The sequence below is a fragment of the Facklamia miroungae genome (genome assembly GCF_012396555.1).
In the GTDB taxonomy this organism is placed as follows: domain Bacteria; phylum Bacillota; class Bacilli; order Lactobacillales; family Aerococcaceae; genus Facklamia; species Facklamia miroungae.
In genome coordinates this window covers 1-57,671 of the sequence record NZ_JAAXPS010000005.1, presented here as the reverse complement: position 1 = coordinate 57,671, position 57,671 = coordinate 1, and the positions used below count along the sequence as shown (strand labels likewise).

44 protein-coding genes and 4 pseudogenes (1 of these 48 running past the window's edge) are annotated in these 57,671 nt (G+C 35.9%); 9 read left to right on the top strand and 39 right to left on the bottom strand.

Annotation, left to right across the window (positions count from 1 at the left end):
* From HF969_RS06450 to HF969_RS06440, 3 genes are all read left to right on the top strand, one after another.
* Positions 1-875, top strand: the 3' portion of a protein-coding gene (locus HF969_RS06450; protein WP_090289961.1) for a carbohydrate ABC transporter permease. The gene continues 52 nt to the left of window position 1, outside the view; the window shows 875 of its 927 coding nt (coding positions 53-927); its start codon lies off the left edge, out of view; its stop codon occupies positions 873-875.
* A complete protein-coding gene (locus tag HF969_RS06445; RefSeq protein ID WP_090289960.1) occupies positions 875-1,747 on the top strand; it encodes a carbohydrate ABC transporter permease in 873 nt (290 codons plus the stop codon). Before HF969_RS06450 ends, HF969_RS06445 begins: the two co-directional genes overlap by 1 nt.
* Positions 1,748-2,036: 289 nt before the next feature.
* Entirely contained in the window at positions 2,037-2,921 is an 885-nt protein-coding gene (locus tag HF969_RS06440) for a LysR family transcriptional regulator (protein WP_090289959.1), read from the top strand.
* Here the strand turns inward: HF969_RS06440 and buk are convergent.
* The 16 genes from buk to HF969_RS06360 form a co-directional block, all read right to left on the bottom strand.
* Complete coding sequence (gene buk / locus HF969_RS06435; protein ID WP_090289958.1) at positions 2,918-3,988, bottom strand: butyrate kinase; 1,071 nt, start codon at positions 3,986-3,988, stop codon at positions 2,918-2,920. The genes HF969_RS06440 and buk overlap by 4 nt on opposite strands.
* Positions 3,989-4,000: 12 nt before the next feature.
* The gene (locus HF969_RS06430) at positions 4,001-4,900 is read right to left on the bottom strand and encodes a phosphate acyltransferase (protein ID WP_090289957.1); all 900 of its coding nucleotides are present in this window, start codon (positions 4,898-4,900) and stop codon (positions 4,001-4,003) included.
* 27 nt (positions 4,901-4,927) lie between these two features.
* Positions 4,928-5,965, bottom strand: coding sequence for a PTS sugar transporter subunit IIC (locus HF969_RS06425; protein ID WP_090289956.1), 1,038 nt, complete (start codon positions 5,963-5,965; stop codon positions 4,928-4,930).
* Positions 5,966-5,987: 22 nt separating this feature from the next.
* A complete protein-coding gene (gene lpdA, locus HF969_RS06420) occupies positions 5,988-7,397 on the bottom strand; it encodes a dihydrolipoyl dehydrogenase (RefSeq protein ID WP_090289955.1) in 1,410 nt (469 codons plus the stop codon).
* Between the two features lie 7 nt (positions 7,398-7,404).
* Positions 7,405-8,724, bottom strand: a complete 1,320-nt coding sequence (locus HF969_RS06415) for a dihydrolipoamide acetyltransferase family protein (protein ID WP_090289954.1) — start codon at positions 8,722-8,724, stop codon at positions 7,405-7,407.
* Between the two features lie 15 nt (positions 8,725-8,739).
* Positions 8,740-9,717, bottom strand: a complete 978-nt coding sequence (locus tag HF969_RS06410; RefSeq protein ID WP_090289953.1) for an alpha-ketoacid dehydrogenase subunit beta — start codon at positions 9,715-9,717, stop codon at positions 8,740-8,742.
* A 1-nt stretch (position 9,718) separates the two neighbouring features.
* The gene (pdhA, locus tag HF969_RS06405) at positions 9,719-10,825 is read right to left on the bottom strand and encodes a pyruvate dehydrogenase (acetyl-transferring) E1 component subunit alpha (protein ID WP_425431571.1); all 1,107 of its coding nucleotides are present in this window, start codon (positions 10,823-10,825) and stop codon (positions 9,719-9,721) included.
* Between the two features lie 158 nt (positions 10,826-10,983).
* Positions 10,984-11,448: a YopX family protein gene (locus tag HF969_RS06400; RefSeq protein ID WP_090289952.1), complete on the bottom strand. Its 465-nt coding sequence runs from the start codon at positions 11,446-11,448 to the stop codon at positions 10,984-10,986.
* 517 nt (positions 11,449-11,965) lie between these two features.
* Positions 11,966-13,438, bottom strand: coding sequence for a 4-alpha-glucanotransferase (gene malQ, locus HF969_RS06395; RefSeq protein WP_090289951.1), 1,473 nt, complete (start codon positions 13,436-13,438; stop codon positions 11,966-11,968).
* Positions 13,439-13,636: 198 nt separating this feature from the next.
* The gene (locus HF969_RS06390) at positions 13,637-14,176 is read right to left on the bottom strand and encodes a DNA-deoxyinosine glycosylase (protein ID WP_180363670.1); all 540 of its coding nucleotides are present in this window, start codon (positions 14,174-14,176) and stop codon (positions 13,637-13,639) included.
* Between the two features lie 19 nt (positions 14,177-14,195).
* On the bottom strand, positions 14,196-15,170 hold the full coding sequence (locus HF969_RS06385; RefSeq protein ID WP_090289950.1) for a tocopherol cyclase family protein: 975 nt from the start codon (positions 15,168-15,170) through the stop codon (positions 14,196-14,198).
* 203 nt (positions 15,171-15,373) lie between these two features.
* Positions 15,374-17,059, bottom strand: a complete 1,686-nt coding sequence (locus HF969_RS06380; RefSeq protein WP_090289949.1) for a cache domain-containing sensor histidine kinase — start codon at positions 17,057-17,059, stop codon at positions 15,374-15,376.
* On the bottom strand, positions 17,056-17,802 hold the full coding sequence (locus HF969_RS06375; protein ID WP_090289948.1) for a response regulator transcription factor: 747 nt from the start codon (positions 17,800-17,802) through the stop codon (positions 17,056-17,058). The genes HF969_RS06380 and HF969_RS06375 overlap by 4 nt, the downstream gene beginning before the upstream one ends.
* Before the next feature lie 6 nt (positions 17,803-17,808).
* Positions 17,809-18,924 carry a peptide-methionine (R)-S-oxide reductase MsrB gene (msrB, locus tag HF969_RS06370; protein ID WP_090289947.1) on the bottom strand — a complete coding sequence of 372 codons (1,116 nt, stop codon included), beginning with the start codon at positions 18,922-18,924 and terminating at the stop codon, positions 17,809-17,811.
* A gap of 1 nt (position 18,925) precedes the next feature.
* Entirely contained in the window at positions 18,926-19,501 is a 576-nt protein-coding gene (locus HF969_RS06365; protein ID WP_090289946.1) for a TlpA family protein disulfide reductase, read from the bottom strand.
* 11 nt (positions 19,502-19,512) lie between these two features.
* Positions 19,513-20,229: a cytochrome c biogenesis CcdA family protein gene (locus HF969_RS06360; protein WP_090289945.1), complete on the bottom strand. Its 717-nt coding sequence runs from the start codon at positions 20,227-20,229 to the stop codon at positions 19,513-19,515.
* Between the two features lie 400 nt (positions 20,230-20,629).
* Here HF969_RS06360 and HF969_RS06355 point away from each other — a divergent pair, with 400 nt between their 5' ends.
* Entirely contained in the window at positions 20,630-21,943 is a 1,314-nt protein-coding gene (locus HF969_RS06355) for an HlyC/CorC family transporter (protein ID WP_090289944.1), read from the top strand.
* A gap of 237 nt (positions 21,944-22,180) precedes the next feature.
* On the opposite strand, the pseudogene HF969_RS06350 reads toward HF969_RS06355, so the two are convergent.
* The 6 genes and pseudogenes from HF969_RS06350 to HF969_RS09930 form a co-directional block, all read right to left on the bottom strand.
* Positions 22,181-22,450, bottom strand: a pseudogene (locus tag HF969_RS06350) (sigma-70 family RNA polymerase sigma factor); the annotation flags it as partial.
* A gap of 273 nt (positions 22,451-22,723) precedes the next feature.
* A complete protein-coding gene (locus tag HF969_RS06345) occupies positions 22,724-25,234 on the bottom strand; it encodes an ABC transporter permease (protein WP_090289943.1) in 2,511 nt (836 codons plus the stop codon).
* Entirely contained in the window at positions 25,227-25,913 is a 687-nt protein-coding gene (locus HF969_RS06340) for an ABC transporter ATP-binding protein (protein ID WP_090289942.1), read from the bottom strand. The genes HF969_RS06345 and HF969_RS06340 overlap by 8 nt, the downstream gene beginning before the upstream one ends.
* Positions 25,914-25,992: 79 nt before the next feature.
* Positions 25,993-26,844, bottom strand: coding sequence for a sensor histidine kinase (locus tag HF969_RS06335; protein ID WP_168427173.1), 852 nt, complete (start codon positions 26,842-26,844; stop codon positions 25,993-25,995).
* 3 nt (positions 26,845-26,847) lie between these two features.
* A complete protein-coding gene (locus tag HF969_RS06330; protein ID WP_090289940.1) occupies positions 26,848-27,501 on the bottom strand; it encodes a response regulator transcription factor in 654 nt (217 codons plus the stop codon).
* Between the two features lie 24 nt (positions 27,502-27,525).
* Complete coding sequence (locus HF969_RS09930; RefSeq protein WP_090289939.1) at positions 27,526-27,759, bottom strand: helix-turn-helix domain-containing protein; 234 nt, start codon at positions 27,757-27,759, stop codon at positions 27,526-27,528.
* 296 nt (positions 27,760-28,055) lie between these two features.
* Between HF969_RS09930 and HF969_RS06320 the strand changes: the two are divergent.
* Positions 28,056-28,316 (top strand): annotated as a pseudogene (locus tag HF969_RS06320) (plasmid mobilization protein); the annotation flags it as partial.
* A gap of 62 nt (positions 28,317-28,378) precedes the next feature.
* Here the strand turns inward: HF969_RS06320 and HF969_RS06315 are convergent.
* The 4 genes and pseudogenes from HF969_RS06315 to HF969_RS06295 all read right to left on the bottom strand — a co-directional run bounded on the left by HF969_RS06315 (position 28,379) and on the right by HF969_RS06295 (position 31,938).
* A pseudogene (locus HF969_RS06315) lies at positions 28,379-29,148 on the bottom strand (replication initiator protein A).
* Positions 29,149-29,226: 78 nt separating this feature from the next.
* A pseudogene (locus HF969_RS09925) lies at positions 29,227-29,520 on the bottom strand (CD1845 family protein).
* 158 nt (positions 29,521-29,678) lie between these two features.
* Positions 29,679-31,049, bottom strand: a complete 1,371-nt coding sequence (rlmD, locus tag HF969_RS06300; RefSeq protein WP_090290009.1) for a 23S rRNA (uracil(1939)-C(5))-methyltransferase RlmD — start codon at positions 31,047-31,049, stop codon at positions 29,679-29,681.
* 91 nt (positions 31,050-31,140) lie between these two features.
* Positions 31,141-31,938 carry a hypothetical protein gene (locus HF969_RS06295; RefSeq protein WP_090289936.1) on the bottom strand — a complete coding sequence of 266 codons (798 nt, stop codon included), beginning with the start codon at positions 31,936-31,938 and terminating at the stop codon, positions 31,141-31,143.
* A gap of 203 nt (positions 31,939-32,141) precedes the next feature.
* Between HF969_RS06295 and HF969_RS06290 the strand changes: the two genes are divergently transcribed.
* A complete protein-coding gene (locus HF969_RS06290; protein ID WP_090289935.1) occupies positions 32,142-33,152 on the top strand; it encodes a glycosyltransferase in 1,011 nt (336 codons plus the stop codon).
* Between the two features lie 42 nt (positions 33,153-33,194).
* Here HF969_RS06290 and HF969_RS06285 read toward each other — a convergent pair whose 3' ends face one another.
* From HF969_RS06285 to HF969_RS06270, 4 genes are all read right to left on the bottom strand, one after another.
* The gene (locus HF969_RS06285; protein WP_090289934.1) at positions 33,195-33,530 is read right to left on the bottom strand and encodes a hypothetical protein; all 336 of its coding nucleotides are present in this window, start codon (positions 33,528-33,530) and stop codon (positions 33,195-33,197) included.
* 13 nt (positions 33,531-33,543) lie between these two features.
* Positions 33,544-34,392 carry a Cof-type HAD-IIB family hydrolase gene (locus HF969_RS06280; protein ID WP_090289933.1) on the bottom strand — a complete coding sequence of 283 codons (849 nt, stop codon included), beginning with the start codon at positions 34,390-34,392 and terminating at the stop codon, positions 33,544-33,546.
* A gap of 126 nt (positions 34,393-34,518) precedes the next feature.
* Entirely contained in the window at positions 34,519-36,033 is a 1,515-nt protein-coding gene (locus HF969_RS06275) for a helicase HerA-like domain-containing protein (RefSeq protein WP_090289932.1), read from the bottom strand.
* Positions 36,034-36,183: 150 nt separating this feature from the next.
* On the bottom strand, positions 36,184-38,769 hold the full coding sequence (locus HF969_RS06270) for an LPXTG cell wall anchor domain-containing protein (RefSeq protein ID WP_090289931.1): 2,586 nt from the start codon (positions 38,767-38,769) through the stop codon (positions 36,184-36,186).
* Positions 38,770-39,184: 415 nt separating this feature from the next.
* Here HF969_RS06270 and HF969_RS06265 point away from each other — a divergent pair, with 415 nt between their 5' ends.
* The gene (locus tag HF969_RS06265; protein WP_090289930.1) at positions 39,185-41,890 is read left to right on the top strand and encodes a cation-translocating P-type ATPase; all 2,706 of its coding nucleotides are present in this window, start codon (positions 39,185-39,187) and stop codon (positions 41,888-41,890) included.
* 113 nt (positions 41,891-42,003) lie between these two features.
* Here HF969_RS06265 and HF969_RS06260 read toward each other — a convergent pair whose 3' ends face one another.
* The 3 genes from HF969_RS06260 to HF969_RS06250 form a co-directional block, all read right to left on the bottom strand.
* Complete coding sequence (locus tag HF969_RS06260) at positions 42,004-43,263, bottom strand: glutamate-5-semialdehyde dehydrogenase (protein WP_210727898.1); 1,260 nt, start codon at positions 43,261-43,263, stop codon at positions 42,004-42,006.
* A 1-nt stretch (position 43,264) separates the two neighbouring features.
* Positions 43,265-44,074, bottom strand: a complete 810-nt coding sequence (proB, locus tag HF969_RS06255) for a glutamate 5-kinase (RefSeq protein WP_090289929.1) — start codon at positions 44,072-44,074, stop codon at positions 43,265-43,267.
* Positions 44,075-44,190: 116 nt separating this feature from the next.
* Complete coding sequence (locus tag HF969_RS06250) at positions 44,191-45,546, bottom strand: DUF308 domain-containing protein (protein WP_090289928.1); 1,356 nt, start codon at positions 45,544-45,546, stop codon at positions 44,191-44,193.
* A gap of 169 nt (positions 45,547-45,715) precedes the next feature.
* Between HF969_RS06250 and gdhA the strand changes: the two genes are divergently transcribed.
* Complete coding sequence (gene gdhA / locus HF969_RS06245; protein ID WP_090289927.1) at positions 45,716-47,062, top strand: NADP-specific glutamate dehydrogenase; 1,347 nt, start codon at positions 45,716-45,718, stop codon at positions 47,060-47,062.
* A gap of 78 nt (positions 47,063-47,140) precedes the next feature.
* Here gdhA and HF969_RS06240 read toward each other — a convergent pair whose 3' ends face one another.
* The 4 genes from HF969_RS06240 to HF969_RS06225 form a co-directional block, all read right to left on the bottom strand.
* On the bottom strand, positions 47,141-48,490 hold the full coding sequence (locus HF969_RS06240) for an MATE family efflux transporter (protein WP_245694841.1): 1,350 nt from the start codon (positions 48,488-48,490) through the stop codon (positions 47,141-47,143).
* Positions 48,491-48,612: 122 nt separating this feature from the next.
* Complete coding sequence (locus HF969_RS06235; RefSeq protein WP_090289926.1) at positions 48,613-49,782, bottom strand: NAD(P)-dependent malic enzyme; 1,170 nt, start codon at positions 49,780-49,782, stop codon at positions 48,613-48,615.
* An 18-nt stretch (positions 49,783-49,800) separates the two neighbouring features.
* Positions 49,801-51,165, bottom strand: coding sequence for a class II fumarate hydratase (gene fumC, locus HF969_RS06230; RefSeq protein ID WP_090289925.1), 1,365 nt, complete (start codon positions 51,163-51,165; stop codon positions 49,801-49,803).
* A gap of 82 nt (positions 51,166-51,247) precedes the next feature.
* Entirely contained in the window at positions 51,248-52,192 is a 945-nt protein-coding gene (locus HF969_RS06225) for a LysR family transcriptional regulator (RefSeq protein WP_090289924.1), read from the bottom strand.
* A 115-nt stretch (positions 52,193-52,307) separates the two neighbouring features.
* On the opposite strand from HF969_RS06225, the gene HF969_RS06220 reads away from it, so the two are divergent.
* A complete protein-coding gene (locus HF969_RS06220; protein ID WP_090289923.1) occupies positions 52,308-53,723 on the top strand; it encodes an aspartate ammonia-lyase in 1,416 nt (471 codons plus the stop codon).
* 111 nt (positions 53,724-53,834) lie between these two features.
* Here HF969_RS06220 and HF969_RS06215 read toward each other — a convergent pair whose 3' ends face one another.
* Both HF969_RS06215 and HF969_RS06210 read right to left on the bottom strand, forming a co-directional pair.
* A complete protein-coding gene (locus tag HF969_RS06215) occupies positions 53,835-56,066 on the bottom strand; it encodes a LysM peptidoglycan-binding domain-containing protein (protein ID WP_168427171.1) in 2,232 nt (743 codons plus the stop codon).
* Between the two features lie 172 nt (positions 56,067-56,238).
* The coding region (locus HF969_RS06210) for a LysM peptidoglycan-binding domain-containing protein (protein ID WP_168427170.1) at positions 56,239-57,671 on the bottom strand (1,433 nt) is incomplete at its 5' end.

Here is a 57,671-nt window from a genome sequence, read left to right as displayed (position 1 = left end):
TTATTTTTTTAGTTGCTCCAGCTTTTCTCGCACTGACTTTAGTCATTCTGATTCCATTTGTCATGGGTATCTATTACTCTTTCACCAATTGGGGCGGGATTATTAGCCCTACTGCCACTTTTAATGGACTCACTAACTATCTAGAAAGTTTTGCTGACTCTCGTTTTCGTTATTCTCTGATGGTCACTTTTATTTTTGCTTTTTTTAATATCATTATCATCAACCTAGTGGCTTTTGCCCTAGCTATGATCGTTTCCAGTCAGGTCAAAGGAAGAGATATTTACCGAGCCGGTTTCTTCGTTCCCAACTTGATTGGTGGGATTGTCTTAGGTTATATTTGGCAATTTATCTACAATAATGTTTTCCCTCAAATCGGTCGTTTAGTTGCTTTTGACTGGTTAGTTGAAAATCTCTTTTTAGGCTCGCCTCGTTTAGCTGTTTCTGCTTTAGTATTAACATCTACTTGGCAATATGCGGGATATATAATGATGATTTATTATGCAGGCTTACAAAATGTTCCACGCTCTCTCTACGAGTCAGCGTCTTTAGATGGGGCAAACTGGTGGAGCAAATTACGTCATATTACTTTACCTATGATTATGCCCTCATTCACCGTTTCCTTATTCTTAACCATTAATAACTCTTTTAAAATATTTGATGTCAACTACTCGCTTACTGGTGGGGGACCATCGATGATGTGGAATAATGAAGCGATTAAGTCGACCGAATTCATTACCATGAACATTTATAATACCGCTTCTGTCGAAAACCATTTAGCACACGGTCAAGCACGAGCTGTTATACTTTTTGTTATTCTAGTGGTTATTAGTCTTAGCCAAACCTATCTTACTAAACGTCAGGAGGTCGAGATGTAATGTCAATGATCAAATGGAAAAAGGTTTTCTTAGAGCTTTTCGCCCTCTTAGTGTTTGTACTATTTGTGAGTCCTTTATTACTGATTGTTATTAATTCAGCCAAATCATCACGCGAAATATTAATGAATCCACTTTCACTGCCAGAAAATTGGGGACAAATTTGGGAGAATTTCATGACGATTTGGAATAATCCTTCTATTGATTACCCTAACTCTTTCCTATCTTCAGTCATTATTACCGTTATTTCTTTAGCCATGATTAGCTTGATTAGCTCATTAGCCGCTTGGGGGTTAGTACGTCATAAATCCAAGACGTCCTCTTTAATTTTTTATCTTTTCGTTGCGTCAATGGTTATTCCTTTTCAAGTAGTCATGTATCCATTGATTACATGGTTTAGAATTTTATCAATGAATGTAACCGAGCCACTAATGAACTTTTCTTTATTACGGTCTTATCCAGGCATAATTTTGGCTTATATCGGTTTTGGTATGGGAATGTCCGTTTTTATGTTCCACGGTTTCTTAAAGGGCGTCCCGCTTGAGATTGAAGAAGCCGCCGAAATAGATGGTGCTAATAAATTACAGACTTTCTTTTATGTGGTCATGCCCATTATGAAACCAATCTATGTTACGATCATTATTTTAAATGGTATTTGGATTTGGAACGACTTCTTACTTCCTATGCAATTATTAGGAGTTGGAAATGAGATTCAGACTTTACCGATCGCTATTTCAAACTTTGCCGGCTCCTACACTAAACAATGGGATATGATTTTATCATCATCCCTAATGATTATGATTCCGATCATTATTGTGTTCCTTTTTGCTCAAAAACAAATTCTTAAAGGCATGGTAGATGGTGCGATTAAGTAAATAGAAGCAAAAAAGGTCGCTTGCGGCTTTTCAATCTATCTTATTCAGTTATCTTTTTAAAAATAACACTAAAGGTGCGTCTCAATTCTCAATCTTATTATTTCTTTAATTAACTAATTAAATTTTACTTTTGATAATCCAAGCCTATTTATTCAACTATTTTTGATCACTTTAAAAAGAGTAGATCTGAATAAAAATTTTTGATTAAGTTTAAGATGATTATTACTATGCTATTAATTTTCATTTTTTTGAAACAACTGTAAAAGTTATCCATGAAAGGAGTGTTATCTTGGATATCCGTCAGATTAAGTATTTTATTGCTGTCGCAGAAACAAAAAATATTTCTCATGCTGCTAAAAGTTTATTTGTAACACAACCAACTCTTTCTCAGGCTATAAAAAAAATTGAGATCGAACTTGATACTCAACTGTTCACCTATTCAGAAAAAGAAATGACCCTTACTGAAACAGGTAAAATTCTCTATGAACGAGGACGAACTATTATTGAATCTTTCGATGATTTGATGCTTGAGATTCAAGGATATAATAACAATCCTTCTGAAATTATGAAAGTCGGTTTAACTTCCCTTTTTGCAATTCAATTTATGTCTCAAATATCACAGTTTGTTGCAACCCATTCAAATCTTGAACTTGTCTTAGTACAAGATGGATCACGTCAGTTACAACATTTACTTGCTGAAGGCGCGATAGACATTGGCTTACTCTCTTTCCCAAAAATTGAGGAAAATATTCATATTGAACCTTTAAATACAACAACTCAAGGCTATAAAGTCAGTGTTGTATTACCAAAAACAAATCCACTTTCCACGCATTCATCCCTTGAATTCAAAGATTTAAAAGAACAAAATTTTTGCACTTTATCTGATCATTTTATGTTAGGCGAAATGCTACCTAAACGATGCCGTATTGTAGGTTTTGACCCAAATATTGTACTGATAAATAATGACTGGGAAGTTCTCCTTCACAGTTTAAAAAGCTTAAACTCAATTTGCATACTGCCAAGTGAGTTTAAGCCTTTAAGTAAATTAAATGATCTTGCTTGGGTTCCATTAGATGATCGAAATAATTATTATCCGATTGGCATTGCTCTAAGAAATAATATTACATGTACCCTTGCTATGAATGAATTCATTGCTTTGATCAAATCTAATTAAATCATTTCTGACAAACGATGAGCAGTTTCCTCATGATTTAAGACTCTATTCCCACCTTTAGCTAATGCAAGCATCTCAAATTCTCCTGGATAGGTTAGAAAAGGCCCAATAAAAGCTGTTCTACGCTTAACTTCTTTGGTTAAAAATTCTGAATGGGCCATGCCACCCGTCATGGAAACCGCATCAACTTGGCCTTCTAAAGTAGCTGCTAAACAAGCGATCGTTTTAGAAATACTCAAAGCCATCGCTTCTAGCACTAGTTTTGCCTCTTGATCACCTTCTAAAACACGTTCTTCAATTGCTCTTAAATCTTTTGTATGAAAATACGAATATAATCCTGCTTCGTTTCTTACAAATTGATAAAACTTTTGGACACCCATTTCTTTAATTAAAGGAATTAAACTTTTAATGGCAATACCGCCCGAGCGCTCAGCTGAAAACATAACTTCATCATCGGAAATGAAATCAATAATTTCTCCGTCTTGATGCGCACTTGCTGAACAGCCACCTCCCATATGTATCACTATAACATTAGCTTCTTGATAATTTTTCCCTATATCCGATGCTGCTCGTCTCGCTACTGCTCGCATATTAAGATGATGACCGATGCTTTTACGGGTTACTCCTTTTATACCAGTTAGACGGGCTACATCAGACATAGAGTCCACAGTAATGGGATCATAAACGTATGCATTTGTATTTGGTTTACCAAAATGATGAGCAACTTCTTGAGCAAGATTAGCTCCCAAATTTGAAGCATGTTCAATAACTGGATGTTTTTCTAAACGATCAAGTAATTCATTATCTACTAAAATAGCTCCTGCTTTGACTGGACCTATCCCACCTCCACGGCCTACCACTATATCTAATTCTTTTGTAACACCGTGCTCTGTAATCAGTGAGAGTACATCCTCCGAACGCATCTTTAATTGATCAAATATATGTGGAAACTGACTAATTTGTTCTTCACTATATAAAATCTCATCTTTCCAAACTTCATTAATATCAATATAATATGCTACTTTTGTTGAAGTTGCTCCAGGATTTATTACGATGATTTTGTTCATTTGGATAACCCCCTATTCCATCACCAATTTAGCTAACAAGATGGATGCATACTTTTCTGTAGCAGAAGCACTTCTCGATGTTAAAATAATTGGTACACTCGCTCCCATTATAATACCGGCCATTTCTCCTTCACCAAATAATAAAAGAGATTTAGAAAAAACATTACCAGAAACTATATCTGGGACTATGAGTAAATTGGCATCCCCTTTTATTTGTCCTGTCCATTTTTTTTCATTTGCAATCTCAGGTGACAGACTTATATCAATAGACAGTGGACCTTCAATGATTGCTTGAGAAAAATCATTTTCTTTGGTTATCTCATCAAAATAAACAGAAGATAGCAACTTAGGAATTAAAGTCTCAGCTGCAGATAAAAGTGCCACCTTAGGCTTAATTACCCCTAATTTATGAAAAACATCAATACCATTTGAGATAATCTGCTTAAATTCATCTTTATTTGGTTGTAAAACCATTCCTCCATCTGTAATTCCTAATAGTCGATTAAGTTTAGGAACGTAAATTACTGCTACATGAGTAAGAAGACCACTCTTAACAATTCCTGTTTCTTTATCTACAACATGTTTGAGTAATTGGCCTGTCGATAATTTTCCTTTCATGATAGCTCCAACTTTGCCTTCTCGAACTAAACGCACAGCTTGGATTGCAGCTTTTGATTCATTTGTTTCATTTATTATTTCATAGTGGTTAGATGAGAGTTCATATTTTTTCACTAACTGCTCTAATTTATCTTTATCATCAATAAGAATTACTTTTATATTATCCTCTTCAGCAGCTTTTTTTGCACTCTTCATCACTTCATCATCAGCTGCTTTAACTATTGCCATAACTAATTTTTCATTAGTGATCCCTTGTTTTACTTTAGAAGCCTTAATGCTAGAAATTAATGACATATTTTACCTCCCTTACTTATTTAATTTTTACAATTCTAAACGATAGTCTTCTTCTGTTACTAATGGCACTACTCTAGTGAAAAGATATTTAAAAGCGAAACCTAATGAAACAGGTATCACCACAAAAGTGATAATGGCTATAAGAATGTGTCTAAAAGAAAAACCACCTTCAACTAAATTAATATAGTTAATCGGTCCTACTAGCCCACTGAAACCAAAACCAGCACTCATCGGTGTCCCTTGAATATTAAATAGCGCAGCTGTCATACCGCAAATCGCAGCATTGCATATTATTGGAATCATCGTTTTTGGATTTTTAACCACCACTGGCATAGACATTTTCGGGGATCCAATAAAATGAGCTAAAGAAGTTCCCGAGCCATTTACATTCCATCCCATAATTGCAAGTCCAAATCCACATGCACAAATCCCAAGATTTCCTGCTCCCGAACCTATACCAGAAAGACCAACTGCTAATGCAATTCCAACTGTTGTGATAGGAGAAACTATCAAGATTGAAAAAATGATTGCAATTAATATACACATAATTATAGGCTGAAGAGTGAGTAAACTAGCTACACCTTGACCTATTAAAACGGTTATTTCTTTTACGTAAGGAAGCATCCATCTACCAAGAGTCCCCACTAAAGCTAAAGTCAAAGGTGGAATCACTATAATTGTGTAGGATTTTAATTTATTACCTATTAATAAAATAACAAATGCGGCTAGAGCTGCTGTCAATCCAACATTAATAACATCACCAGTACCTTGCATTACCATTGAACCATCTACAAATTGAACGGCTCCACTCGCATACATACTAGCTAACCCTATTGAAGCAGATTGTATCGGATTAAATTTAAAGTTTAACCCCACCATAATACCGCAAACTAAACCCAACATAGAATTCGACATTGATAATGCACCTAATAATGGTGATCCAGGTGCTATTGCTTTAGTAAGTTCTGTTAATAAAGCACCTGGAATTAAAACAACCACTGTTCCTAGCGCCAAGCCGTTTAATACATTCATGGCAAACTGCTTCGCAGTTACTTTATTTTCCATCGTATAATCCTCCTTTTATTTACTACTGGTGAATTCCTTGATCTAACAGCATTTCAGCAGCATCCATAAAGGTTTCAGACAAACTAGGATGATTATGAATAGTTAAAACTAAATCCTCAGCTGTCATTAAATTTTCAATAGCTAGTGACATTTCATTAACTAGTTCACTCACCTCAGGCCCAACCATTTGGGCACCTATTAATAGACCTGTTTTTTTATCAGAAATTAAACGCACAAATCCTTCTTTTTCATCCATAGATAAAGCTCGACCGTTACTTTGAAACATAAATTTTGCCTTCTTAACTTCTATCCCTTTTTCTTTAGCTTCGTTTTCGGTCAAACCCACTGTAGCAATTTCAGGATAGGTATAACAAACTGTAGGAATAACCGAATAGTCGACTGCTACTCCTTTATATCCAGCAATTGCTTCTGCTGCAACTTTTGCTTCAAAACTAGCTTTATGAGCTAAAGCCGGGCCAGCTACAATATCGCCGATAGCATAAATATTACTTTTATTTGTTCGTCCTTGTTCATCCACAGGTATTAAACCTTGTTGATCAACTTTTACTCCGGCTAGTTCAAGACTGATTTGATCCGTATTAGGTTTCCTTCCAATTAGAACAGCAACTTTTTCAGCAGACAAAGTTTTCGTTTCACCATCTTTAGAATAAGTGAGCGTAACTAGTTTACTATCCATGCATGATTCAACTTTAGCTTCCGTTATGATTTGAATTCCCTTTTCTTTCATGGATTTAATGACTGGTTTTACCAAATCAGAATCAAATTCATTTAAAATACGACTTTTGGCTTCTATTACAGTCACCTTTGATCCCAAATTAGCATATGCCCCTGCTAATTCCATACCAATATATCCTCCGCCAACGATAATTAGCGACTTTGGTAATGTTGTTAAATTTAGCAAACCAGTAGAATCAATAATATTATCATTAAATTCAATACCAGGAAGTTGGAGAGGTCTACTACCCGTAGCAATAATCGCATGCTTAAAGCTAAAGGTTTCTCCTAGCTCATCTTCCTTTAAAACATGAATAGTTTTATCAGAAGTAAACATAGCTTCTCCTTGAATTATTTCAACCTTATTTTTCTTTAATAAAGCCTTAATTCCTGAGGTTAATTTCCTCACTACTTCATTATCTTTCCAATTCTGTAAGGCTTTGAAATCAATACTTGATTCACCATATTTAAGACCATATGGATTTTCAGCTTTAGTTTTAGCCACTTCTTTCCCCACCGATATCATTGCCTTGGATGGGATGCAACCTACATTTAAGCAAACGCCGCCAATCTGATCTTTTTCAATAATAATTACTTTCTGACCCGTTTGTGCAGCTCGAATAGCTGCAACATAACCACCAGGACCTGAACCAATGACAATTGTATCGGCTTCTTTAGCGAAATCTCCTACTACCATTTGCCTATCATCCTTCCGATAATAATAAATCTGGATTATTTAAATACTCTTTGATTAAGTTAATTGCTTTCTGTGCCGTAACGCCATCCACTACTCTATGGTCAAAAGCAAATGATATCTTTAAAACAGGTTTTAATACTGGGTTTTTCTCCTCATCGGGTAAAAATTGCTCCTCAATTCGTCCTACACCCAAAATTGCCACCTCTGGTTGGTTAATAATTGGTGTAGACCATACACCACCTGTCGCCATTCCCCCTACGTTAGTTAAGGTAATGGAGCCTTTGCCCATCTCCGATGAATCCAATCCACCTTTTTGTGCTTTTTCCGCCTTGGCCTGAATTTCTTTTGCAATTTCAAACAAACTCATCCTTTCAGCATTTCTTAGCATTGGAACAACAAGTCCATTAGGTGTATCTGTAGCTACTCCAATATTGTAATAATTGTGGTAATACATTTCACCCTTTTGAAGACTAATCGAAGCATTTAGTTCTGGAAAACGTTTAAGCATTGCTACCAGTGCCTTCACAAAATAGGCAGAATAAGTTAATTTAATTCCTTTGTTTTCAGCAATTACTTTCATTCGATTGCGATGCATTACTAGTTCTGATACTTCAACTTGATCAAAAACAGTTACATGAGGTGATATTTGTTTACTTTCTACCATAGATTTTGCAATCACTTTACGCATGGCGCTCAGTTTTTCTACTCGATCTTCTTCAAGTACGCGAGAAAGTTCTGGGGCTTTCCGTTGCATTTCTGATTCAGATTGAATGATAAATTGACTATCTTTTGTAATTGGGGGTTCCTCTATAGTTTCTGATGGATGATCAGTTGATAAAAAGTTGTCGATATCTTCAATTGTAATTTTACCGTGGTTGCCTGTTCCCTTTACTTTAGAAAGATCGACATTTTTTATTCGTGCATACTTTCGAACCCTAGGAATTGCTATTTTTCTGATATCATTTGAAATTGATGAAGAAGATCCTGGCATCTTATCATCTTCACTTTTTTGTTCTGAATCTACTATATCTTTTTCTTCAGAATGATTAATTTTTTTTGCTTCATGAGTATGTTCTTGTGAATCTTGATCTTTTTCTGTTTCAATATCAGCTATAGGCTTTCCTACTAAAGCTATTTCTCCTTCTTGAGCATATAATTTCACTACCGTTCCTGATACTGGTGAAGGTAATTCAACTGCTGCTTTATCACTTTGAATTTCTAAAATGATTTGATCTTCTATGACTTTATCCCCAACCTTTACATGCCATGCCAGTACTTCTGCCTCATGAGTTCCTTCACCCGCATCGGGTAATATAAATTGATACATCTATATCCTCTCCCTTTAGAATTTTAAAGTTTCTACAGCCTGTTCATAGATATCATTTTCATCTGGTATCCACACAGACTCAGCTGCTCCAAAAGTATAAACGGTATCTGGTGAAGTAACACGGGCAACTGGGGCATCTAAATCCATAAAACAGCGTTCGCTAATATCTGAAGCTATTTGTCCTGCAATACCAGCAATCCGTTGTGATTCTTGTAACACAACAGCACGATGCGTTTTCGCAATAGAAGCCTGAATCGTTTCCATATCATAAGGAGCAACTGTTCTTAAATCAATCACTTCTGCTTGAATGCCCTCTTCAGCTAATTTGTCAGCTGCTTTGACTGCTAACCCAACCATCATGCCATAGCCAATTAAAGTAATATCTTGTCCTTCTCTTACAACATTCGCTTTATCTAAAGGAACTGTATAATACTCTTCAGGGACATCCCCTTTAACTGACCGGTATAATTTTAAATGTTCTAAAAATATAACTGGATCGTTGGATTCAACTGAAGAAATAATTAAACCTTTTGCATCATAAGCAGAGGAAGGAATCACAACACGAAGTCCTGGAACTTGGGCCATCATGCCTTCCAACGAATCTGAATGCAGTTCAGGAGTATGTACCCCACCGCCGAATGGAGCACGAATTGTAACCGGCATTTGCCGTGTTCCCCCATAACGAAAACGAAAACGAGACATTTGAGCTACTAGTGGATCCATTGCTTCCAATATAAACCCAGAAAATTGAATTTCTGGAATAGGTCGAAAACCTTCTGTTGCTAATCCTGTAGCCATCCCCAAAATACCTGATTCTGCTAAAGGTGTATCAAATACGCGTTCTTTGCCAAATTCTTCTTGTAAACCATCAGTGATCCGGAAAACGCCTCCATTTTTCCCTACATCTTCTCCGAAAATTAATGTTTTCTTATCTCTTGATAAAACCTCTTTAAGTCCAGCAGTAACTGCTTGTGCTAAAGTCAATACAGCCATCTTATTTCATCTCCTTTGCTTCATATTTCTTAATTTGTTCAGAAATACTTGGTGGGGTCACTTCATACATGTTTTTCAAGAAATCCGAAACTTTTTGTGCAGGCTCTTGAGCCATACGTGCCATTGCGTCCTTAACTTCATTTTTTAAATCTTCAATCACTTGTGATTCCTTTTCTTCTGACCATAAGCCTTTTTCAGTTAGATAATTTCGTAAACGAATCAAAGGATCTTTTTTCATCCATTCAGAAACTTCTTTATCTTCTCGATAGCGCTTCGGATCGTCTGACATAGTATGCGGACCAAAGCGATATGTTAAAGCTTCAATTAAAACGGGACCATGACCTGCTAAAGCATATTCTCGGGCTTTTTTAACGGATGCATACATAGCAACAGGATCCATTCCATCTACTTGTAATGAAGCTATACCCACTGCCACTCCTTTTTGCGCCAAAGTTTGTGCAGCCGTTTGTTGAGCAACAGGAACTGAAATACCATATTGATTATTTTGAACTACTGTAATTAAAGGAGCCTGATAAGCTCCTGCGAAATTAATTCCTTCATAAAAATCGCCTTGAGAGGTCGCAGCATCTCCACAAAGAGCCAATACTACTGATTTAGACCCATTGAATTTCTTACCTATTGCTACACCGGCTGCTGGTGGTATAGTTCCACCAACCATAACTTGAGGAGCATAAGCTTGTAATTCTTGATTAAATTGATTGCCTGCTACGTGGCCTTTATACCATAAGAAACCTTGGTACATTGGTAACCCATGACGAATCAATACTCCTAAGTCACGATAGGTAGGCACTAAAAAATCATCTCTCGTCAAAGCTGCTAATGATCCAAACTGACTTGCTTCTTGTCCTCCAGCAGTGGCGTAATTACCTAAGGCACCCTGACGATTTAAAATAATTGTTCTTTCATCAAGTGCACGACCCCACACAATATCTTCCATTAAAGAAACCAACTCTTCATCGGTAATGGATTCTAGTGTTTCTTCATCTACAACTTTACCTTCAATATCCAATACCTGAACCATTTCAAAAGGTCGATCATATTGCTCGATAACCTTATCGAAATTAACGCTACTCAACTTCATCACCATATTTTCATTACCTCCTATATAATTGTACTTATTAAGCGCTTACATATATTATATGTATGCGCTATCGAAAGGTAAAATAAATAAAATCTATGCTAGTATTGATTTTATAAAACTACATTTTAGGGTAGTTGAGTAAAAGCAACTTATATCATTTGAAATTACATTTTTGTCTTATAAATTTGTAATAAATATTCAAGCTTATCCTCGTGTATATTCCCTATTACTTGCCGAAAACTATATTTATCATCTAAAGGAAAATAAAAATAATCAGCTTTTAAATAAGTCCATTGTTTTTCCACTTTAACTTGGATTTGCCACTCTCCTTCAATCGAAACCACAATTCCAATATTCTCAGGCGTATTTAACCCACCACAATTTAATCGTTCGTAAATGTATCTGCTCTTAATAATATCCCCTTCGTAAATAACTTTATTTGTTTCTCCAGACGGTAATTTCTCATTTATACCAGTAGAAAACATTACATGATCGTCTTTCGATAGGTTCCACTTTTTAGGATATAAATCTTTTTCTAAAATACCTTCCAACTGATCCTCACCAAGTAATTTTATTTCTTTAAAGTACTCCATTATTTGTGTCGCTTTAAACCAAATTCTTCCCTTCATCATTTTGCCTCCTATTAATTGACTGTCTTTCTTGGTTTTTTAATTATTATGTTTTAATTGCATTTGATCCACTTTCTAGTAGGTTGGTGAGTGATAACTAAGATAACAGTTGTTTTTAAAATAGTTCTTTAGCAATAAATTAAATCTTAAATTAACTGCTTGCAAGTAAATGAACTTAAACTTATAAAATGATTGAATGAGATCTGGGTAAGATTAATAGTAGTTCTCTCAAAAAAGATTCAACTTTAATTTTAATATTCTGGTGAAGATTGTTTAAATAACTTATTAGTTATTCAGATTCCCTTAGCTATCAAATAAATATGATTCAGATATGCATAAGATGATCGTATTGATAAAATGTAATCAAAAAAAAAACCTTTCCATACAAATTAAGAAAGATCTTTTACGTAGTTCAGGATAATATTTCAATAGTTTGCCTATACAAATTAATTTATTTATCTTTTTCTAGTTTTTATTCAATTCTTTTAAAACTTTTCTCGGTTACTTTTTAAAAACTTTATTTATTTTCACGATAATATGTTTGAGTTAGGTTTATTAATTTGCTTTTAAGTTCCTCTGTTAATTGTTCTTTCGTCATACGCCATTTCCAGTTTCCTCCTAATGTTGAAGGTTTATTCATCCGAGATCGGTTATCTAAATTCAATAGATCTTGCATTCGGTAAATTGCTAAACAAGATCTCGACATGGCGATACCACGATTTAAACTGTCTGCGATACTTTCACCCTCAAAATGGCCTAAATAGGCTTCTAATTTATTTAAACTCTCTGAACTGGCCGAATCTAAAGCCCACCCCTTAGCTATTTCATTGTCATGAGTACCAACATAAGCTATCGAGTTTAGTGGATAGTGGTGGGGTAAATCTGGTGAGTCGCCTACTTCGTCAAAACCAAACTGCAAAATTTTCATACCAGGAAAACCGGTCGCTTCTCGCATAGCAATCACTTCAGGTGTCATAAAACCTAAATCTTCAGCGATGATATTCAAGTCTCCTAACACTTCTTTGACGGCAGCAAACAGATCATAACCGGGTCCTTTAGACCATTCTCCTTCAGCCGATGTTTCAGCTGAAAGTGGAACTTGCCAAAAAGACTCAAAGCCTCTAAAATGATCGATCCGTACCCAGTCATAAAGTTTAAAACTTTCTTTAAAGCGTTGTATCCACCAGGCGTAGTTTTGTTGACGATGATACTCCCAGTCATAGATTGGATTGCCCCAAAACTGACCCTCAGCGGAAAAGTTGTCGGGTGGCGTTCCTGCTACTAGAGTCGGATTGCCCTCTCTATCGACTTTGAATAATTCTGGCTGGGTCCACATTTCAACACTATCCCTAGCGACATAGATCGGCATATCTCCAATGATTTCAATTCCTTTTTGATTGGCATAGGCTTTTAACGCTTGCCATTGTTGATAAAAGAAGAATTGCGTTATTCGATAATAGTCCAGTCGCTCAGCAAGATCCAAACGATACCTAGCCATTGCATTGGCCTCCCGTTTTCTTGCTGGTTCATCCCACTCATACCAAGCTTTAAGATCAAACGTTTCTTTAATCGCCATATATTCAGCAAAAGGATTCAGCCAAGCCTGATTTTCTTGTACAAATTGTTGGTAGCTAATGCTTAGATCCGCATTTTTAAAACGTTGAACAGCTTTTTCTAAGATAGCTTGGCGACTTCTAAAGATTACAGCATAATCCACTGACTCTGAATCTTGGCCGAAGTCGATGCCTTTTAAACCTTCTTTTTGCAGTATGTCTAAATCAATAAAATAAGGATTTCCAGCATAAGCTGAAAAAGATTGATAAGGTGAATCACCATAAGAAGTTGTCGTTAGAGGTAATATTTGCCAGTACTTTTGTTTAGTATCCGATAGAAAATCAACAAAATCATAAGCCGCTTGCCCAAAGGATCCAATTCCATAATCATTGGGTAGCGAAGAAATGTGCATTAAAACTCCACTTGAGCGTTCCATTTTTTCCTCCTTTAGTTAAGTCATTTCGTTAGGCTACTTAATTCTTTTAAACTATAAACATGAACACTGCAGCTTTTTAGGTTATCCATCCATGTTCAGTAATGAGTAGGTGTCGAAATCAAAAACAACAAAAAAAGACTAAATTCGACCGTCTTGTTTATTCTAAGGGTTATAGAATATATTCATTATATCCGTTCTTTAAAGACTTTTACGATTCGTTTCTACTTCAAGATAGTCAAGTATCTTTTTCCATTCTCTCAACAAATCATCCAACCGAAAACGCGCATTTGCAGGACTTGTTGAAGGTAATTTGACTCCCTTAATCCTCGCTTCTTTAGCGTGATACTTCTGATAGTATTTATATGAAGTGGTCCCATTACAAAAAACTTGTTGGATCGGTGCCTGTTCGAAAATAGCTTTTAGGTCAGAAGGAACCACGTTTTTTATACTGGCATCACTCGATCCCACAATATCACACTGGTAGATGGAGTCATAGACCGCTATTTTGTGTTTAATTAAGAACCTTCTTCGCTCTTCTATATTGGTAGACAATTCTTCATTAAATATGCGTTCCATCACAGGCCAAAATCGATTTTGTGGATGCCCATAGAAAAAACCATATTCTCTTGTTTTTACTGAAGGAAAAGAACCTAAAATTAAAATCTGTGATTCCTTTGTGTAAAGGGGCGAGAGTGGATGGTCAATTGTTTGATATGCATTATTAATATTTTGGGTCATTTAATTACTCCTTACTTACTCACTTTTTATCTTCCAACGGTTTTCCTACAACTTCTAAGCCCGCATTTTTACCATCGTCTTCAAAAAGGATCTTACCCGTTTTGTCTTTAAGTGTCACATGAATCAGCGATGAAATACTTTCGGCAATTTTTCTTTCCATTAAGCCATTTTTAGGCGCTTTTAAAATCCCGCTTTGATCATAGTGTCCGCTTATATTTAACTGATAGTTTCGATCTGTTATCTCAACATCTATCTGACCTTCTTGATAGTTCATACGTTTTATTTTAGCCCCTGTATAAGTTGCGAAAAGATATAATTTTTCTTGATGCTTTAAGAAGGATAAAAAGCCAGTAAAGTGATTGCCTAGCCATGGAATTTTAGCCATTGAAAACATTAAAGAAGTCTTGTCCTCACTAAAATGGTTGGATTGTAGCCACACCCACCAATCAGGAAAAGACCTTCCCCAATCTTTTTCAATGTAGCCATATCCATCTGTAAAATCAATGGTTTGTTGATTAATCTTTAAGGTGCCAGAAAGTCTTTGATGAAGTGTTACAACCCCATGATAGCATTCCATAAAAGGTACAAAAGAGAAAGGGCCCATAATTCCCGGTCTCAATAATTTTTTAGGAAAGGATTCGATTTCATTAAAGGTCAAATGCCCCTCTATCGGATAAGCTTGTTTACTCAGATCAATTGTTAATTGATTTTGTTTAAAGTTACTATTACCTATAGTGATATCGAAGGAATTTCCTGAAAAATCAAAAGCATTTATGGGAAAACGATAGTATTCGGTTCGATAAGTTAAACGATCAATCATTTGAATAAAGGCATGCCCCTTACCCTCTTTGTCATAAGCGATCCCAGGTATTAACGCAATAGAATGCTTTTCATCCTTAGTAACTAACTTATAATACCAACCTTCAAAGTAATTTTTAGTCTGGTACTTCCCTTGAAAAAGTTCAGGATTTAATAATTTTTTGATGAAATACATAGTAGCTCCTAAGTAATCATATTTTTTAATTTTGGCACTTCAATAAAATTCTATCTTTTCATTATTTCCATTTTAAATGATTGATTTATTGATAACAAATTTTACGATTAGGGCTATCCAGTCAAAAAGAACCAGGAGAGTTTGTCACTGTCGCTGGTTCAATTCTTTTTAAAGTCTTGTGGTAATTGAGCATAGAAATTTTTTTAGATTTTTATCTTTAATGTGACCCTAGTTAATTGATCATCACTAGTATAAGTTAGGCCATAAGCGTCTCCGTAGAGAATTTTCAATCTTTGGTCCACATTAGCCATACCTATACCGCCTAGTTTAGGCTTTGATTTGTTTGAATGCTTTTTATCCTTAAATCCTACTCCATTATCCTCCACCTGAATCATTAAAGCTTCCGCTCCAATCGAAGCCGTAATTTGAATATGCGATTGACCTTTTTTGGTTTTAATACCATGATAAATAGCATTTTCAACAATCGGTTGAATAATCAACTTAGGTACTAAAATTTCGCCTGTATTTGCTCCAAGCGAAATATCGTAATCAAATTTATCATCATACCTAATCTTTTGAATGTTCAGATAATTTTTAACTTGCTCTATTTCTCTCTTCAATTCAATAACGTCCTCATCCACGCTCAAGGTCGTCCGCAATAAACTGCCTAAAGATTGAATAACTTCGACAGCTTGATCTTTTTCGCCTAGTTCAACCAACCATAAAATCGTATCTAAAGTGTTATAGATAAAATGTGGGTTAATTTGACTTTGAAGGGCTTTTAATTCATAAGTGCGCTTAGCTTTTTCCTTTTCTTCAATTGTTTCTGTCAATTTTTTTACACGATCTAATAATAAATTATACTCCAAGGTCAGTTCTATGATTTCCAAAGAAGCTTGTTGGTTTACCGGGATATTCGAAAAATTTTGATTTACTTTTTTCATCTCATCAATCAAGTCGACTATAGGATTGGTGACTTTTTTTGATACGAAAATTGAAAGAAAAATACTTAAGAGTAAAATTAAAAAGGCCCAGATAAGCATTTCAGTAATTAGCTTTCTATTTAAAGTGTAAATTTCTTCGGGGCTTCTAACTTGCGTCAATTGCCAATTTGTATTCGGAACATAGATCGTTGAAATAATGTAATCTTCTTTGTTAAAATCACTCGAATCTTCAATAATAGCAAGGTACTCTGCCTTTTCTTTGAGTGAATCGCCATTCATCTGTTCAGAATCAAAAATTAACTGCTTATTTTCATCCACAATAAAGGCAAAACCATTTTCGCCTAAATTTACCGTAGAAATATAATCTTCAATAAATTTATAGGAGACATCGATTATAGTGAGTCCTTGAAATTCTCTATTCCCGTCTTCGATTTTATGGCTCAAGGAAATGACTCGTTCACTTTTATTCATGGTAAAGCCTGAATGATTTTCACGGGTAATTTGAGCCATGTTATTCGATTTTAAGGCTGTTTGGTACCACTCTTCATTCAACACCGGCTTTTTACTTTCCATTACACTTCCGGTGTGAGTGATCAACTGACCCGATTTAGTTATTACCATGATATTTTTAATAATGGTATCGCTCGATTTTATTAAATCAAGTGTGCTTTTTAAAGCACGCTCATCAATTACTCGCTCTTTATTACTATTTAATTCGGGGGTCATAGCTAATAAGCTGTTTAAACTTTTCATCTTTTCTAGGTAGGAAGCAATATATAAACTCGCAGTCTTTAACTGTTGACTGTTTTCCATTTCGATATTTTGCTTAATAATTTTTACTGAGGATCTATAGTTAGCATAAGATAAAATTAAAACGATCATCATTGAAATACTGAAAAAATATACACTGATTTTTCGGTCAAAACGGTTTCGCATTGTTTTCATTTCTTACCCTGCCTAAACTGTTTGGGGGTGATTTGATAGTATTTTTTAAACTTAGTGATAAAATAATTAACATCTTCAATCCCGATTTCATGCGCGATCTCATAGTTCTTTTTATCGCTGGATAGTAAAAGTAGCTTTGCTTTCTCCATACGTTGTTTATTGATGTAATCCTGGAAGCTCATTCCATAATAATCTTTGACCAAAACAGACAAATAATTACTATTATAGCCGATTGCTTCCGCCATCTGATTAAGCGACAGATCGGTTTGAAACATATTTTTATCCAAATAGTCTTCGATCAGATCTGAGCGTCTGGCCATGTCTACTTCTTCAGGCATCAATGCCTTAATCTCATCTTTTTGTCGTTTTTCTTTTATCTTAGTAATCGCTGTTTGTAAGATGAATTCAATGTCTTTTTTTGAGACTGGTTTTAAAATGTAATCATCCACTTTAGCTCGAATAGCCTTTTGCATATATTCAAAATAATCATAGCCCGTTAAAATAATTATATATGTATCCTGATGTGTGTCTTTAATTTCCTCAGCTAAGCTCAAGCCATCTAATTTAGGCATATTAATGTCTAGAAGCAAAATATCTGGTTGATCATCTTTAATGATTTGTAATGCTTCTTCACCATCCTCTGCCTCATAAACGGTCGTAATGCCTAGATCCTCTAAAGGGATTAATTTTTTTATGCCCCGACGAATAATTGATTCATCATCAGCTATCAATAATTTAAACATAATTACCTACTTCACATAATTAATTAAATACTCATATCCAGCCGTCGTCATATCTTCAAGGGGTATAAACTCAATCGCAGCACTATTAATGCAATAACGTAAGCCCCCTAATTCTTCTGGTCCATCTTCAAACACATGACCTAAATGGGAATTACCGGAACGACTTCTTACCTCAATTCTATTCATATTATAGCTCAAATCCTCAAGATATGTCACAACTTCCTTGGCAATCGGCTTAGAAAATGATGGCCACCCGCAACCCGAATCGAATTTATCCTTGGAACTAAAAAGGGGTTCGCCGGTTGCTACATCTACGTAAAGTCCTGGTTCTTTGTTATCCCAATACTCATTCGAAAAAGACGATTCGGTATCATTTTTTTGAGTGACTTGGTATTGAATAGTCGTTAATTTGGCTTTTAATTCCTGATCAGTAGGTTTTGGATATAATTTAACATCGATGAGTGGTTCGTTGGCCTGCGTTAAATCAATATGACAGTAACCATTCGGATTCTTTTGTAAATAATCTTGATGGTATTCTTCGGCTGGGTAAAAAGCCTCAAGACCTTTTACCTCGATGCGAATGGGTTGTTTATATTTGGCTTGCTCTTTGGTTAAGCGTCCTTCAATAATCGCTTGATCCTGATCTTCTATATAATAAATACCTGTTCGGTATTGAATACCGCGGTCATTGCCTTGTCTATTTTCACTGGTGGGATCGACCACTTTTAAGTAATAATCTAATAAGCCTTCAAGGCTAATTCTTTCAGGGTCATAGGTTACTTCAACTGTCTCAGCATGTCCTGATCCTTTAATAACTTCTTCATAAGTGACTTCTTTTTTCTTTCCATTAGCATATCCACTCACTGCATCAGCTACACCATAGATTTTTTCCATATAAGCTTCGATTCCCCAAAAACAGCCTCCAGCTAAATAGATTTTCTTTAATTCGGCTGATGAGTAATCAATTTCTTTGTTAGGATTAGAAAGAGTTTGACGCTTTTCCTTATCTAAAAGCGCATCAATCTTATCAATGCGATCATCTGCTAGCTTACTACTTGATCCTGCATGTGAACAAGCAACTAAGACTAAGCAAAATCCTAATAGAATAAGTATTTTTTTCATTTTAATTCCCCTTTTCTAAGGCTTCAAAGATTGGAGTCAATGTATCTTTCCTAATCTCACCCGGAATTATTTTGACTGGTGTCCCGTGACTGTCTATGATTGCGTTGGTTGGCATAGAACGAACACCATAGTTGGCAAAAACTTCACCCGTTTCATCAAGAAGAACCGTCATATTGTCATATTCTAAGGAATTAAACCAAGCCATAAACTCTTCCTTGTTCTTTTCGCCATTATGATTGGGTGAAACAATAGTCACCACTTCGAAATCGTTTTCCTGACCGGCTAAAGTATTTAAATCTTCGAGACCTGCTAGACAGACAGGACACCAAGAAGCCCAAAACTTAACATAAACATTTTTGCCTTTTTGGTCTGCTAAGGTATATGCCTCTCCATTGAGATCATTCAGTGTGAAATCATAGCTACGTTTTTTATCCGCTTCCTTTGCTTGTTTCTCCAGAGAAGTTTGCATTTTTTCTTGTTCTTTATTCGAACTACTCTCTTCTACCTTATTGTCAATAGTCGGTGCACAAGCTGTGGCGAATGAAACAATGGTAAGTAATAACAAAATCTTTTTCATCTTTTTTCCTCCTAATTAAATAAGTTGTTAAAATATGCGACTAAGTTGGGCAGTTGATTAGTCATGAGCACTAGACCCATAAGCATCACTAAGAATCCACCGGCGCGTTTAATAGTGAGTAAGTGTTTTTTGAAAAAGCTGACTCGGTCTAACATATAGGTGGATAAAAGCGCCATAATCAAAAAGGGGATCATCAAGCCTAAAGAATAGATTAACATGAGGAAAGCGCCGTAAAATTGTGTTCCGCTACTAGCTGAAGTCACTAAGACTGCACCCAAGATGGGACCTACGCAAGGCGTCCAACCGAGACTAAAGGAAACACCCATCAGATAAGTACCTAAGGCCTTTTTCTGTTTTACCTTCACTTGGATACCATGCATTTGGTCCAATTTCTTAAAATGAATAAGGTCCATCTGATGAATACCCAACAGAAAGACTAGAAAACCAGCAAAAACGAGAACATAGGAATTATTTAAAACCTGACCGAGCCAACCTGCTCCAAAGCCTAAAAAGATAAAACTGGTTGAAAGGCCTAGAACAAAGGCTATCGTTTTGATAATACCTCCTTTATTGATTTCAAACTTACCAAGCTTTAATTTTTGATATTCTCCTGATTCATCGGTCATAAAACCAATATAGACTGGAATTAAGGGGAAGGTACAGGGAGCAAAAAATGATAATAAACCAGCAATAAAGACGGAACTAAGTAAAATGTTTTCTCCTATCATCATCATCATCCTTTCTAAAATGTTTTTCTTTATAAGTTAATTATAGAAGGATGCCTGATGGATTATAATCGAATATGGTTTTAGAAAACTTTGATTTCATTATATTATTCTGTTGGTCCTAATTTAGAAGGAGAATCGTTCACTACACTAAGACCTGATCATATAAGTTAGAACAGATACTAATACATATGGGAACCAAACACCATTTTAAATCTATCAAGAAAAACCCTAATTACTAACTTATAGGTTTAATAATATTGAACAATTTATGTTTCTTATTAAAAATCCTTTCGTTAGCATCTATTTATGAATTTTGTAACTATTTTTTGAAGCTCTTAATTATTCTTTGAAATTTATTCTTTTGCTGTGATTTTATGATATATTTAATAGTAAATAATTCATGGGTCATTTAAATACAAAAATAAAATATAGACCCAGATATAAGAAAGGAATATCCATGGAAAGCGAGTCGATAACGAATATTATTATACTAATTTTTTTACTTGGAGGATCCGCCTTTTTTTCTGCTTCTGAAACAGCCTTTACTTCTTTGAATAGTATAAGAATAAAATCTAAAGCTCAACAAGGGGACCCCAGGGCAAGTCTTGTTTTAAAACTAAAAGACAACTATGATGCTTTAATATCAGGAATACTCATCGGGAATAACGTTATAAATGTGGGCGCTTCTACCTTGGCAACAATATTATTTGTGAGACATTTCCCTCAAAATGGAGCATTCCTTTCCACGATGGTTATGACCATAGCCGTATTAATCTTTGGAGAAATCACTCCCAAATCAATAGCCAATCAACAATCTGAGAAATTAGCAAGATTTTCTGCTCCGATTCTAAATGTAGTTGTGATAGTATTTAAACCTTTAATATGGCTATTTAACAAGTGGACTATTTATGTAAGTAAATTGTTTAAAAATAATGAAGATTCAAAAATCAGTGACGAAGAGATTTTAGTTTTAATAAATGAAGCAGAAAAAACTGGCAACCTAAGTAATTATGAACATTCTTTGATTCGTTCTGCCATTAAATTAGATGACTTAAAAGTAAAATCTATTCTTGTTCCTAGAACCGATGTTATTTCTATTGATATCAATGACCCTATAGATAAAATAAAAAGAGAGGTCTACTGTAACAACTATTCAAGAATAGTTGTTTTTGATGATAGTATTGATAATACGGTGGGATACATCCATGAAAAAGATTTTTCTCGCTTGCTACTAGGAATTTCTGATGAAAAAGAAGTAAGCGAAATTGTTTCTGAGGTTCTGTATGTCTATCCTAGTGAGAGAGTTACCCGAGTCCTTTCTAAAATGCAAACAGAACAGATACCTTTTGCTATTATTAGAGGAGAATATGGTGAATTTTGGGGAATCATTACCATGGAAGACATTCTTGAATTGTTGGTAGGCGAGATCTGGGATGAAACAGACGAAAGAGTTTACGAAGCTATCAAGAACTCTGATGGGTCCTATGATATTTTGGGAGTAGCGAATATAAATGAGATCATTGATTTTTTTAACATGAATATTGAAGAAACCTATTATTCCCAAACAATAGGCGGGTTTTTTCTTGAACAAATCGGTCGTCTGGCAGAGATAGGTGATACCATCCAATTAGGAAATTACATCTTAAAGGTAACTGAAATTGATGACAAGCGGATTATTAAATTAAATTTAACTACTATTAAAAATAAAATATAGCAAATGAATTTTTTATTTCAAATCTTTGTTTGAAATTTTATTAAAAGTTTATAATGAATTCCCTAAATAAATTATCTCAAATAAACTTAGCGTATACGACGTCTAGTTTATGCTATATCTTCCCACAACATGTTCAATAACATAAAAAAGGTTCTAAAATTTATTTTAAAATTTTAGAACCTTTTTATTTAATCAGTTTTACTTTTTTCTTTGACAACATAGCTACTGTCTCCACATGTCTTCATCATTGAGTCTTGATATAGCATTTCTGAGAGATTCAATCATCATTTGTGTTTCCACAATCTTTTCTACATCAACACTTTGATCAACAATATTATCTATAAAGTGTCCGTCATGATCCAATGATGAAAAAAAGAGCAAGTGGTTTTTCTTGTCCACCTGCTCTAAATACTTTTCGTGTTCTTTTTCTCGCCAGTAGACTTTATATATCTGCTCGCTGACGCTAACCTTTTGTCCATTGACATAAAGGTAATATTCTTTTTTCATTTAGAAGTCCTCCATTTCTTTTGACTGATTGTTTTTCAGGCAAAAAAAGGAGGACTTCTGCACATAGGCATAAGAAGTCCTCGAAAACGGAAGAAACTTGATCTTCCTTTAATTCTATTTAATTGATTATTTAAATATTTAAGAAGGCATAAAGGTATTAAGAACGCAGGAAAAAGGAGAGTGTATTATATCTTGATCTATTTTTAATGTATATAAATATATCGACATTCTTCTCCACATCCTTTTAACTAAATATATAGTTTAATTTAATTTTTATACTTTTTGCCACTTACACAATTGGGGTACTATATATGCAATCAACAAAAATAATGGTATGGCTACTAACACTGGCCATACAACAAACTGATATTTAAACATTATCATTTGTCCAGCAATCATATTTACTATAGTATGGTTTAATCCTATTCCAATTGTGAATACCACAACGAATGTAAAAAATATTCTCATCACGCCTTCAGTAGCAAGCATATTTTTTATCTGCTTATTAGTCATCCCTACCGCATGAAGTGTTTTAAGTTCACCACTCCTTTCGTTTATGGATGTGTAAGTTAAGTTTATGAAATTTAAAATTCCTATCAATGCAAGAATTAAACTCATTGCACTTCCAATCAATAGAAATATTCTTTTCATTTCATTAAAACTCTCTTTATATTTATTTCTTGATTCAAAATCAAGAAGTGGTTTTGTCTTTTCGCTGTATTCAATTAACGATGCCTCTGCAACATTTATATACGAATCATCAACATTTACGAAAAGCTTCATCGCTTTTTTATTCTGTGAGTAAGATAAATATTCTGTTGATGGGAGCATAATATTAACATCTATTGTTTGTGAATATCCCGGTCCCATAGAATAAGGAACTTTTCCAATTCCCATTACCTCATATGACTTTACTGAACCATCAGGCATTTTCACGCTAATTTTTTCTCCCATTTTATAAAATGCTAAAGCTGCATCATCTCCAGAACCTTCAATTGGAGCAGAAACAACTGCATATTTCCCTGATTTAAATTTTCCCCAATCCAAATTTCCAGCATCCATTTCAAGATTCTCGTAAACCATTTGATCTAATCCGTATACTTTGCTGTATATCTCTTGATTACCAAAAATACGACTTTCCAGATCTTTTGCCTCATCAGGATTAATTTCACTTCTAATAGATTCATAAAAATTTTTCACTCTATTCAAAACTGTATCATCTACTTTATGAAGTCCTGCCGACATGTAAATCGCACCTATTTTCTCTATTCCTGCAAGTTTTTTACAATATTCAATATCATCTTGATTCACCCCTTCATAATTCGCTACTATAGAATGTTTGTTAAAAACAGAAGCGTCCGCCACAGTAAAATCAGAGCTAGAAAAACTACTTATATATTTATCTTCATCAAAGCTTGCTACAAGAGATATGGTTATATTCAGCAAAATTATGCTCAACGCCATGGAAAGAATTACATAAAATGTCTTCTTTTTATTCCGTCCGATATTTTGCCAAGCCATAGTTACAGGTTTGATCTTATGAGTTTTTTTATTTTTTTTCTTAATAGAATTTGAGTAATCCACATACCTTACAGCCTCAATAGGCGATACTTTTTTAACAATTCTACATGATCTTACGCAGCTTATTCTGACAGTTATCCATGAAAATATGGCACTTATTAGAAAAAACCATATATTAAATTCCATCTTGACAGGAATACTAATCATATTACTAACAATTAATGGAATAATTACCATCGACGCCAAATAGCCACTTACAAGACCGATAGGTATCGCAATAGTACTAATCATAATCGCTTGTCTGATTATGATTTTTTTAAGTTGCCTGTTAGTTGTTCCAATGGTCTTAAGCAAACCATAATGATGAATATCTCTGGTTATCGAGATATTAAAAATATTGCTTATAATCAGATATCCTGAAATCACAATTATGAACAGTAAAAAAATCATAATAGCAACACTTGTCGGATCTATTGATGATGTAGCATATGCCCAGTTAACTCCTTCATTTACTTCTTTTCCAAAATCAAGTCTGGTTTTTAAAGCATCCATCTTCCCGCTAATATTAAAAGAATTGTTAAAATTAAATCCCGGATTAATTGAACCGGCGTATGAATTAACATTTAAAAAATTCTTCATATCCACTTCATTTTTCCAAGCCGGAGAAAATTTTTCTTGAAATTCTTTAGATACAAAGATTTGATTAGCTAGTGTTTCTGCCGGCTTTTTCCAAATTCCACTGACAACAAAGTCTCCTTCATAGGTATCAAGTCCATTATCCATTTTTAGATGAATTTTTTGACCAATCTCATGTGGAAGTCCAAAGTCATCAAGTACATTAATACAAGTCGCAATCTCTTTTTCCTTTTGGGGAAGCTCTCCAATTTCAGGGAATGAAAATGAATGCTTTGCATTTATTTCGTCTGAATATCTAATTTCAGTATAATCTTCTTGCAGTTCTTCATTAGTTGATTTACCTACGATAATGTTGTAACAGAGTTTGTTTATTTTATTATCTTGAGATAGCTTATCAAATTGCTCTTGTGTTAAGTATTTAAAGCCTGCATGTAAATCAGTTCCAACTTGATACATAGTAGCTTTTTCCATACCGTTTATCATACTACCTGCAACAGTAAATACTGTTGTCATCATAAAAGCTGTGAGTGAAATAGCAATGATTAGGATTAAATTCCTTTTCTTATTAGCCTGCATGCTTTTTCTACTTATGTTAGAAATCCATTTTCGATTATTTATTTTACGCATCAAGACCACCGCCCTTTGAAACTATGCGACCGTCTTCTATTCTTATAATGCGATCTGCTGTCTGAGCAATTTCCTCATTATGAGTAATCATAACTATTGTTTGATTAAATTTTTCTCCTGTAACTTTCAAAAGTCCAACAACATCTTGGCTTGTTTTTGAGTCTAAATTTCCTGTTGGTTCGTCAGCTAGTATAATGGATGGTTTAGTGGCAAGTGCTCTGGCAATTGCGACCCTTTGTTGCTGACCTCCTGATAATTGATTAGGCATACTATTTATTTTTTCCTTTAGCCCTAAAGAGGTAATAATAGAATCTACATACGCTTCATCCACATCATTACCATCAAGTTCTATAGGAAGAACAATATTTTCATATACATTAAGTACCGGCACAAGATTATATGCCTGGAAAATGAATCCTATTTTTCTTCGTCTAAATATAGTTAACTCTTCCTCCTTAAATGAAAATATATCCTTTCCATCAACTAGTACAGTTCCATCCGTTGGTCTATCCAATCCTCCAAGCATATTGAGCAAAGTTGACTTGCCACTGCCACTGGAACCAACTATAGCGACAAACTCTCCATAAGATATTGAAATATCCACTCCATCAATAGCTTTTACAACCACTTTGGATTGGTTATAGTATTTTTTTAATGATTTTGTTTTTAGAACTTCCATATTTATCCCTCCATGAAAAAAATGCTAAGCATATCTATATACACTTAGCATGACTCTTTATTCTTTCCATATTATTTCATCAATCTTTCACTTTTGAAAGAATTGGAAAATAAATACTAAAAGTACTGCCAACTCCTACTTTAGATTTAACTTTAATATATCCGCCATGCCTTTCAATAATATTTCGTGAAAGGAACAATCCAACACCAATTCCTTCTGTACTGCCCACAAGAGTCCCTCTATAGAATCTAGAAAAAATCTTTGGTATTTCATATTCTGATATTCCTAAACCTTGATCCATAATACTTATTCCACAAAACATTTCATAACAAAATGTTTTAATCTTTATCCTAGTATTATCTTCAGAATACTTAATCGCATTGTCTAAAATATTAAATATTGCTTCTACCATCCATTTTTCATCAACTTTTACCATAGTATCTGAATCAACTTCAATGTCTATTTTTATATTCTTGCAAGAAGCTTTTGAATAAGCTTGATTCACTACACTTGTAATTATCTGAGCAAGTGAAACATCACTTTCTTTAAATTGAAATATTCCACCCTCAAGCCTTGACATCTTTGTTAAAGCATTTATAAGTTCTTCTAACTTTTTACTATGCAAACTAATTTCACTAGCATAATCTTTTATTTTTGAATCCTCTACAATTTCACATAGCAACTCAGAATACATGACAATATTTGTTAATGGTGTCTTAGTTTGATGAGATATATCTGTAATCAATTGTTTTAGCTTATTCTTTTCTTCACTAATTTTCTTTTCTGACATAGATGAATTTGTAAGATAACGCATGAACTTGGTTTGAAATTTTGATAGTTCTGTTTCATCAAAAAGTTTTTCCTCAAACTCACCATTTATTGCTAAATCAAGCATTTCATTTAGAACTATAAATTCATTTTTTCTAAACATCATCTACTCCATTCTGAAAACATATCCTATTCCATAAATAGTGTGTATAAGTTTTACTTCCCCATTTTCAATCTTATCACGAAGTCTTTTCACTGCTACAGAAAGAGCATTTTCATCAACAAACATCTGATTCTGCCACACATAATCAATTAACTTTTCCCTAGATAAAATAACACCTTCATTTTCAACCAAATATTTCAGTAATCTAATCTCAGTTTTACTAAGTTCAAATTCAATGCCATTGCTTTTAAAAACAAAAGAATCAAAGTTTAAATCTAATCCATATTTACTATATGAAGTCTTTTCTGCATTTCTAGATAAAAGTTTTTCTATTCGTAGCCTTAATGCCATAAGAGAAAATGGCTTGGTTACATAATCATCCGCACCGAACTGAAGACCTTCTACTTCTGCAATTTCCGTATCATTTGCAGTCAAGATTAGCACTGGTTTTTGCGAATGTTTTCTAATCACTTTAAGAAAATCCAATCCATTCCCATCCGGGAGATTTATATCTAATATAAAAAGATCCGCATCATTTATATCCCTAACATCCGATAAATTATAAAAATTTCTAAACTCATACTTTTCTTTTCCAAGTGTAAGTTCTATCCCATGATTTATTGATTTATCATCTTCGATAATATATATTTTTTTCATAGCAACTATCTCCCTATAAACTATTCAATCATTTTTACTACAATCGTATTCACCACGCTTTATATATCTTAATTCTACATCATAGCCTAAAGTTTCCATCATTTTTATAAATGTATTATTAATAATGGATTCTTTACTACGAATAACTCGGTTTACATATGGAGCAGATGTTTTAATTTTCTGAGCTAACTTTACCTGTGTAATTCCTGCTTCAATACACTTTGTTTTTACATCAAGTTCTATATTATTCTTTAGCACAATGAACTCCTTTTATTATCTATTATTTAACAAATAAGATAATTTATTATACTATAAAAATCGCTATTCTTTCAAAAAAAACTTCAATAATTGTGGTATAATATACCTATAAAATTCAAAACCCGCTTAATGCTTGCTATCTAATTCATTCTTTTGTAGCAAGCACAGTAAGTGTACGGACACTTACGGAAAAATTGATGAAGCAGCCCTTTGGGATCTGCTTCTTTTTTTATCAATTTTTAGCTTGTTAGGGAGAACCCTAAGACCCCAAAATACATCGAAAGGAGAAATAACTTATGGCAAACAGAATACGAAATGAAAGACTTGAAATTAAATTAACCAAAGAAGAAAAGGCTCTTTTTGAGGAGAAAAGAAAACTTGCGAAATGCAGAAATATGAGCCATTTCATCCGTAAATGCGTTTTAGAAAAAGAAATTTATCAAGTGGATTTAGAACCTTTTAGAGATTTACAAGGTTTACTTTCCAACGCTACAAACAATATCAATCAAATTGCAAAGCGTGTAAATTCCACCAGCGTAATCTATAAGGACGATATACTCTGTTTCAGGATAATAGGAATACTCTACATTCTCTATCATCACTTTTTCTAATTCTTTTATCATAGGTGTTCTCCCTTATCATAATCTTCCCATGTAGGGATAATGGATGTTTTCTTACTTCCTTGATCTTTATAAAACCAAGAAAGGATTGTTGCTTTATGGTCTTTATATGTCTTTCCGGTACTCTTGATATAGGCTGATAATCTTTCGATATAGTTATCAAGCTGTGAGTTCATTTTAATCTGCAAGTCTGCTATATCTTCGTCCTTTAAAAAGACATTTTGAAATGTACCAAGTCCGATTTCTCCAAAACTATACTCTCTCTTACTATACTCACTCTTATTATTATCTATATAGTTAGAGTCAACATTTTTAACTTCCTGAAGTTCATTTTCTTTACTTCTGAAGTTAAAATCTTTACTTCTGAAGTTAAGTTTTTTGACTTCTTGAAGTTATTTTCTTTTACCGCTAATACACTCATAAAATCTTTGACATAAATGACATTCGGCTTACCAAGTCCAAGCCTTACTCTTTCAATTAGTCCTATTCCTTTTTTACTGTCTAACTCATCTAATGTTTTTATGGCAGTAGGCTTTGAAATATTTCTTCTTTTCATAATTTCTTCGACTGTGAAATAGATAAATACTCTACCTTCCTTATCCACCCAGTTATTCTTAAATGACATTCCTGTTCGTTTCAAAAGCATGGAATAAAGGATAATTGCTTCGGCAGACAGTCCTTTAAATTCTTCTCCGTCCACCAATACATCAGGCACTTTCAAAAAATTAAATCGTTCTGCTTCACGATTATAGAAATAGTCAAAGTCCATATAAAATCACCTCCCTACTTAAAAATTTGCAAAGAAAAAGACGATAGTTTTTTCTTCTATCGCCTTTGGTAACCATTTTTATGAAATTTTTAAAATTGATTTTATTGCTTCATTGATACCTTGTAAAAAAGCTATAACTGCTGCTCCAACCATCGGTATTCCGTATGGGCTTAACAAGAATCCTAATATCAATGCTTCTATGCCTATTGAAAAATCTTTTTGAAACAATGATACAACCCCAACAACTACTCACATAAGCATTAGCAAATACAGTATTGTCATTCCTATGGCAAGTAAAAATGTTAGAAAAGCAGTGAGGATACTTAACAGTAAACTAATTGGAAATAAGATTATTTTTAATATCCATCTCATTTAGTAGTCCTCACTTTCTAAAGCCTTCTTTGTATCTCCACACACCATATCAATACAAACATTTACATCAATATAATTTTTCAGGACTTTTTTTCGTCCTCCTTCACCATCTTCCACAAAGACAAAATGCTTGTAAAACTGCTTAAAATGCAGGATTTTTACGGTTTCACTCTTTGTATCAACGCTATGGTCTCCACATGATTGGTAAATGGGAAAAGATCTACAGGCTGAATACTTTCAATTTGATAGCCCGCTTGAGCGAGTAATTGACAATCACGTGCTTGAGTAGACGGATTACAGGAAATATAGACAATTTTAACTGGATCTTGAGTCATTAAGTTATCGATAAAATGACCATCTAACCCTTTACGAGGCGGATCAACTGTCACCACATCAAAGTGAATCTCTTCTTGGTTCCATCTTGCTAACCAGTCTTCTGCCGATCCCGCTTCAAAATGCACATTATTAATTTGATTAATCTCTGCGTTTTGCTCAGCCATTTTCACTGCCTCTACTACTAGCTCCATAGCATAGACACTTTTAACATGCTTGGCGATTGCTAACGATAGAGTCCCGATCCCACAATAAGCATCCAAAACGGTCTCACTGCCATCGAAATCTGCTGCTTCAATTGCTAATTGATATAAACGCTCAGCCTGACTGGTATTAATCTGATAGAAAGACTGTGGTGAAATCCTGAAAGTCATATCTAGCATCTGGTCTTCAAAATATTCTTGACCCCATAAGCAATAAGTTTCTTTACCCATAATAACATTTGTTTTAGCGGGGTTAATATTTTGAATAATCGATACGAGATGAGGAATTTTATCAATCATTTCTTGTATCAAATCTTCGATTTGAGGAATTTTCTTCGCTCGAGTCACAAGGATCACCATAAGTTGATCACTATAATGACCTTTTCTGATGATTAAATGGCGGATACACCCTTTATGGGATCGTTCGTCATAAGCTGAAATGTGATATTTTCGCAAAAGATCACGAACAATTAAGATCGCTTGATCAATAGCTGGATCTTGAATATGGTAGTCTTCAACAGGGATTAGATCATGGCTATTTTTACGGTAGAATCCCGTTTCAAGTTGACCCTTGACCATTCGAACCGGAATCTGTGCCTTGTTTCGATAGCCCCAAGGCTCTTCCATGCCCAAAGTAGGTTGAATTGTTAGGTCTTTGAAGTGTCCAATCCGCTCGAAGGCATCTTTAACTACTTTTTGTTTGAAAGCTAATTGCGCTGGATAAGATAAATGCTGTAAAGTCAGTGTCCCTGTTTGTCGTCCGAGATCATCCATCATTTCTACGCGATCAGGGCTCGATTTTATTATTTGAACGAATTTGCCAAAACCATAGGTCTTGCCTGTTTTTATTACTTTAAATTCAATTTCTTCCTGGGGAAGAACGCCTTCAATAAAGAAAGGAAAGCCTTCTATTTTAGCAACACCCATTCCTTCGTGGGTTAAGTCTTCAACCTTTGCCTGTAAAAGCTGGTTTTTTTTAAAGTTATTTGTCATTGAATACTCCTCTGTAATTTTGATTGGGTCTAAATCAAGCATTTAAAATACTTCTAACTAAAAGGCTTCTAACAAAGTAAAAGCTTATTGTTTAAGTTTCTTTAAACTTAGCTATTTGATACTCTAAGTGCTTTATTTTGTCGTGCAGTTGCTTTTGCCTTTGAATAAATCCTTGCCGCATCTTCTCGCTTAAAGTATCCTTTAATATATTATCATGGATGAGATAGGGAAAAGCTGATCTCTTAAGAGCAAGTTGGTAACGGGTTTCATATAAAGCGATCAAAAGATTCTTTCTCAACTCAACTAACTGACTAAGTTTCAGTGAGGTGTTTTGGGCATAGTCTTCATTTAAATTTTCCAAAATTAACTGAAGGATCTCAAAGTCGTCTCGTTTATATGCAGTTAAAGCCTTTTGGTAGAGCGCTTCTCGGGCTTTTGATTGCATAGGGTACAAAAGCGGGTGAGCCAGAGTGATTATTTCGCGATAAATCCCACGCATCGAACGCAATTCTTCTTCTGATAATTCTTCCTCGTATCCCCAATCGTCTGCTGCTTTAATCTTCTCTTCGATCTCTAGAATTAAACGGTGATAAGCCCCTAAATCTTTGTCCACTTCTCGTAGTCTGTGATCCTTTTCTTTTCCTATGTATGCTCTCATTATCTGATATTTTTTTTCTAAAGAAATGGATTGATAATGTTTCTGCAATAAATTTAACCATTCTTTGCCAACATTAAAATAGAATTGGTTTTCTAAATATCTACAATCCTTATAGAGCAATTCATCATATTCAAAAACGGCTTGAGTTAAATCTATTCTTAACCTATCTATTTCTTTTTGAAGAAGTGAGCGTCCCGGCAAGAGAAAAGTTTGTCCAAATTGTAACGTCACTCGTAGTCCCCCTCTCAAAATTTTATTCATCAATTCGATTATACATCAAATATTTTATAAAGAGTAAATAGCTTTCTCACTTAATTTGTAAAACTTGTTAAACAGGTTGGTATTCGTTAGAATAAGAAGTACACAAATTTAAAAAAAGATGAGTTAGACACTAATCACTAGGTCTTCAGCTAAGAAAGAAAGTAGGTAATCAGGTGCGCGTTTTACTTTATTCAGGTAACCTCGAACAAATTAAGCGTTCAGGCTTAGGCAAAGCTATCCAGCATCAACAAAAGGCTCTAGAGTATATAGGAATTGATTATACCATGAACCCGAATGAAGCTTTTGATCTATTGCATATTAATACCTACTTTCCTAAATCATATCTTTTAGCTGCCAAGTGTCGAAAGAAAGGGATTCCAGTTGTTTATCACGCCCACTCAACCAAGGAAGACTTTGAGAATTCTTTTCGCTTTTCGAACCTGCTCGCACCTAGTTTCAAACAATGGTTACTTACATGTTATCGTTTAGGAGACATTATAATCACACCTACACCCTACTCAAAAAGACTCTTAGAAAATTATGGTCTCGATCAACCTATTTATGCCGTTTCCAACGGCATTGACTTATCAAAATTTCAAATCACTAACAAACAAACAATTATTCGTAACTTCCGTGATAAATATGGTTATCAAGCTTGCGACTTTGTTGTTATGGGGATTGGCCTCTATCTAAAACGCAAAGGTATTTTGGACTTTGTAGAACTAGCCAAGCGCTTACCACATATTCAATTCATTTGGTTCGGCTATTTAGACCTGCGCTATGTACCTGATGAAATTAAAACAGCTGTCACCACCAAATTGCCGAATTTAAAGTTTGCAGGTTATGTCCCAAATGAGGATATTCGTGCAGGATTATTAGCTAGCAATCTTTACATTTTCCCAACCTTTGAAGAAACTGAGGGAATACCGGCGATTGAGGCTTGTGCCATGAAAACAGACTTTATCGTACGTGATATCCCTGTTTTTGACGGCTGGCTAGAAGACGGAGTAAATGTTCATAAAGCTAAAAACCTGGAAGAATTTCAGCAAAAAATCCAGCGAGCCTATGAAGGGCAACTGCCTTCTTTAGTGGAACCTGCCTACCAAATTGCGGTTGACCGTGATCTTCCTCAAATTGGTCAACAATTATTAGCCATTTACCAAGAGGCTCAAAAAATAAAATAAAAATTTAATCCCACCTTTGTCTCATACAAAGGTGGGATTATTTTAGCTTTCCTCTTCAAACTTCACTAAAAATTTAGCCAGTTGGTCCTTGTCTCTTGCTTTTTGAGCTTGCGAAATATTAAAGGGATTGAGGTAAAAACGAAAGAGTTCTTGGTCATTCGCATCTCTGACTTGAATCGCTTCTCCCTCGTCTGGATCATCATTAATCCGGTGAACTTGAGGGTATTTAGCTCGCCAATATTCTAGAGCTTCATTAGCAACCGCTTCCCTTAAAGTTGTATACATTTCTGCTTGGTGAGCAGGGATAAAAAAGGCGTCCACTTGAACCATCTCATCTATTTTATTTTTTGCGTTTTGCTTTTGTATTTTCTTTGTCATTTTACCAACCTAACTATTCTTTTATTGTACGGTATTTTTCTAAAAAAGCTAAATTCATTGATTGAGCATAGCTTTCAAGTGTACAAATCACAGCCTGATCATTGTTATTTCCAATTTTATATCGACATTGCATAGCCAAATCTTTATCTGCATTCTCCATCGCTATACTATATTGGACTTGAGTCATCATACTCTCATCATTTAAGGAATCTCCAAACGCCATAGACTCTTGTGGGGTGATTTGATATTTTTCTTGTAAATAACGTAGAGCGCTTCCTTTACCGCCTTCTTTATTATAAACATCCACCCAACCGTCTCCTGAAGTAACAGCTGTCACATCTTCGTAGCGTTCATTAATAATACGTGCTAAAATCTTATTCCGATCCAAAGTATCTTGAGTAGCAATAGAGATCTTAGTGACTACTGAATCTTCCGGCAACTCTGAAAATTGAGGAATATATTTTACATCCTTAGCATAACGGGATATAAAATCATATAATGCACCTTTTGTTTCTCTGAAAAAAGCCGCATCTCCGAGACCTAAAACAGGAGAATAAGCTCGGATTTCGTCTAAAAAGTCAACGATTTGCGTAAAATCTTGATAATCAATCCCGATTTTCTTTAGCGTTTGATCGTTCTTGACAATATAATTACCATTATCACAAGCAAAATACAGTTCTGGCCAGATTGATTCTTCAAAATAATCCGCTATTTTCTGATAAGAATTACCTGTAACGATTGCTACAATAACCCCTTCAGCTCTTAATTGCTTTAAAACGCGATTAAATCGATCACGGTCATAGGTTTTATCTGTTCTGAGCAGTGTTCCATCCAGGTCAATTGTAATGAGTTTTAAAGTCATAGAAATTAATGCTCCTTTTTATTATTGCTAGAAGTGATAAGTGGTTCCGAATTTTAAATTAATGCCTTCTCTATCCGATTATACCGTTTTTTGAAAAAATCATCATCCTTTAAAAAAATTTATTCACTATTTTTTAAACATACCTGTAATCGAGCGTGTAATAACTCGCCCAATTTCTCGACCGACCTGACTCATCATATTTTTAGTAAAGCGGTCAAGGTTCGAATCCGTACGTCTGGTCCCTGATTTAACTGATTGCTTAACTTTGTTTGCTAATTCTGCTTCTAACTCCTTAATTCGTTGATCAGGTGTTATGTCTTTTTGATTTTGATCAATCGATTCGATTAACTCTTCTTGTGTATCTTGCATGACTTTGTTTAATTGCTCATGGGCCGACTCACGATTGAATGTTTCGCCATATTTCTCAATAAGACTTGAGTGATTGATTGTTTTCAAAATGGTTTGTGGGTCGACAAGACCTAATTTGCTCATTGGCGGATATATCATTACTTGTTCAGCAATACTCGGAGTGCCTTCTGAATCTAAAGTCGAAACGACGGCTTCTCCCGTCGATAATTCTTGAATCACTTTTTCTAAATTCATTTTTGAAGTTTCGGATTGACGAAACGTTTGACTAACAGCCTTAACAACCTTCAGTTCTTTTGGAGTAAAGGCCCTTAAGCCATGTTGAATGCGATTAGCAAGTTGAGACGAGACACTATCTGGTAAATCCATCGGATTTTGTGTCACAAAGAAAATACCCACACCTTTAGACCGAATTAACCGAACGATTAACTCAATTTTTTCAACTAAGGCTTTTGGCGTATCTTTAAAGAGAACATGCGCTTCATCAAAGAAAAAGACCATTTTAGGCTTTTCTAAGTCCCCTACTTCTGGCAGGCTGTCAAACAACTCTCCTAATAAAGCAAGTAAGACCATCGCATATAATGTAGGTGTTTGATAGAGCTTAGTAGCATTTAAAATATTAATAATTCCTCGACCTGAATCATCTAAGCGCATTAAATCTTCGATTTCAAGACTAGGTTCTGCAAAAAACTCAGCTGCTCCTTGTTGCTCCAGCACTACGATACTACGTAATATAACCCCAATCGAAGCCTTCGATATATTTCCATAGGCACTACTTAACTCCTTAGCATGCTCACCAACAAAATTTAACATGGCTCTCAAATCAGTTAAATCAATTAATAAAAGCCCTTTTTCATCTGCAACTGAAAATACAACATTTAAGATACTCGTTTGGGTTTCATTTAAACCCAATAGATTAGCGAGAAGAATAGGCCCCATTTCAGAAACAGTTATTCTTAGCGGAAGACCGGATTGTCCACTCGCATCCCAAATTTCGATGGGAAAAGCCTGGTTTTCATAATTTTCATAATGCGTGGCTTGAATTCTTTCTATCAGCCCTTCAGAACTACCTGCTTCAGCTAAAGAAGTCAAATCGCCTTTAATATCTGATAAAAAAACCGGAATACCTGCTCGACTTAACTGCTCGGCAATTACCTTGAGGGTTACTGTTTTTCCTGTTCCTGTCGCTCCTGCTATTAATCCGTGTCGATTTAGCTTGTCGATACTCAAACCAACCGCTTTAGAACCATATCCAAACATTAACTGTGAATTCATTTTGACTCTCCTTTACGATTCATCAGATTAATTTTAGCATACTCTTTTGTGATCAGCACCTAATTATCAATTAACAAGGAGGTTTCTTATGAAAAGATAAAAACCTCACCCTCTAATCAACAATTAGAAAGTGAGGCTTAAAATTTTAAATTATTTATCTTGGTCCTGATTTCTTTTTCTTAAAGTAATTAGAAGCGTTCCTCCAACCACTAAGACTCCTGCTATAAGATAGATGACTTTAGAAGTAGTTTCTCCTGCCGTTGGTAAATTACCTTTATCAGCTTCTTTACGATCGGTAGATTTTTTTACGACTACGGTTTTCCCATCTTCTTGAGTTTGACTCGTACTTGTTGTCGTTTGATCCGATTTAGCATCCCCATATACTAGAGCAATCATACCAAGCCCTTGACTATCAATACTAGCTGTTTGCTGATTGACACGTATCTTCAAAGGTTCAACTTGTAGACCCTTTATTTTCACTGCTTCTACTTGGCTATTAATAGGGCGAGTAGGTAACTTGATCAAGGTTGGATTCTCAAGCGTAATTTCATTGCCGTCTTTATCAAAAGCTTTCACTTGATAAGCTACATAATCTTTACCTTTTAATGCGGCAGGAAGATTTGCAGCATCAATCGCTACATTTTGGATCAAAACCTTTGCAACCTTTTTAGCATCTGACTGAGTTAGAAGGACTTCTCCTCCATGTTCTAAGTCTTTAAAGACCCTTTCAGGAACCTTCGATTCCTCAGTAACAGTCGTTGTGATTTGACTTGTGGTCGTCTGCTCTTTAGTTGTTTCAGCTACCGTTGTAGTAGTAGGTTCTTTTGTAGTTGGCTCTTGAGTTGTTGTGATCTCTGTAGTAGTTGTTGGTTCAGCAGTAGTTGTTGGCTGCTCAGTCGTTTTAATTTCTTCTAATTGATAGGTTAAATCAGTTTTTTGATTCGCCTTTACTTCAATTTTCTCTGGAGAAATTTGATCAAGGCGATAGCCTTCAGGAACAGCAACTATCTTGACAAGGTATTCTCCAATAGGCATTTCTTCAATTAAAGCTATTCCTGCTTCATCAGTCTCTACTGAAATGTCCCCGACTTGTAATTGGACCTGACCTAATCCTTGGCCTTGACTATCGCTCACTGCTATTGAAACCTGACCAACTGTTGCTTCTTTTTGAATGGTTACAACTTGCAATTCAGGCTCTTCCTGATCTACAGCGACATCCAAGAGAGTTCCTTCAGCTATATAACCTTCCGGAGCTTGACTCACTTGGTATTGATAGCTACCTAATGCAAGATTATTGGCTGTAGCCATTCCCTCGCTGTTAGTCACTATCTCTTGTTCTTGTCCTGTCTCCTTATTCACTAATAGCAAACTTGCATCTTCAACAGGTTCAGCATTTTGATCTTGAACTTTAATATTTAAAACCGCCTTGGGTTCTTCAGTGGTGGTTGTCGGTTCCTCAGTGGTGGTTGTCGGTTCTTCAGTGGTGGTTGTCGGTTCTTCAGTGGTGGTTGTCGGTTCTTCAGTGGTGGTTGTCGGTTCTTCAGTGGTGGTTGTTTCAAGTGTCGTAGTAGTATTGTCCACTTCAAAAGTAAGCTCGACAGTTTGTTGATCTATAACTTCAACATTTTGTACATTTCCATCTATTTTTTCCTCACCTGGGACAGATAAGAGAGTAACATCGTAATTACCTACCGGCAAGGAATCAATTAAAATATAGCCATCGGCATTGCTCGTATAGGTTTGATCACCCGCTTGAACTTCAGCTTGGTCAATCGGTTGTCCTTGCTTATCGGTGATTTGAATACTCATTTGGCCTACTTGAGCTAACTTAGTAATTCCAATGACTTGGCGATTTTCTTCTCCCGCAATAATTTGGGCATCAAGTACAGTACCTTCAGCAGAATGCGTTTCGGGTGTTTCAACTACCTGATACTGATAATTACCAGCTGGAATTTCTGAAGCTTGAGCAATCCCATTCTCATCGGATATCAATTCTTGATTTGCTTGGGGCTCTTCAGTATTCGTTAATTGGATCTTCACACCTTCGACTGGCATTTGATCTTGATCATATACTTCCACTTGAAAATCTGCTTGCGATTCTTCGGTGATTTCCTCAGGGCTTGCTTGACTAGTTTCTTCAATGCTAGTCGCTTCACTCGTTTCTGTTTCTTGACTACCATCTTCGGGCATTGATTCTATTTCTGGTGCTTGAGGATTTTGAACTTGATCCCCTACTAAATAAATATCAAACACTGGGCTAAAATCAAACTGGCTTTCATCAATGGTAAAAATAAAATCATAAACAGTGGATTGATCAGCTAATTCAACAATTTCTCCTGGATTAGCAGCAAGCTCTTCAGCTTCTCCTTGATTTTCTTTTCCTATTTGAACTTGATAGGGTTTAATTATTTGACCTTCTCTTTGAAAACTTCCTCCATCATATAAACGGAAGATATATTCTCCTGCGAAAAGTTCAATCGGCTGGTGGTCCGTATCATCACTGCGATACGAATAAACAACTGATTGAGTAGCCTTATCAATAATATCGAAAGAAATCTCATTTTGAGTTTGTGGGGCATTCTCATCAATTTGTAAAAAGATATTAAATTCGGGACTAACATATTGGGTTTCAACTTCTGTTTCAACACGCGCTAAAACTTCTTGAGTTTCAAAGAAAGGAACAGCCAATAAATTACCGACTAAGAAAAAAGATACTATATTTTTTCTTTTAAACATTATCATTACCTCCTTAAATTCTGTGGTTCATCTACATATTTACTTTACCATAAATCTTGTGAAAACGATCTTAAATCGCTTAAATATCACAATTTATTAAGGTTTTTCCAAATATTCATCAATCTTTCTTCAAATTTAAATAATCAACACTTTTTTTTTTAGACATAATTTTTTTAAAATGTTTGCATAAAAAAGTTCTATTGATTATAATTTAGCTAGATGTTCATAAGGGAGTAACTTAAGATAGTTTCTATCTTGGCTGTATCAACAACGATAAGTAGTTTTTTGCTACTGGTACAGTCTGAAAAAGTGAGACTTATGCCGTTGAGCGCAGCTTTGTGTTGCCCAAGTGGCATAAGTCTTTTTCTATTCAATAACAAACTTATCAACACGAAATTTAAAGGGAGGAAAGTTAATGTCAACCAAAGATATTATTGCGTATGCTAAATCCGGTCAAGAGATTATTAGCAAACTCAATACAAATATTCAAACAGGTTTAACTCAAGTAGAAGTAAAATCGCGTTTGGAGCAATACGGTGAAAACACACTTAAAGAAGAAGAAACGAGGTCACTTCTTCAAAAATTTATTGATCAATTTAAGGACTTTATGATTATCGTCTTGTTGGTTGCTTCGATTGTATCTGCATTTGTAGGTTATATGGAAGGGGAAGGGCCTACTGACTCAATTATAATCTTGATCGTCGTACTTTTGAATGCCATTTTAGGTGTTTTTCAAGAAGCAAAAGCTGAAGATGCCATTAACGCTTTACGCGATATGTCATCTCCAGAAGCTAATGTATTGCGTGATGGATCTTTCAGCAAGATAAAATCAACCGAACTCGTTCCAGGAGATATTGTTAGTTTAGAAGCAGGTGACATCGTCCCAGCTGACTTGCGCTTAGTCGAAACAAACTCCTTAAAAGTCGAAGAAGCTGCTTTAACCGGTGAATCTGTTCCAGTGGAGAAACATGCTGAGCAAATTATCGAAAAAGAAGCAGGTATTGGTGATCGGTCAAATATGGCCTATTCCTCAACAAACATTACTTATGGTCGAGGACTTGGTGTAGTAACCCAAACAGGAATGGATACAGAAGTGGGTCATATTGCCGCCATGCTGTCTTCAACCGAGAAACAGCTCACTCCACTCCAAAAAGACCAAGAGAAACTTGGTAAAACCCTCACTTACTTAATTATTGCCATTGCTATTTTAACTTTTATTGTTGGGGTTTTCTTCAAAGGTTTCTCTCCTATTCAAATGCTTTTAGTATCTATTTCACTAGCTGTAGCGGCTATTCCGGAAGGACTACCTGCTATTTCAACCATTATTCTTTCACTAGGTACACAGACCATGGCTGAGCGAAATGCTCTAGTAAGGACCCTACCAGCTGTAGAAACTTTAGGATCTACTAAGGTGATTTGTTCCGATAAAACGGGTACGCTAACACTTAACCAGATGACAGTTGAAAAAGTTTATTATAATGGAAAGTTATATGATGCCAAAGACCCAATAGATGTAACTGGTGAATTTATTCGTTCTTTTGCTTTCCCCAATGACACTAAAATTGACGCGCAAGGAAATGTCAGTGGTGATCCAACGGAAACAGCCCTTGTTCAATATGCTTTAGACCATGAAATGGATTTAACAGATCAATTAAACCAATTCCCTCGTGTTGAAGAAATACCCTTCGATTCGAGTCGTAAGTTAATGTCGACGATCCATAAAGCAAGTGATGGTCGCTTCATAGTCTTTGTAAAGGGCGCTCCCGATCAATTGATACAACGGTCTAAGCACATTCTAAAAGACCAAAAAGTGCTTGAAATGACTTCCACAACCAAAGAAGAAATTCTAGAAGAAAATGCGAAGTTAGGTCGTCAAGCATTGCGCGTCCTGGCTGGAGCCTTTAAAATCATCGACGAAATTCCGACTGAGGTTACAACAGAAACACTTGAAAATAATTTAGTTTTTACTGGTTTAGTTGGTATGATTGACCCTGAACGAACAGAAGCTAAAGCTTCCATTGAAAAAGCTCGCCTAGCAGGAATTCGTACGGTCATGATCACGGGCGACCATGCTATGACTGCTCAAGCTATTGCTGAACGTCTGACCATTTTAGATCCTAATGATAGTGAAAATGAACGTCATGTAATGACCGGTGACCAACTGGATGAAATTTCTGATGACCAACTGGCCAAAGAAGTAGAAAACTATGCTGTCTATGCTCGGGTCTCTCCAGAACATAAAGTTCGAATTATTCGAGCCTGGCAAGCTAATGATGCTGTCGTATCAATGACTGGTGACGGGGTGAATGATGCCCCTTCCCTAAAACAAGCTGATATCGGGGTTGGAATGGGTATAACAGGAACAGAAGTTTCTAAAGGAGCTTCTGATATGGTACTGGCTGATGACAATTTCCAAACGATTGTGGTTGCAGTGGAGGAAGGACGAAAAGTATTTGCCAATATCCAAAAGGCCGTTCAATTCTTACTTTCGGCCAACTTAGGAGAAGTTATCACCTTATTCACAGCCACCCTATTTGGTTGGGTGATTCTTGAGCCAATTCATATCTTATGGATTAACTTGGTGACTGACGTTTTCCCGGCCATTGCGTTAGGTATGGAAAAGGCTGAATCCGACGTAATGTCCCATCGCCCTCGGACCAAGAAAGATTCTTTCTTATCCTTTGGCGTAGCACCTTCCATTCTTTATCAAGGAATTTTGGAAGCCTTAATCACTTTATTTGTTTATTGGTATGCAGCTGAAGGACCTATGCACACTCATTTAGTGGGTGATGAGCGTCACGTGCTTGCAGAAACAATGGCTTTTATTACTCTAGGTTTAATTCAATTGTTCCATGCTTATAACGTCAAGTCTGTTTTCACTTCTTTATTTAGTCGCAATCCATTTGACAACAAGTGGCTCAACCTCGCTTTCTTGGTATCAGGTGCCATGTTACTAGGGGTTGTCCTTATCCCTGGCATTAGTCAATTTTTTGATGTCCATGCACTCACAGGCGGACAATGGGGAATAGTGATAGCAGCAGCTGTATCAATTGTAGTAGTAGTCGAAATTGTTAAATTAATCATGCGAGCAAGTGGCTTTACTGATAAATATAACCGTTAAATCTTACACTAAATAAAAAATGAGACAGAGCCCTCTAAATCACCATTGGTTGGTGATTTAAAGGACTTTGTCTACAGTCTGAAACTGAGACAAAGTCTCAGTTTTTTTGTGTGCTAATTTCTTATTTGTCCAGAGCCTTCAATTAAGTACTTGTAGGTTGTTAGAGCTTCTAAACCCATCGGACCCCGTGCATGAAGCTTTTGAGTTGAAATACCAATTTCACCACCAAAGCCAAAAACTTCACCATCTGTAAACCGCGTCGAAGCATTCACATAAACCGCTGCTGAATCAATATCATTCATAAAGTCCTGTGCCACTGAATAATCTTGGGTTATAATCGCTTCCGAATGTCCAGTTGAATAGCGACTGATATGTTCAATAGCTTGAGCATAGTTTTTTACAACTTTAACAGCCACTACTAAATCTAAAAATTCTGTCTTATAATCTTTTTCGCTCGCTTGGACAGAATAGGGTAGTAGTTTACGTGTTTGTTCATCTCCTAAAATCTGAACATTCGCATCAAACAAGGCATTTCCAATCTGCGATAGATGAGCATTCGCAAACGCTTCATCCACAACAATCGTTTCCACAGCATTACATACTGACGGACGTTGTGTTTTAGCATTCACAATAATAGCTTTAGCCATCTCAAAATCAGCTGTTTCATGAACATAAATATGGACATTACCTACCCCTGTTTCAATCACTGGTACTGTTGCATTTTGAACCACATTTTGAATGAGCTCAGCCCCTCCTCTTGGAATTAAGCAGTCAACATACTGATTCATTTGCATTAACTGCGTCACTAACTGGCGGTCTGGATCACTAATTAACTGAACACAATATTTGGATAAACCAACTGATTCGAGACCTGTTTGAATCGCTTCAACGATGGCGATATTTGTGGCAATTGCTTCCTTACCACCTCTTAATATGACCGCATTCCCTGCCTTTAAGCATAAACTGGATGCATCTGCGGTAACATTAGGACGCGATTCATATATTATTCCTATGACACCTAAGGGAACGGATCTTTGGCTAATTCGTAAACCTAAGTCATTCACCCATTGTTTACGCGTTTGAGCTAAAGGATCTGGTAGTTGAGCAATTTTCCGAATTCCAGCAACCATCGAAACAAAGCGTTTATTATCAAGGGTAAGTCTTTCAAGCATTGCTGTTGCCATACCATCTTCACGTGCGTTATTCACATCTTGATTGTTTTTTTCTAAGATAACTGTCTTCTGTTCTTCTAAAGATTTTGCCATCGCTAATAGGGCCTTATTTCGCGATTGACTATCTAGTTTTCGTAAAATTTCAGAACTCTCTTTAGCTTTTTGGCCAATCGCTAATAAATCCATGGTGGTATTTTTCATATTATCGGTCTCCTTTCCTATGAAAAAAAGTTCCTATCGTTTCTCCCTTGAGAATATCAAAAATGATCGATGGATCTGCTCCTGAAGTAATCACTAAGGAAGAGTTTGTCGTTAAGATCACTTCAGCTGCATTCAACTTAGTAGCCATACCCCCTGTAGAGAATTCAGAACCTTTACCCAAGGCCATTTGATGAATTTCTTCCGTCATTTCATTCACTTGGTCGATTAATCGAGCCTTCGGGTTCTGTTGGGGATTGGAGTCATATAAACCATCCACATCAGACAAAATAACTAGGAGATCTGCAGCTGTCATCTTGGCCACTATTGCTGATAAGGTATCGTTATCTCCAAACTTTGTTTGATGATTTAACTCCTCAACAGCAACCGCATCATTTTCATTAATAATCGGAACAATCTTTCGTCTAAGTAATGTATCCATGGCTACTTGAACATTTTGTAATGATTGCGGATAATCAATCACATCGCGTGTTAAAAGTATTTGGCCAACATTGACACCGTAATACTTAAAAAATCGCGCGTAATGCCCCATCAGTATCGTCTGTCCCACTGCAGAAGCCACCTGCTGATCGGCGATGGTTGTAGGATAATGTTCTTCATTTAATTCTTTACTTCCTACCCCGATCGCTCCTGAAGAAACGATCACAATTTCTTTACCTTCTTGAATTAAACTGGCACAAACATAAGCCAATCGATCCATTTTAGCAAAATTAATACCTTCATTGGACAAAATAGTGTTAGTCCCTAATTTTATAATAATCCTTTTTGCATTTCTTAAGTTTGTTCGATTCATATTTTATCCTCATTTTCTATTCAATAGCTCTATTATAGAAAACAATTTGATTAGGGTAAAGAGTGGTTGGCATTCTCGTTACAAATTGAAAAGAAAATGTTTTCTTTCAATAATGATTAGACATTTTGATGATACTCTTTGGGTTCAGCAAAAGATAATTTAGACAAATAATTCCGCAGTACCTGGCTATAGACTCTTCGTTCTATAATAATCGACTCTTCTTTTTGGTATTCTCTTTCTAAAAAGTCATAATACGTACCAGGTGTTTGAATACCAATGAGAGGAAAAAGATCTAATCCCATCGCTTCTAGAATATTATCAGAAAACAAAACACAATTGGTCCAAAAAACAAAATATGTCTGAAATTGTCCGGCTTTAAATTTATAAAAAACTGTATGATTCGTTTCACGCTTTAGTTTGCCAACGAAAGATTTTAGTACGGCCTTTGATTGTGGGTGCCATACAACCATTTCTTCTTTCATTTCAGACATTTTTTCTTCAATGAGTTGAGCTTGCTCTGGTGTAATAGCAATATCATATTCAACAATTGTGAGACGATTTCTTAAAGCGAATGCTAAATATTCTTCTTGGTCAATTAAGGCTAAAACCCCATCCCCAGCTGTATCAAACAAATTCCTAGAATCAACATCATGATTACCGTAAAAATAAACAACACCCTTATAAATAATATTCATATGTCCTACCATGTCAAAAGTAGCTGTTCCAACATGAATTTGAATGGTAATCCGATGGTCTTGATCTTTTGCTATACCTTTATCAAAAGTTTGAAGAGAAGAAGTCAGATCTGGATAAAGATCATTCACTCGTCCTGTAATTATCTCATTAATATTGTGAATTAACTTTTGGGGTAATAAGGCTGAAAAAATGACTGGCAGAGGGATTCTCAATGTTCGGCGCCAAGCTTGTTCTTTACGTGGATCAATCAGAGCAAACCGTCCATCATGAATATAAGTAATTCCTAAAAAAATTAAGTAGATACCTAAGCGAATCAGAGCTGGATGCCCCTGGCTTGTGGCTATAATACTGTCCAAAGCAAAAAATAAGTGTACCAGAGCAAAGGCTAATCGTTGATGACGCTCATGGGCCCCATCCTGACGCATGAGGTAATATGAAAAGAAATTTAAGATAGACATTATTAACTGATAAATCCCAATGGCACGGATCATCCATAAATAAGAATTCTCATGATAAATTAAAAGACCTATCGCAAAAAAAACTTGGGCTAAGACTATAAAGATTTGTAATCTTTTATCTTTTGGTGAACCATTAAATTTTTGACCAAATTTAAGATCCCATAAACGCATACTGCCCATTATGAGAATTGAGAGAGCTATGAACTGCATGATTAGATTCGCTGTCCCCACTTTAAACAAAACGAGACCCATACCAATTACCAGCAAGCTCAAGCCAAATATTAAATAAGAATGATTCCGTCTTTGTATCTTTTTCATCCCAGCTTCCCCCTTTCTACTCCTGATATATTTTATCATATCTCCTTAAAGAAAGTTGCTGACACGAACTTTTTACCTCTGAGGGTTACTGACTATTCTTATCGATTCGACTAAAAAAGCTACTGGTATATGCTATACTTATTTCAAAGTGAAAGATGGGAGTTTTATTATGTTTCATAACCCTTATGTTAAAAAAGTCTATTCCAATCTCCAAACAAAGTTTGCTCATCAAACCGAGTATCTTCAAGCAGTGAAAGAGTTTCTTTCAGCCATCGAGTTTCTCATCGATCAAGATAAAAATATGAAGAAAGAAGCAATCCTCGAGCGTCTTGTATCTCCTGAACGTATAATTACTTTTAGAGTTCCTTGGCAAGATGACCAAGGGCAGGTAAATATAAATTGGGGCTACCGTGTACAACACTCTTCTTTATTAGGCCCCTATAAAGGAGGATTGCGTTTTGATACAAGCGTTAATGAGAGTATCCTTAAATTCTTAGCCTTTGAACAAACCTTTAAAAATGTTTTAATAGGACTTCCCATGGGAGGCGGCAAAGGCGGTGCTGATTTTTCACCGCGTGGACGATCGGATCAAGAAATTATGCGTTTCTGCCAGTCCTTTATGACTGAACTAGCCAAACACATCAATGAAAAAATTGATGTTCCTGCCGGTGATATAGGGGTGGGTCAACGAGAGATTGGCTACCTATATGGTCAATATAAACGCGTCAAAGGAATTGAACTAGCAAGTTTAACAGGTAAACCGGTATTAGCCAATGGCTCGCTAGGACGAGAAGAAGCAACTGGCTATGGGCTTATTTATTTTCTTCAAGCTATGTTAGAGGAGGAAAATGAACAGATCTCACAAAAGCGTCTAATCATTTCAGGCTTAGGAAACGTAGGCTTAAACGCGATCCATAAGGCCGTTAGTTTAGGTGGGATAGTTGTAGCTGTTTCTAATAGCCAAGGCTCGCTTTATGATCCTCAAGGCATAAATGTAGAGCTATTGGAGAATATCATTAATCATCATAACAAGGACCTCTCATTCTATTCAAAAATGCGGCCTCAAGCTTCATTTTCCAAAGTCTCTATTTGGTCACGCTCAATTCAAGCGGATATTGCCCTGCCCTGCGCTACACAAAATGAAATTTCAGCTCATCAAGCAAAAAATTTAATCGCTAATGGCGTTCGTTATCTTGCTGAAGGTGCAAATATGCCTTGCAACTCAGAAGCAATTCAGATATTCAATCAAACCGACAACTTTATTTGGGCGCCTGGAAAAGCAGCTAATGCTGGAGGTGTGGCTGTATCCGGGCTTGAAATGTCGCAAAATGCCATCCGCCTTCAATGGTCATTTGACGAAGTGGATCAAAAACTTCAAAGCATTATGTTTACAATCTTCAAAACATGCCAAGCAACATGTCAAGAGTACAACCTAGGCAAACAGTACGCGGTAGCGGCAGATGTTGCCTCCTTCAAAAAAATCGTTGATTTAATTCGACTGCATGGACTTGTCTAATAAATGTTAAAAGTTAAAAAGAGTGGAGGTGAAAAAAGGTCACCTCCACTCTTTTTATTATAATTGATCAAAACAAAACTAACCCATTTGCATTTGAACCAGTGACTTCCAATCTTTCTTGCGATAGATATAAAAGCCCCAGACAACAATCAACATATTGGATATCAACATTGAAATCCAAATACCTGAAGACCCCAAATCGGTGAAATAACGTAGATACATTACAATCGGTACACGAATAAACCAGAGCCTTCCCAGAGACATCAGCATTGAATATTTAGTCTGACCACATCCTTGGAAAAAGCCATTGAAGGCTGCAAACAAGCCCATAAAGAAAATAATAAAAGCTGTATAAGCAAGGTATTCTTTGGCTTGAATCCATAGATCACTATCCGCTGATTCTTTAATAAAGATACTTAAAATCGGATCTTGGAACAGCATTATGATTAATGATGATATTACCGACATTAAGAGGATAAAAATAATAGCTCGTTTAAAAATCTGATTGGCTCTAGTATAGAGCTTTGCTCCCATGTTTTGACCAATTATGGAAGTCAGAGCCATTCCTACCCCCATTTGTGGCTGCATAACAATATCTGAGATACGATTCACCATAGAAAAGGCAGCTAGGGTGTTTGTACCATAGGAAGTGATCAAAGCATTCATAACTGTAAATCCAAGTGATGATCCCCCATAACCTAAGAAAGAGGGAAAGGCTAGTTTCATAATATGCTGACTAGTAGACCAATTGAATTTGATCCCTCTTAGTTGCGGTTGAATTCTAGACTGCTGATTTACAACATAAATCGCCATCGAAATTAAGACAATTTTTGAAATCACAGTCGCCCATGCGGCTCCTGCAATCCCCCATCCTAAACCAGAAATGTTGACAAAAGGAACTTGGTCATAGATAAATATCGGATCAAGTACTATGTTGATCATCATCGAAATAGCAGAGATAATAGTCAAAGTTTTTGTATTCCCTTGTGCATTCAAGATCGCTTGATAGGTAAAAAAAGCAAAATCAAACACAAGACCAATAAAACTTATTTTGAAATAGACAATGGCTTTTTCTAAAAAGCTACCACTGCCTCCCATAATGGTTAACATCCACGGCGTAGCTAAATAGCCTAAAACAGATAAAACGATACCTATACTAAGGGTCAGCAACAGCGTATTATCCACATAAGTTTGCACACGGTTATATTGCTTGGACCCCAAAAAATTGGATAAAAGCGCAGTAGCAGCTACCCCAATTCCCATTCCCAAGGAAATGAAAAGAAAATTTAAAGGCCAAGAAAAAGCCGATGCCGCAAAATCCTCTGCTGAAAGTTGAGCTAAAAATAAACCATCCGCTACTGTATAAAACGTACGAACGAGGTTATTAAACATTAACGGGGCAGAAATCATTAAAATAACCTTAAACATCGGACCCTGCGTTAAAAAATCCCTGTTATTCATCTTTGCTTTCAAACTTAAACACTCCCATAAATGAAGGAGTCAGTCAGCAGCGTGCCAACTGACTCCTTGTAAAATTTATTACTTTACTCTTATATTCTAGCGACACCTTCTTCAATTGCACAATCTGCTACCGCTTTGGCTACAGCGTCTGCAACACCATCCGCTAGAGGCGAAATGATAATATTGTCCGGACGCAGTTCTGCTTCAGGAAGCATCTCAGCAATTGCAATTGCTGCTCTTTCCTTCATTTTATCAGTGATTTCTCTTGCCCGTACTGATAATGCACCTTTAAAAATACCTGGAAAGGCAAGTACATTATTGATCTGGTTCGGATAATCAGATCTTCCTGTACCCACAATCTTTGCTCCAGCCTCAAGTGCGTCTTCTGGCATAATTTCAGGAATCGGATTAGCCATCGCAAAAATTAATGGTTCATTCATCGATTCTACCATCTCTTTGCTGACTGTATCTGGAGCAGAGACACCAATTAACACATCGGCACCTTTCAAAGCGTCAGCCAGTTCACCTTGCATTTTACTTGAATTTGTCAATTTTGCAATAGCTTTTTTAGCTGGATCGAGATCTGGGTTCCCATCATAGAGAATACCTTTACGATCTACCATAATGACTTCACCAAAATTCATCTGAATTAATAATTTAGCAATTGCAATCCCTGCAGCTCCAGCACCATTAATCACCATTTTCAATTGACCCATTGGCTTTTTCGTTAATTTAATAGCGTTAATCAAAGCTGCTGCTGTAACTATAGCAGTTCCGTGTTGATCATCGTGGAAGACAGGAATATCTACTCTTTCTTTTAACTTTGCTTCAATTTCAAAACAAGTCGGTGCTGAAATATCTTCTAAGTTTATACCACCAAAACTTTTTGAAATCATAGCGATGGTATCCACTATTTCGTCCACATTTTTACTATCGACACAAATTGGGAAAGCATCGACATCAGCAAAGCGCTTAAATAAAGCACACTTACCTTCCATCACAGGCATACCAGCTGCAGGCCCAATATCTCCTAATCCTAAAACAGCCGTCCCATTTGTCACAACCGCGACTAGATTATTACGGCGCGTTAATTTAAAAGATTCTTCATAATCTTTAGCAATGACACGACATGGTTCAGCTACCCCTGGCGAATACGCCAAAGATAAATCTTCTGCATTGTCAATTTTAGCACGGCTGACAACCTCAATCTTACCTGCTAAATCATAGTGTAATTTGAGTGATTTTTCATAAACGTCCATTGATTTACTCCCTTTCTTTTAAACCATAGTAGATGGATCAACTAAACGGTCAAATTCTTCTGCTTCCAAATAGCCTAATGCTAAACAAGCCTCTTTTAATGTTGAATCATCATTAAAAGCTTTTTTCGCAATTTCCGCTGCTTTTTCATATCCAATATGAGTATTCAATTTGGTAACCAACATGAGTGACTGGTCGACTAATTCTTTCATCCGTCTCTCATTGACTTCAATGCCAACCAAACATTTGTGGTCAAAAGAAGCAATGGCATCTGCTAATAATTGAACCGATTGAATAAAATTGTAGATCATTACTGGCATATACACATTTAATTCAAAATTACCTTGAGAATTAGCCATAGACATCAAATTATCATTCGCCATCACTTGAATAGCTACCATTGATAAGGCCTCACATTGAGTAGGGTTAACTTTACCAGGCATAATTGAAGAACCAGGTTCATTGGTTGGCAAGGTGATTTCTCCAATACCACTCCGTGGACCTGAAGCCAACCACCGCACATCATTAGCAATCTTCATCATGTCGCTGGCTAATGTTGCTAAAGCACCATGCGTAAAGACCAGTTCATCTTTACTAGATAGTGAGTGAAATTTATTAGATGAAGTTTTAATAGGTAGTTCAGTTATTTGAGCTAAAACCTGCGCAACTTTTTCAGCGTAACCCTCAGGCGTATTTAAGCCGGTTCCAACCGCTGTCCCTCCAAGAGCAATTTCATACAAGGGTTGTAAACTTAACTCAACCATCCGCTTAGATTGCTGGATAGAAGCCAACCATCCGCTCACTTCTTGACCAAAAGTAACGGGTGTTGCATCCTGTAAATGGGTCCGACCATTTTTGACAACATTGCGATATTTTTCTTCCATCTTAGTCAAGGTATTAATAATATGATCTAAAACCGGTAATAGTTGAGAATGTATCTTTACCATTGCCGATAAGTGCATGGCTGTTGGAAACACATCATTCGATGACTGTGACTTATTAACATGATCATTCGGGTGAAGCAATTTCTTGCCCGCAATTTCATTACCCCGATTAGCAATTACTTCGTTGACATTCATGTTGGTTTGAGTTCCAGAGCCTGTTTGCCACACAATTAAGGGGAAATGATTCTCCAAATCTCCTGCTAAAATTTCATTACAAACCTGCTGAATCAGTTCTGAGCGTTCTTGATCGAGTACGCCTAAAGTATGGTTCGCAATTGCGGCTGCTTTTTTTACCAAGGCAATCGCACAAATAACATCCCGAGGCATCTTCTCACTACCTATCTCAAAATTTTGATAAGATCTTTGAGTTACTGCTCCCCAATATCTATCTGCTGGAACCTGAATTTCCCCAAGCGAATCGTGCTCAATTCTAACTTTCACAAGCCTTCCTCCTTAAAATATATAACTTTAATTCTATAGGACTAATTATACACACTAAATTCTAGAATGAAACTCTTTACAATTAATTTTTATTCTTCTTAAGAAGCTCTAAAAAAGCTTCCACTGCTTTCGATTGATAGCGATCCTTTTTCCAATAAAAATTGACTGGTCGTTTAGCATTTTCACTTTCCAAACGATAATATTTAACTTGATCTTTATGATTAATATAATGAATCAACGCTTCACCAATAAATGAAATAGCAATACCGGACGACGAAATATTATAAGCAGTTAATTGTTGTTCAACTTCAAAAGCAATATTCGGCACAAAGTGTGCTTCTTGACAGATAGCTCGTGCTCTTGAGCCAGTATCATTAGTCACTTTCAAGAAAACAAAAGGTGTATGTTTAAATTCCTTTAAGTAGGTAAGGGGTAAATTGATTAAGTCAGAAGAATGGTTTTTAATATCTTTTAAACTTAACTGATAATCCTTTAATAATCCATTCACCTCAAATTTCTCAGGAACTGCCAACAATAAAGACTCATTTACAAATGGAAAATGATCATAATAGCGACTATCTAGAAAAGTATTATCTAGTAAAAGATCAATCTCACCTTCATGAAGCAAATCAATTAATTTGCTTGATGTTTCTTCAAAGAGATCAATTTGTATTTCAGGATAAATCGCATTGAATTTTGCCATTAGTTTAGGTAAAACCATGGAGGCAAAAAGACTCGTTCCCCCAATAGCAATTCGACCGTACTGTAAATTGTCCACTTTAGAAATATATTGTTGAAAATCAGCTTCAATACGCTGAATTTCTTTAGCGTTACGAATATACTCCACACCAAATTCCGTCAACTTAATAGGAATTGTCGACCGGTCAAAAATATCGTGACCTAAACGTTTCTCAATCCGCTTAACATTTGCACTCAATGATGGTTGAGAGACAAACATTTTTTCGGATGCTTTTGAAAAGGACTGTTCTTCAAATACAGTCAGCACATACTCTTTTCCATGGAACATTACCGCACCCCTTTATAAATTTTATATTATATCCAGTATAACTCAATCCATGTTGAAGTTAAAGCCCTTTCACTATATAATGAAAAAGAAATACAAATACTTTAGGAGGCATTCCATGAAAACATCTGAAACATTGGAATTTAGAGAAGAATATGATTCAATCGGTTCTCATCAAGTACCACAGACTGCTTACTATGGTGTTCAATCCATTCGAGCAAAAGAAAATTTTCCGATAACTGGTCAATTATTAGACCCTATTTTTATTCACAGTCTAGCCTATATTAAAAAAGCTTCGGCTATGACAAATGGTAAACTTGGACTTTTAGATGATAAGGTTGCGAAAGCAATTATTACTGCTTGTGAAGAAATATTGGCTGGTCAACTTCACCAAGATTTTATAGTTGATCCTATTCAAGGTGGCGCAGGAACTTCAATGAATATGAATATTAATGAAGTTGTTGCCAATCGTGCCAGTGAACTATTGGGCGAAGATAAAGGTAAATATAATTTAGTCCATCCGAATGACCATGTGAATTATGGTCAATCCACTAATGATGTGATTCCTACCGCCGGGAAACTCACTATTTACCAATTGACTCAAGGACTTTTAGAGGAAATGGAGCGTCTGGAAAAAACCCTTACTGATAAGTCTATCGAATTTAATGATGTAATCAAGATGGGACGGACTCAAATGCAAGATGCAATCCCAATTCGTTTGGGTCAAGAATTCAAGGCATATGCTAGTGCAGTTACCCGCTCTCACCAACGACTCACTCAAGTGATTGACGAAATGTTAGTGGTTAACATGGGGGCAACTGCAATAGGAACAGGACTAAATGCTGATGTAGAATATGTTAATCAAATCGTTCCTACCTTAGCAAATATAACTGGCCTTGAATTAAAACAAAGCGAAGACCTCGTTGATGGTACACAGCACATTGACTCTTTCGCAGCCGTTTCAGGTGTCTTAAGAACATTCGCACTTAGCTTATCTAAAATTGCCAATGACCTACGTTTGATGTCTTCTGGACCGAAAACAGGCTTTAATGAAATTAATTTACCTAAAAAACAAAATGGTTCATCCATTATGCCAGGTAAGGTTAACCCCGTTATTCCTGAAGTAGTTAGTCAAGTGGCTTACCGAGTAGTCGGTAATGACACAACGATCGCCATGTCCGTTGAAGCCGGTCAATTAGAACTCAATGCTTTTGAACCTGTAATTTTTTATTCACTTTTTGAATCCATCAAAATTCTTCAAAACGGTATTGCTACTTTCATTGACAATTGTATCGCTGGTATCACAGCTAACCCTGAACGTTGCCAAGAACTCGTTGATCAAAGCGTTGGAACGATCACTGCGCTTGTTCCACATATTGGTTACCAGAAGGCAGCTGAAATAGCTAAACGAGCATTGAACAATAACGAACGGGTCAAAGATATCATCTTATCTGAAAAATTATTAGATGAAGAGGAATTGGAAAGCATATTAGCTCCAGAAAAAATGACCAGTCCAGGAATCTGCCATAAATAATTAGCAACAAATAAACCATCTGACTTATCAGGTGGTTTTTCTTAGAAATTATTGATCCTTATAGAAAAAGACTTTGTAAGCATTTTAGCTTACAAAGTCTTTTTTGATTAATTACTTATTGAAGTAACTATTAATTCCATTGATAAGTCCATCAACTAATTTAGCTTGATATACCGAATCAGTTAATTTTTTTAATTCGGTCGGATTATCCATATAACCTAACTCAACTAAAGCAGCTGGCATGTCTGTCGTTCGAGTCACATGAAGATTTTGAGGACGTGTTCCTTGACTAGCTCCTCCTGTAGCAGCTACCAAGGACTTCTGTAGTTCTTGAGCTAACCGCTTTCCTTGAGTCAGTTTTTCATCCGTGTGATGTGATAAAGTGGAATATCCTGGCACATCTACCGACCGATCGTGGTAAAGAGTTAGGATTCCACTGGCTGTTCCTCTAAGATGTTTAGGCATGGCATTATGGTGAATACTTACAAAAATATCTGTCTTCAATTCATTTGGTAAATCGTCTCTTCTTGTAAGCGCCACAGTTGAATCATCTTTACGTGTTTCAAATACCGTATACCCTTGCTGTCTTAACTTATCAGCTACTTGACGAGAAATATTCAAGTTCAAGTCTTTTTCTAAATAACCATAAGAGCTGGCTCCTGCTTCAGCCCCCCCATGGCCTGCATCAATAAAGACACTCCGACTATTGACAGGAATAGTCTGTTTTACGGTTTTATCTGGAGATAGATTAAGACGTTGACCAACATAAATAACATTTGAATTCAATTTATTCCAACTTTTTAATTGATTTACGCTTACACCAAAGTGTAAAGCGATGCTATAAAGAGAATCACCCGATTTAACAATATAGTTATTAGCACTTGTCAATTTCTCTGGTTCCTTGATAGGAGGAGTTGGATTGACTGAACTTGCTTTGGATACCACCAAAACATTACCAGGATGGATCAAATTACTTGAAAGGTTATTCCACGACTTTAATTGACTAACTGTAATACCAAATTGATTGGCAATCTTAGCTAACCAATCGCCAGGACGAACCGTATAGGTCTCCTTTGAGAAAGTTGGTGCGGGTTGATCATCTTCAGTAGGTTGCTCTGGATTTGATGTTTGAGGAATGGCTTTGGAAACAAGTAATTTATCACCAGGATGAATTAAATTGCTGGATAGATTATTCCAAGATTTCAATTGGTGAAGTGTAATCCCAAATTGTCTTGCAATTTTATTTAAATAATCACCCGGACGAACTGTATAGGTCTTTGTGACACTTGGTTGACTGGGTTGATTGGGCTTATTCAGCTCACTATCGGAAGATTGATCTGGCGTTGGAGTTGCTACAGCTGATTTTGAAACTATTAAAACATTACCAGGATGGATCAAATCACTGGTTAAGTTGTTCCAAGACTTTAATTGGGTTACGCTAATACCAAATTGTATGGCAATCTTATTCAGATAGTCTCCCGGGCGTACCGTGTATGTTTTAGTTTTATTGGATTGACTTGACGGGTCGGGTTGACTTGGCTTTGTATCCAATGGTTGTTCCGGTTGCGGGTTGACTGGAGCTGATTTTGAAACCACTAAAATATTACCCGGATGAATCAAATCACTGGTTAAGTTGTTCCAAGACTTTAATTGGGCTACGCTAATACCAAATTGTTTGGCAATCTTATTCAGATAGTCTCCTGGGCGTACCGTGTATGTTTTAGTCTTATTGGATTGACTTGACGGGTCGGGTTGACTTGGCTTTGTATCCAATGGTTGTTCCGGTTGCGGGTTGACTGGACCTGATTTTGAAACCACTAAAATATTACCAGGATGAATCAAATCACTGGTTAAGTTGTTCCAAGACTTTAATTGGGCTACGCTAACACCAAATTGTTTGGCGATCTTATTCAAATAGTCCCCAGGACGTACTGTATAGGTGTTGCTCGTTGTTGAATTGTTCGACTGGATCGCTTGATTAGAAATTTCAGTCTGATCATTGACAGGAGTTGAATCATTTTGTGGATCTTGTGGTTCTTCTTCCTCTTTAACTGGCTGGTTTTCGGTCACCGTATTCTCTTTAAGATAAACTTTTAAAATATCCCCAGGATGGATTAAGTCACTAGTCAAACCATTTAACTGTTTCAATTCTTCCATAGTCATGCCATGGTTCACTGCAATTCGATAAACCCCATCTCCTGCTTTAACCGTGTAGGTTCCTATCGAACTATTCGTCTCTTGGGCAAAAACTAGTTCTACTGATTCCATGTGTGAAAAAGAAACAGCAGCTAGTACTGACATAGAAAGCGATAGGATACTATTTCTTAATACCTTATTGCTCATTTCGATATCCTCCATTTACTCATTTATTGTGGTTTTTTCATTACATAAATTATAGCATGCTTATTTCCCTATAAATGATTGAAACATAAATTTAATCTCTTGCTAAAACCTTGTAATAATTCTTAAAAAAGATCGAACAATTTTCCTGTTCGATCTTTTTTGTTAATATTTTTTAATAACGAGGGCGACCATATCCTTGAATATAAATGCTATCCCATGCAAATTCCTTACGAGCCACCATTCGTTTCGAATCATTAATAGTGGTATTGCCTTCAAAAGTTGTTATCAATCCATTGTTATAGGACTCAACGATTCCGATATGATGACCCCAACCATTACGATAACCATCCCAATTGAAGAAGATGATGTCTCCTGCTTTTGGCTTGGTAAGGCCCATCCAAATTCCTTTGTTTTTTACAATATTCTTATGACGTTCCACTCCGACTTCACGTCCGGTTAATCTAGACAATCCTGCTTCATCAGCAATGTGTGTAACAAAAGCATCACACCAGTCATCGTCATAAGTCAAACTGTAACCAACTGGTTTAGGATAAATACGATTATATGCATCAACGAGTGCTCTGTGTTCGGGTGAATACTTAGTTACGCCGAGATAACTACGAGCTATATCTAAAAGACGTTCAACATTTGCATTTGTAACTTCTGTTGGCTCGATATTTACTTTTTCTTGCGTTGGTACTTTAGAAATTAAAATTTTCTGTCCCACAGTTAAATGAGTGGTAGTTAGGTTATTTAACTTTTTCAATTCACTCACTTTGATTTCATGCTGCCAAGAAATTGTTTCTAAGCTGTCCCCTGCTTGAACAATGTGATAACTATATTCATAAGGGGTATGTTTTAATGATTGATTATCTTTATACTGATCGCCTTGATCTTCTACTCTGATCACTGGAGATGAAGGTTGAGCATCATTCACAATTAAAGCATATCCTTCATAAAGAGTGTTAGAAGTCATTTCATTCCATTTTTTCAAATTAGAAACAGAAACACCAAAGTTTTTAGCTACTGAATATAGAGAATCGCCACTTTGAACAACATAAGTTTTTACTTTGTCTTGACCAGTTTTATCGGGTGTATTTGGTTTAGGATCACTTATGTCATTGGGTTGAGAAACAAGTAAAATATCTCCCGCATAAATATAATTTGATCTTAGATTGTTCCAAGTTTTCAATTGGTTGACAGTAATACCAAATTGATCAGCGATCTTTGCTAACCAATCGCCAGGTCGGACGGTATAAGTCTTGCTCGTTGTTGGTTTGCTTGGTGTAGTCGGTTGACTGTCACTTGGCTTGTCTGGTGTTGGGGCTGGACTTGGGGCTTCTCCTTTGGCAACGATTAGAACATTACCTGGATGAATCAGGTCGCTGGATAAATTGTTCCAAGCCTTCAATTGATTAACAGTGATACCGTATTGACCAGCAATCTTACCTAACCAATCGCCTGGTCGGACGGTATAGGTCTTGCTCGTTGTTGGTTTGCTTGGTGTAGTCGGTTGACTGTCACTTGGCTTGTCTGGTGTTGGGGCTGGACTTGGGGCTTCTCCTTTGGCAACGATTAGAACATTACCTGGATGAATCAGGTCGC

What these genes read in the sequence shown, in the direction of transcription:
- HF969_RS06335 (WP_168427173.1), bottom strand. Translation starts at nt 26,844, where the DNA reads ATGTTTAGAAAAAATGAATTTATAGTTCTAAATGAAATGCTTGATTTA.
- pdhA (WP_425431571.1), bottom strand. Translation starts at nt 10,825, where the DNA reads ATGGTGATGAAGTTGAGTAGCGTTAATTTCGATAAGGTTATCGAGCAA.
- HF969_RS06380 (WP_090289949.1), bottom strand. Translation starts at nt 17,059, where the DNA reads ATGAAAACAATGCGAAACCGTTTTGACCGAAAAATCAGTGTATATTTT.
- HF969_RS06345 (WP_090289943.1), bottom strand. Translation starts at nt 25,234, where the DNA reads ATGCGTAAAATAAATAATCGAAAATGGATTTCTAACATAAGTAGAAAA.
- HF969_RS06260 (WP_210727898.1), bottom strand. Translation starts at nt 43,263, where the DNA reads ATGAAAAATACCACCATGGATTTATTAGCGATTGGCCAAAAAGCTAAA.
- HF969_RS06365 (WP_090289946.1), bottom strand. Translation starts at nt 19,501, where the DNA reads ATGAAAAAGATTTTGTTATTACTTACCATTGTTTCATTCGCCACAGCT.
- HF969_RS06410 (WP_090289953.1), bottom strand. Translation starts at nt 9,717, where the DNA reads ATGGCTGTATTGACTTTAGCACAAGCAGTTACTGCTGGACTTAAAGAG.
- HF969_RS06415 (WP_090289954.1), bottom strand. Translation starts at nt 8,724, where the DNA reads ATGTATCAATTTATATTACCCGATGCGGGTGAAGGAACTCATGAGGCA.
- HF969_RS06355 (WP_090289944.1), top strand. Translation starts at nt 20,630, where the DNA reads ATGGGTCATTTAAATACAAAAATAAAATATAGACCCAGATATAAGAAA.
- HF969_RS06220 (WP_090289923.1), top strand. Translation starts at nt 52,308, where the DNA reads ATGAAAACATCTGAAACATTGGAATTTAGAGAAGAATATGATTCAATC.
- rlmD (WP_090290009.1), bottom strand. Translation starts at nt 31,049, where the DNA reads ATGACAAATAACTTTAAAAAAAACCAGCTTTTACAGGCAAAGGTTGAA.
- HF969_RS06285 (WP_090289934.1), bottom strand. Translation starts at nt 33,530, where the DNA reads ATGACAAAGAAAATACAAAAGCAAAACGCAAAAAATAAAATAGATGAG.
- HF969_RS06265 (WP_090289930.1), top strand. Translation starts at nt 39,185, where the DNA reads ATGTCAACCAAAGATATTATTGCGTATGCTAAATCCGGTCAAGAGATT.
- HF969_RS06275 (WP_090289932.1), bottom strand. Translation starts at nt 36,033, where the DNA reads ATGAATTCACAGTTAATGTTTGGATATGGTTCTAAAGCGGTTGGTTTG.
- msrB (WP_090289947.1), bottom strand. Translation starts at nt 18,924, where the DNA reads ATGAAAAAAATACTTATTCTATTAGGATTTTGCTTAGTCTTAGTTGCT.
- malQ (WP_090289951.1), bottom strand. Translation starts at nt 13,438, where the DNA reads ATGGAACGCTCAAGTGGAGTTTTAATGCACATTTCTTCGCTACCCAAT.
- HF969_RS06430 (WP_090289957.1), bottom strand. Translation starts at nt 4,900, where the DNA reads ATGTCATTAATTTCTAGCATTAAGGCTTCTAAAGTAAAACAAGGGATC.
- gdhA (WP_090289927.1), top strand. Translation starts at nt 45,716, where the DNA reads ATGTTTCATAACCCTTATGTTAAAAAAGTCTATTCCAATCTCCAAACA.
- HF969_RS06445 (WP_090289960.1), top strand. Translation starts at nt 875, where the DNA reads ATGTCAATGATCAAATGGAAAAAGGTTTTCTTAGAGCTTTTCGCCCTC.
- HF969_RS06235 (WP_090289926.1), bottom strand. Translation starts at nt 49,782, where the DNA reads ATGGACGTTTATGAAAAATCACTCAAATTACACTATGATTTAGCAGGT.
- lpdA (WP_090289955.1), bottom strand. Translation starts at nt 7,397, where the DNA reads ATGGTAGTAGGAGATTTCGCTAAAGAAGCCGATACAATTGTCATTGGT.
- HF969_RS06400 (WP_090289952.1), bottom strand. Translation starts at nt 11,448, where the DNA reads ATGAAGGGAAGAATTTGGTTTAAAGCGACACAAATAATGGAGTACTTT.
- HF969_RS06425 (WP_090289956.1), bottom strand. Translation starts at nt 5,965, where the DNA reads ATGGAAAATAAAGTAACTGCGAAGCAGTTTGCCATGAATGTATTAAAC.
- proB (WP_090289929.1), bottom strand. Translation starts at nt 44,074, where the DNA reads ATGAATCGAACAAACTTAAGAAATGCAAAAAGGATTATTATAAAATTA.
- HF969_RS06225 (WP_090289924.1), bottom strand. Translation starts at nt 52,192, where the DNA reads ATGTTCCATGGAAAAGAGTATGTGCTGACTGTATTTGAAGAACAGTCC.
- HF969_RS06240 (WP_245694841.1), bottom strand. Translation starts at nt 48,490, where the DNA reads ATGTTTAAGGTTATTTTAATGATTTCTGCCCCGTTAATGTTTAATAAC.
- HF969_RS06340 (WP_090289942.1), bottom strand. Translation starts at nt 25,913, where the DNA reads ATGGAAGTTCTAAAAACAAAATCATTAAAAAAATACTATAACCAATCC.
- HF969_RS06280 (WP_090289933.1), bottom strand. Translation starts at nt 34,392, where the DNA reads ATGACTTTAAAACTCATTACAATTGACCTGGATGGAACACTGCTCAGA.
- HF969_RS06390 (WP_180363670.1), bottom strand. Translation starts at nt 14,176, where the DNA reads ATGACCCAAAATATTAATAATGCATATCAAACAATTGACCATCCACTC.
- HF969_RS06330 (WP_090289940.1), bottom strand. Translation starts at nt 27,501, where the DNA reads ATGAAAAAAATATATATTATCGAAGATGATAAATCAATAAATCATGGG.
- HF969_RS06375 (WP_090289948.1), bottom strand. Translation starts at nt 17,802, where the DNA reads ATGTTTAAATTATTGATAGCTGATGATGAATCAATTATTCGTCGGGGC.
- HF969_RS06250 (WP_090289928.1), bottom strand. Translation starts at nt 45,546, where the DNA reads ATGAAAAAGATACAAAGACGGAATCATTCTTATTTAATATTTGGCTTG.
- HF969_RS06270 (WP_090289931.1), bottom strand. Translation starts at nt 38,769, where the DNA reads ATGTTTAAAAGAAAAAATATAGTATCTTTTTTCTTAGTCGGTAATTTA.
- buk (WP_090289958.1), bottom strand. Translation starts at nt 3,988, where the DNA reads ATGAACAAAATCATCGTAATAAATCCTGGAGCAACTTCAACAAAAGTA.
- HF969_RS06215 (WP_168427171.1), bottom strand. Translation starts at nt 56,066, where the DNA reads ATGAGCAATAAGGTATTAAGAAATAGTATCCTATCGCTTTCTATGTCA.
- HF969_RS06360 (WP_090289945.1), bottom strand. Translation starts at nt 20,229, where the DNA reads ATGATAGGAGAAAACATTTTACTTAGTTCCGTCTTTATTGCTGGTTTA.
- HF969_RS06385 (WP_090289950.1), bottom strand. Translation starts at nt 15,170, where the DNA reads ATGTATTTCATCAAAAAATTATTAAATCCTGAACTTTTTCAAGGGAAG.